At 61.9% G+C, this 56,202-nt stretch carries 55 protein-coding genes, 1 pseudogene and 1 riboswitch (2 of these 57 running past the window's edge); of the genes and pseudogenes, 9 read left to right on the top strand and 47 right to left on the bottom strand.

Translation table 11 applies throughout. The features are described from left to right. Positions 1-78 carry the 5' end (the start) of a sulfur carrier protein ThiS gene (thiS, locus tag ACSQ20_RS01855; RefSeq protein WP_436016889.1) on the bottom strand. Its footprint begins 120 nt before the window's first position, so 78 of the gene's 198 nt are visible here — the first part of the coding sequence; the start codon lies at positions 76-78; its stop codon lies beyond the left edge, outside the window. Positions 79-130: 52 nt separating this feature from the next. Continuing rightward, positions 131-1,294: an FAD-dependent oxidoreductase gene (locus ACSQ20_RS01850; protein WP_436016887.1), complete on the bottom strand. Its 1,164-nt coding sequence runs from the start codon at positions 1,292-1,294 to the stop codon at positions 131-133. Positions 1,295-1,450: 156 nt separating this feature from the next. Beyond that, a riboswitch (TPP riboswitch) is annotated at positions 1,451-1,574 on the bottom strand. A gap of 284 nt (positions 1,575-1,858) precedes the next feature. On the opposite strand from ACSQ20_RS01850, the gene ACSQ20_RS01845 reads away from it, so the two are divergent. Next, entirely contained in the window at positions 1,859-3,622 is a 1,764-nt protein-coding gene (locus ACSQ20_RS01845; RefSeq protein ID WP_436016885.1) for an ABC transporter ATP-binding protein/permease, read from the top strand. 39 nt (positions 3,623-3,661) lie between these two features. Here ACSQ20_RS01845 and ACSQ20_RS01840 read toward each other — a convergent pair whose 3' ends face one another. Genes ACSQ20_RS01840 through ACSQ20_RS01825 form a run of 4 tightly spaced genes read right to left on the bottom strand, consistent with a single transcriptional unit; the run spans position 3,662 to position 8,260 of the window. Next, on the bottom strand, positions 3,662-4,624 hold the full coding sequence (locus tag ACSQ20_RS01840; RefSeq protein ID WP_436016883.1) for a Csu type fimbrial protein: 963 nt from the start codon (positions 4,622-4,624) through the stop codon (positions 3,662-3,664). Further along, the gene (locus ACSQ20_RS01835) at positions 4,621-6,972 is read right to left on the bottom strand and encodes a fimbria/pilus outer membrane usher protein (protein WP_436016881.1); all 2,352 of its coding nucleotides are present in this window, start codon (positions 6,970-6,972) and stop codon (positions 4,621-4,623) included. Before ACSQ20_RS01835 ends, ACSQ20_RS01840 begins: the two co-directional genes overlap by 4 nt. A gap of 28 nt (positions 6,973-7,000) precedes the next feature. Continuing rightward, positions 7,001-7,732 carry a fimbrial biogenesis chaperone gene (locus ACSQ20_RS01830; protein ID WP_436022857.1) on the bottom strand — a complete coding sequence of 244 codons (732 nt, stop codon included), beginning with the start codon at positions 7,730-7,732 and terminating at the stop codon, positions 7,001-7,003. A gap of 15 nt (positions 7,733-7,747) precedes the next feature. After that, positions 7,748-8,260, bottom strand: a complete 513-nt coding sequence (locus tag ACSQ20_RS01825; protein ID WP_436022855.1) for a Csu type fimbrial protein — start codon at positions 8,258-8,260, stop codon at positions 7,748-7,750. A gap of 628 nt (positions 8,261-8,888) precedes the next feature. Here ACSQ20_RS01825 and ACSQ20_RS01820 point away from each other — a divergent pair. Next, positions 8,889-10,154: an MFS transporter gene (locus ACSQ20_RS01820; RefSeq protein ID WP_436016879.1), complete on the top strand. Its 1,266-nt coding sequence runs from the start codon at positions 8,889-8,891 to the stop codon at positions 10,152-10,154. Between the two features lie 4 nt (positions 10,155-10,158). Here ACSQ20_RS01820 and thpR read toward each other — a convergent pair whose 3' ends face one another. The 4 genes from thpR to ACSQ20_RS01800 form a co-directional block, all read right to left on the bottom strand. After that, the gene (gene thpR, locus ACSQ20_RS01815) at positions 10,159-10,776 is read right to left on the bottom strand and encodes an RNA 2',3'-cyclic phosphodiesterase (RefSeq protein WP_436016877.1); all 618 of its coding nucleotides are present in this window, start codon (positions 10,774-10,776) and stop codon (positions 10,159-10,161) included. Between the two features lie 11 nt (positions 10,777-10,787). Next, positions 10,788-12,254, bottom strand: coding sequence for a glutamate synthase subunit beta (locus ACSQ20_RS01810; protein ID WP_436016875.1), 1,467 nt, complete (start codon positions 12,252-12,254; stop codon positions 10,788-10,790). Between the two features lie 230 nt (positions 12,255-12,484). Beyond that, positions 12,485-17,185, bottom strand: a complete 4,701-nt coding sequence (locus ACSQ20_RS01805; protein WP_436016873.1) for a glutamate synthase-related protein — start codon at positions 17,183-17,185, stop codon at positions 12,485-12,487. 324 nt (positions 17,186-17,509) lie between these two features. After that, positions 17,510-18,217 carry a transposase gene (locus ACSQ20_RS01800; RefSeq protein WP_436016871.1) on the bottom strand — a complete coding sequence of 236 codons (708 nt, stop codon included), beginning with the start codon at positions 18,215-18,217 and terminating at the stop codon, positions 17,510-17,512. A gap of 182 nt (positions 18,218-18,399) precedes the next feature. On the opposite strand from ACSQ20_RS01800, the gene ACSQ20_RS01795 reads away from it, so the two are divergent. Together ACSQ20_RS01795 and ACSQ20_RS01790 are read left to right on the top strand one after the other, a co-directional pair. Next, on the top strand, positions 18,400-19,125 hold the full coding sequence (locus ACSQ20_RS01795) for an OmpW/AlkL family protein (RefSeq protein WP_436016869.1): 726 nt from the start codon (positions 18,400-18,402) through the stop codon (positions 19,123-19,125). 299 nt (positions 19,126-19,424) lie between these two features. Then, complete coding sequence (locus ACSQ20_RS01790; RefSeq protein WP_436016867.1) at positions 19,425-19,802, top strand: DUF883 family protein; 378 nt, start codon at positions 19,425-19,427, stop codon at positions 19,800-19,802. Between the two features lie 72 nt (positions 19,803-19,874). On the opposite strand, the gene ugpQ is transcribed toward ACSQ20_RS01790, so the two are convergent. The 12 genes from ugpQ to ACSQ20_RS01730 all read right to left on the bottom strand — a co-directional run bounded on the left by ugpQ (position 19,875) and on the right by ACSQ20_RS01730 (position 32,385). Further along, on the bottom strand, positions 19,875-20,636 hold the full coding sequence (gene ugpQ, locus ACSQ20_RS01785) for a glycerophosphodiester phosphodiesterase (protein ID WP_436016865.1): 762 nt from the start codon (positions 20,634-20,636) through the stop codon (positions 19,875-19,877). A 41-nt stretch (positions 20,637-20,677) separates the two neighbouring features. Continuing rightward, on the bottom strand, positions 20,678-21,763 hold the full coding sequence (locus tag ACSQ20_RS01780; protein ID WP_436016863.1) for a sn-glycerol-3-phosphate import ATP-binding protein UgpC: 1,086 nt from the start codon (positions 21,761-21,763) through the stop codon (positions 20,678-20,680). A 45-nt stretch (positions 21,764-21,808) separates the two neighbouring features. Next, a complete protein-coding gene (gene ugpE / locus ACSQ20_RS01775; RefSeq protein WP_436016861.1) occupies positions 21,809-22,654 on the bottom strand; it encodes a sn-glycerol-3-phosphate ABC transporter permease UgpE in 846 nt (281 codons plus the stop codon). After that, positions 22,651-23,535, bottom strand: a complete 885-nt coding sequence (ugpA, locus tag ACSQ20_RS01770; protein WP_436016859.1) for a sn-glycerol-3-phosphate ABC transporter permease UgpA — start codon at positions 23,533-23,535, stop codon at positions 22,651-22,653. The genes ugpE and ugpA overlap by 4 nt, the downstream gene beginning before the upstream one ends. A gap of 100 nt (positions 23,536-23,635) precedes the next feature. Beyond that, positions 23,636-24,964 (bottom strand): sn-glycerol-3-phosphate ABC transporter substrate-binding protein UgpB, encoded by a 1,329-nt coding sequence (ugpB, locus tag ACSQ20_RS01765; RefSeq protein ID WP_436016857.1) that lies wholly within the window; start codon positions 24,962-24,964, stop codon positions 23,636-23,638. Between the two features lie 79 nt (positions 24,965-25,043). Further along, on the bottom strand, positions 25,044-26,288 hold the full coding sequence (locus ACSQ20_RS01760) for a deoxyguanosinetriphosphate triphosphohydrolase (RefSeq protein ID WP_436022853.1): 1,245 nt from the start codon (positions 26,286-26,288) through the stop codon (positions 25,044-25,046). A gap of 42 nt (positions 26,289-26,330) precedes the next feature. Beyond that, positions 26,331-27,407, bottom strand: coding sequence for a 3-dehydroquinate synthase (gene aroB / locus ACSQ20_RS01755; protein ID WP_436022851.1), 1,077 nt, complete (start codon positions 27,405-27,407; stop codon positions 26,331-26,333). 2 nt (positions 27,408-27,409) lie between these two features. Further along, on the bottom strand, positions 27,410-27,916 hold the full coding sequence (locus ACSQ20_RS01750; protein WP_436016855.1) for a shikimate kinase: 507 nt from the start codon (positions 27,914-27,916) through the stop codon (positions 27,410-27,412). Positions 27,917-28,077: 161 nt separating this feature from the next. Next, complete coding sequence (locus ACSQ20_RS01745; protein ID WP_436016853.1) at positions 28,078-29,727, bottom strand: type IV pilus secretin PilQ; 1,650 nt, start codon at positions 29,725-29,727, stop codon at positions 28,078-28,080. Then, positions 29,727-30,710, bottom strand: coding sequence for a type 4a pilus biogenesis protein PilO (pilO, locus tag ACSQ20_RS01740; protein WP_436016851.1), 984 nt, complete (start codon positions 30,708-30,710; stop codon positions 29,727-29,729). The genes ACSQ20_RS01745 and pilO overlap by 1 nt, the downstream gene beginning before the upstream one ends. Continuing rightward, positions 30,707-31,351 carry a fimbrial assembly family protein gene (locus ACSQ20_RS01735; RefSeq protein WP_436016849.1) on the bottom strand — a complete coding sequence of 215 codons (645 nt, stop codon included), beginning with the start codon at positions 31,349-31,351 and terminating at the stop codon, positions 30,707-30,709. The genes pilO and ACSQ20_RS01735 overlap by 4 nt, the downstream gene beginning before the upstream one ends. Further along, positions 31,348-32,385, bottom strand: coding sequence for a pilus assembly protein PilM (locus ACSQ20_RS01730; protein ID WP_436016847.1), 1,038 nt, complete (start codon positions 32,383-32,385; stop codon positions 31,348-31,350). The genes ACSQ20_RS01735 and ACSQ20_RS01730 overlap by 4 nt, the downstream gene beginning before the upstream one ends. 216 nt (positions 32,386-32,601) lie before the next feature. Here ACSQ20_RS01730 and ACSQ20_RS01725 point away from each other — a divergent pair, with 216 nt between their 5' ends. Further along, on the top strand, positions 32,602-35,058 hold the full coding sequence (locus ACSQ20_RS01725; protein WP_436016845.1) for a penicillin-binding protein 1A: 2,457 nt from the start codon (positions 32,602-32,604) through the stop codon (positions 35,056-35,058). Positions 35,059-35,095: 37 nt separating this feature from the next. Here the strand turns inward: ACSQ20_RS01725 and cyaY are convergent, their stop codons facing one another. After that, a complete protein-coding gene (cyaY, locus tag ACSQ20_RS01720; RefSeq protein ID WP_436016843.1) occupies positions 35,096-35,416 on the bottom strand; it encodes an iron donor protein CyaY in 321 nt (106 codons plus the stop codon). A 36-nt stretch (positions 35,417-35,452) separates the two neighbouring features. On the opposite strand from cyaY, the pseudogene lptM reads away from it, so the two are divergent. Further along, positions 35,453-35,548, top strand: a pseudogene (lptM, locus tag ACSQ20_RS01715) (LPS translocon maturation chaperone LptM); the annotation flags it as partial. Between the two features lie 38 nt (positions 35,549-35,586). Here lptM and ACSQ20_RS01710 read toward each other — a convergent pair. Then, positions 35,587-35,802: a hypothetical protein gene (locus ACSQ20_RS01710; protein ID WP_436023244.1), complete on the bottom strand. Its 216-nt coding sequence runs from the start codon at positions 35,800-35,802 to the stop codon at positions 35,587-35,589. On the opposite strand from ACSQ20_RS01710, the gene lysA reads away from it, so the two are divergent. After that, complete coding sequence (gene lysA / locus ACSQ20_RS01705; RefSeq protein WP_436016841.1) at positions 35,801-37,063, top strand: diaminopimelate decarboxylase; 1,263 nt, start codon at positions 35,801-35,803, stop codon at positions 37,061-37,063. The two genes, ACSQ20_RS01710 and lysA, sit on opposite strands and share 2 nt — an antisense overlap. A 17-nt stretch (positions 37,064-37,080) precedes the next feature. Here lysA and msrQ read toward each other — a convergent pair whose 3' ends face one another. The 5 genes from msrQ to ACSQ20_RS01680 form a co-directional block, all read right to left on the bottom strand. After that, positions 37,081-37,782: a protein-methionine-sulfoxide reductase heme-binding subunit MsrQ gene (msrQ, locus tag ACSQ20_RS01700; protein WP_436016839.1), complete on the bottom strand. Its 702-nt coding sequence runs from the start codon at positions 37,780-37,782 to the stop codon at positions 37,081-37,083. A gap of 53 nt (positions 37,783-37,835) precedes the next feature. After that, positions 37,836-38,840, bottom strand: coding sequence for a protein-methionine-sulfoxide reductase catalytic subunit MsrP (gene msrP / locus ACSQ20_RS01695; protein WP_436016837.1), 1,005 nt, complete (start codon positions 38,838-38,840; stop codon positions 37,836-37,838). Positions 38,841-39,062: 222 nt separating this feature from the next. Next, positions 39,063-40,247 (bottom strand): c-type cytochrome biogenesis protein CcsB, encoded by a 1,185-nt coding sequence (gene ccsB, locus ACSQ20_RS01690; RefSeq protein ID WP_436016835.1) that lies wholly within the window; start codon positions 40,245-40,247, stop codon positions 39,063-39,065. A 4-nt stretch (positions 40,248-40,251) separates the two neighbouring features. Continuing rightward, positions 40,252-42,477 carry a cytochrome c biogenesis protein ResB gene (locus ACSQ20_RS01685; protein ID WP_436016833.1) on the bottom strand — a complete coding sequence of 742 codons (2,226 nt, stop codon included), beginning with the start codon at positions 42,475-42,477 and terminating at the stop codon, positions 40,252-40,254. Positions 42,478-42,646: 169 nt separating this feature from the next. Continuing rightward, on the bottom strand, positions 42,647-43,294 hold the full coding sequence (locus ACSQ20_RS01680) for a c-type cytochrome (RefSeq protein ID WP_436016831.1): 648 nt from the start codon (positions 43,292-43,294) through the stop codon (positions 42,647-42,649). Between the two features lie 425 nt (positions 43,295-43,719). Between ACSQ20_RS01680 and yihA the strand changes: the two genes are divergently transcribed. Both yihA and hemB read left to right on the top strand, forming a co-directional pair. Further along, positions 43,720-44,355, top strand: coding sequence for a ribosome biogenesis GTP-binding protein YihA/YsxC (gene yihA, locus ACSQ20_RS01675; RefSeq protein ID WP_436016829.1), 636 nt, complete (start codon positions 43,720-43,722; stop codon positions 44,353-44,355). Positions 44,356-44,592: 237 nt separating this feature from the next. After that, entirely contained in the window at positions 44,593-45,591 is a 999-nt protein-coding gene (gene hemB / locus ACSQ20_RS01670; protein ID WP_436016827.1) for a porphobilinogen synthase, read from the top strand. Between the two features lie 58 nt (positions 45,592-45,649). On the opposite strand, the gene dsbD is transcribed toward hemB, so the two are convergent. The 18 genes from dsbD to rplE form a co-directional block, all read right to left on the bottom strand. Continuing rightward, positions 45,650-47,524, bottom strand: a complete 1,875-nt coding sequence (dsbD, locus tag ACSQ20_RS01665) for a protein-disulfide reductase DsbD (RefSeq protein WP_436016825.1) — start codon at positions 47,522-47,524, stop codon at positions 45,650-45,652. Continuing rightward, on the bottom strand, positions 47,517-47,882 hold the full coding sequence (cutA, locus tag ACSQ20_RS01660) for a divalent-cation tolerance protein CutA (protein ID WP_436016823.1): 366 nt from the start codon (positions 47,880-47,882) through the stop codon (positions 47,517-47,519). Before cutA ends, dsbD begins: the two co-directional genes overlap by 8 nt. Before the next feature lie 142 nt (positions 47,883-48,024). Continuing rightward, complete coding sequence (gene rplQ / locus ACSQ20_RS01655; protein WP_436016821.1) at positions 48,025-48,420, bottom strand: 50S ribosomal protein L17; 396 nt, start codon at positions 48,418-48,420, stop codon at positions 48,025-48,027. A 156-nt stretch (positions 48,421-48,576) separates the two neighbouring features. After that, positions 48,577-49,554, bottom strand: coding sequence for a DNA-directed RNA polymerase subunit alpha (locus ACSQ20_RS01650; protein WP_436016819.1), 978 nt, complete (start codon positions 49,552-49,554; stop codon positions 48,577-48,579). A 123-nt stretch (positions 49,555-49,677) separates the two neighbouring features. Then, positions 49,678-50,301: a 30S ribosomal protein S4 gene (gene rpsD, locus ACSQ20_RS01645; protein ID WP_436016817.1), complete on the bottom strand. Its 624-nt coding sequence runs from the start codon at positions 50,299-50,301 to the stop codon at positions 49,678-49,680. Between the two features lie 148 nt (positions 50,302-50,449). Next, complete coding sequence (rpsK, locus tag ACSQ20_RS01640; protein ID WP_017777173.1) at positions 50,450-50,854, bottom strand: 30S ribosomal protein S11; 405 nt, start codon at positions 50,852-50,854, stop codon at positions 50,450-50,452. A 28-nt stretch (positions 50,855-50,882) separates the two neighbouring features. Then, the gene (gene rpsM / locus ACSQ20_RS01635) at positions 50,883-51,248 is read right to left on the bottom strand and encodes a 30S ribosomal protein S13 (protein ID WP_436016815.1); all 366 of its coding nucleotides are present in this window, start codon (positions 51,246-51,248) and stop codon (positions 50,883-50,885) included. A 40-nt stretch (positions 51,249-51,288) separates the two neighbouring features. Beyond that, on the bottom strand, positions 51,289-51,405 hold the full coding sequence (gene rpmJ, locus ACSQ20_RS01630; RefSeq protein WP_004199844.1) for a 50S ribosomal protein L36: 117 nt from the start codon (positions 51,403-51,405) through the stop codon (positions 51,289-51,291). A 20-nt stretch (positions 51,406-51,425) separates the two neighbouring features. Continuing rightward, positions 51,426-51,644 carry a translation initiation factor IF-1 gene (gene infA, locus ACSQ20_RS01625; protein ID WP_004521905.1) on the bottom strand — a complete coding sequence of 73 codons (219 nt, stop codon included), beginning with the start codon at positions 51,642-51,644 and terminating at the stop codon, positions 51,426-51,428. 7 nt (positions 51,645-51,651) lie between these two features. Beyond that, on the bottom strand, positions 51,652-52,998 hold the full coding sequence (secY, locus tag ACSQ20_RS01620) for a preprotein translocase subunit SecY (protein WP_436016809.1): 1,347 nt from the start codon (positions 52,996-52,998) through the stop codon (positions 51,652-51,654). A gap of 61 nt (positions 52,999-53,059) precedes the next feature. Next, positions 53,060-53,494 carry a 50S ribosomal protein L15 gene (gene rplO / locus ACSQ20_RS01615; RefSeq protein ID WP_436016807.1) on the bottom strand — a complete coding sequence of 145 codons (435 nt, stop codon included), beginning with the start codon at positions 53,492-53,494 and terminating at the stop codon, positions 53,060-53,062. A gap of 29 nt (positions 53,495-53,523) precedes the next feature. Continuing rightward, positions 53,524-53,706: a 50S ribosomal protein L30 gene (rpmD, locus tag ACSQ20_RS01610; RefSeq protein WP_436016805.1), complete on the bottom strand. Its 183-nt coding sequence runs from the start codon at positions 53,704-53,706 to the stop codon at positions 53,524-53,526. 16 nt (positions 53,707-53,722) lie between these two features. Further along, the gene (gene rpsE, locus ACSQ20_RS01605; RefSeq protein WP_436016803.1) at positions 53,723-54,241 is read right to left on the bottom strand and encodes a 30S ribosomal protein S5; all 519 of its coding nucleotides are present in this window, start codon (positions 54,239-54,241) and stop codon (positions 53,723-53,725) included. Positions 54,242-54,255: 14 nt separating this feature from the next. Further along, positions 54,256-54,621 carry a 50S ribosomal protein L18 gene (gene rplR / locus ACSQ20_RS01600; protein ID WP_436016801.1) on the bottom strand — a complete coding sequence of 122 codons (366 nt, stop codon included), beginning with the start codon at positions 54,619-54,621 and terminating at the stop codon, positions 54,256-54,258. Positions 54,622-54,633: 12 nt separating this feature from the next. Continuing rightward, positions 54,634-55,164: a 50S ribosomal protein L6 gene (gene rplF, locus ACSQ20_RS01595; protein ID WP_436016799.1), complete on the bottom strand. Its 531-nt coding sequence runs from the start codon at positions 55,162-55,164 to the stop codon at positions 54,634-54,636. Between the two features lie 20 nt (positions 55,165-55,184). Then, the gene (gene rpsH / locus ACSQ20_RS01590) at positions 55,185-55,580 is read right to left on the bottom strand and encodes a 30S ribosomal protein S8 (RefSeq protein ID WP_436016797.1); all 396 of its coding nucleotides are present in this window, start codon (positions 55,578-55,580) and stop codon (positions 55,185-55,187) included. 14 nt (positions 55,581-55,594) lie between these two features. Then, entirely contained in the window at positions 55,595-55,900 is a 306-nt protein-coding gene (gene rpsN / locus ACSQ20_RS01585; RefSeq protein ID WP_436022849.1) for a 30S ribosomal protein S14, read from the bottom strand. Between the two features lie 7 nt (positions 55,901-55,907). Further along, positions 55,908-56,202: the 3' portion of a 50S ribosomal protein L5 gene (rplE, locus tag ACSQ20_RS01580; protein ID WP_436016795.1), read on the bottom strand. 245 nt of this gene lie beyond the right edge of the window; only the last 295 of its 540 coding nucleotides appear in the window; its start codon lies off the right edge, out of view; its stop codon occupies positions 55,908-55,910.

The raw sequence follows: 56,202 nt of genomic DNA, 5'->3' as shown, positions 1-56,202 counted from the left end.
GCCAAAAACGGCGAGCGCATCGGCAACGCTCGCGCCTTCGGGCAAAGAAAGTGGCTTTTGGTTGATCTGAATTTCCATGATTCGAACGATGCAGCCTTCACACATTCCGTTGTAGATCGGATTACCGCGCTCAAGCGCCGACGCCCAGCGCTTCGCGCTCGCCTGTCAGATGCAACATCGGCGCCCACCGCGTGTCACGCCGCCATTGCGCGAAGCCATCGGCATCCGCGACGCGGCGGGTCAGCACCGCGGAGCAGAGATCGGCCGCCGTTCTCGCCACTTCAGGCGCGATCATGAAGCCATGCCGATAAAGGCCGTTGACCGCAACGCGCGTTTCGCCGTCCCACACCACCGATGGACGATGATCAGGCAGCGTCGGCCGGCACTGCGTGTTGAGTTCGAGAATGCGCGCCTCGCCGAACGTGGGATGCACAGCGAACGCCGCGCTCAACAATTCGAGCGCCGAGCGCACGCTCATCGGCGACATGTCTTCACCCTCGATCTCGGTTGCGCCGATGACGAACACATTGCGCTCTTTCGGGGCGATATAAATCGGATAACGCGGATGCAGCATCCGCACGGACCGCGTCAACGAAATGCCGCTCGCTTGTACACGCACGACTTCGCCGCGAATACCGCGCAGCATCGGCAGTGCGCGTTTGGCACCCAGGCCGCGGCAGTCGACCGTCACGCGGGCCGGCGGCCATGCGCCATCGTCGACGGCCGTATTCCAGTGCGTGTGCACGCCGCGCTCGGCAAGCCCAGCCGCGAGCGCAGCAAGCGTCTGGCGATTGTCGAGCTGGCCTTCGCCCGGCAGCAGCAAGCCCTGAGCGAACCGGCCGGCCAGCGCCGGCTCGGTCGCACCAAGCTGCGCGGCATCGAGCGTCGACAGGTTGCCCTCGGCCAGCAGCGGAGCCGGCGCGTTCGCACGGATGCGTCGTTCAAGCAATGCCGCCTCGGCGCGATCGTCGCGATGCCAGACTACGAGCGTGCCGTTGCGTTGAAAAAAAACCGGCTCCGGCAGTTGCGCGATGAGCCGCGGCCACGCGTCAAGCGACGCGGCCCCGAGTTCGACGAGCAGCGGCTCGGCACTCGCCGCTTCGGCAAGCGGGGCGAGCATTGCGGCTGCGACCCAGGCGGCCGAGCCGGTGCCCGCCGCGTCGCCGCGCTCGTAAAGCGCGACGCGGTGCCCGTCGCCCGCCAGCAGCCAGGCGACGAGACGGCCGACGAGTCCGCCGCCAAGCACCGCGAAATCAGGCACGCCGGAGCAAACAGCTGAAGATTGATCAGTCATCGGAAACGATCCTTTTCTGCACGTCGTACGCTTTTGCGCGAACAACGCGTACCCAAGGACGAAACCGGCGGGTGAGGCCGGCCGGCGGCATCGTGACAACCGATGCGGCCGGCGGAGAAAAGCGGCGCCGCCCAAAGGGGCACCTGCGCGCAGTTCGCGCGTTTTCCTGAAACTTCCCGCGCCGGTATTACCCGGATCGGGTGCGAAGGGTTTCTCTCAGCCTCGCCTCGACACGGCTCTTGCCATGTCCACTTACCGCGAAGCACCCCTGTTTCGTCGCGGCCATTAGACCATAAAAGCAGAATGTGCCGCAAACGGCGGCGAGCGGCAGCCGATCTTCGAACGGAAGCACCGCCTAAGCTCAATTCGAAACAAACGCGACCGAGCGGCGCGCTGCGCTCTGGCACAATGTGCCGATTGTGAGATACGCCAGAGCCGCACCGCGGGTGGCCGGGAACGACCAACCGGCGCGCCGCGTTAAGGTTCGTTTAAGTGGCTCGCGAAACAATGCGCCCGCAATTGCGCATCGCCGGCCCGTCGGTACCCATCGAATCGAGACTCCTCATGACGCCATCCTCCGCAGCTTTTTCCCTGCGCAACAAAGCGCCGCAAGATATCGAATCCGTCTCCGCCTGGAGCCTCATCAAGCCCTATTGGATTTCGGAGGAATGGAAAATTGCATGGGGGCTGCTCGTGACGATCATCGCGATGAATCTGGCGATCGTCTGGATCAACGTACGGCTCAACAGCTGGAACGCCCAGTTCTATAACGCGTTGCAGCAAAAGGACATGGGCCACTTTCCACATCTGATGGTGGTTTTCACGGCACTGGCGTTCACGTACATCATTCTGGCCGTGTACCGCGCCTATTTGCGCCAGATGTTGTCGTTTCGCTGGCGCCAATGGCTGACGACCCGGTTCTTGAACGACTGGTTCGGTGACCTCGCATTTTATCGGATCGAACGCGACCGCCTCGCGGACAACCCCGACCAGCGGCTCAGCGACGATCTGCAATCGTTCGCTACCTCGACGCTCACGCTCTCGCTCGATTTTCTGTCGACCGTCGTCACGCTCGTCACGTTCATCACGATTCTCTGGTCGATCGCCGGCGCACTGACCATCACGCTCGGCGGCACGCCGCTCGTGATTCCCGGCTACATGGTCTGGGCCGCGGCGCTTTATGCGCTGGCCGGCTCGCTGTTGATCAAGAAAGTCGGGCACCCGCTCGTGTCGGTCAACTACCAGCAGCAGCGCGTCGAAGCCGATTTCCGTTTCGGCTTGCTTCGCGTGCGCGAAAACGCCGAGCAGATCGCGCTCTATAACGGCACCGATACGGAGAATCAAACGTCGCGCACGGTCTTCACGCGCATTCGCGACAACTGGTGGCTCATCATGAAGTACACGAGGCGAATGAACTTCGTGCTTGTCTTCTACAGTCAGATCGCCAATATTTTCCCGATCGTCGTCGCCGCGCCGCGCTATTTTGCGGGGGCCTATACGATGGGCGTGCTGATGCAGATCGCTCAGGCGTTCGGCAGCGTCAGCGACGCTTTTTCATGGTTCATCAACAGTTATAGCTCGCTCGTCGAATGGCGCGCCACGGTCAACCGTCTGCGCGAATTCAAGCGCGTGATGCACGCGACGCATTTCAGGGAATCGGTCTCGCCCGCCACGGAGCACGGCGGCATCAACCTTCACTATGTCGACGCACCATCGCTCGCCACGCACGGGCTCAAGCTTGCACTGCCGACAGGCGAGCCGCTCGCGTCGATCGCCGACATCGTCATCAAACCCGGCTCGCGCTGGCTCGTGCGCGGCCCCTCGGGCTCGGGCAAGAGCACACTCTTGCGCGCGTTCGCAGGCCTCTGGGCATTCGGCGACGGCGAAATCGATGCGCCGGTCGGCGCGCGCTCGATGTTCGTGCCGCAGCAAAGCTATCTGCCTATCGGCACGCTCAAGGGGGCACTCGCCTACCCTGCGAACGCGGACGCGTTCAGCGACGAGGCCTGTCGCAAAGCGCTAATAAGCTGCAGGCTCGAGGGGTACGCCAACCGGCTCGCCGAATCGACGCATTGGACGCGCGTGCTGTCGCCGGGCGAACAGCAGCGGCTGGCCGCCGCACGCGCGTTGCTGCACCAACCCGATTTTCTGTTTCTCGACGAAGCCACGAGCGCACTCGATCCGGAGAACGAGGCGCATGTCTATCGGCTCCTGAACGAGCGGCTGCCGCAAGCGGCGATTATCAGCGTCGCACATCGCGAGTCGGTCGTGGCGTATCACGAAAACACGCTCGAGATCGAGCGAGCGCGCGAGCAAGCGATGGCTTGAAATCGATACGCCGCTCCGGTGCCGAAGCAGTCTCGGTGATCAAAAGCTGATCGTCGCCGTGATCGTATCGCTGTAATTTCCTGGTGCGGGCGTAGCCTGCGCCGGTACCAGGCCGTAGACATTCACGACCTGTTGATTGCCGGTACCGACGCCCGTTGCCATGGCCGTGCCAGCGGAGCCGTCGCCCCACGGCGAGGTATGCGCCGCATCGAGATAAAGCTGATAACTCACGGCGCCGCCCCCGCCGACACGCTGCATCGATCGGCTTGCCACGTTCGAGCTCCCTCCGCCGTTCAGCGCGATTCGCCACGCGTCGCCATTCGTGCATTGCGCAGTGATCGAGCCGGTTGCGCCCCGCGCAGCATCGAGCACGCCCGTCGCAGCGAAGCTGACGTTCGTTGCGCTGATAAAGCAGTCGTTGAGCACGGTCGCGTTCACGCTGAAAGGCAGCGTTCCGTTGCTCGTCGTGAGCGATGCGCACGTCGGCGCAGTGAGCAGATAGAAGCCGGCATTGAGCGAGGTGGTGTTGCCGCTGAACGACGCCGTATAGAGCGTACTGCTGTTATTCACCGTCGGTACGGTCGGCTGGTTTGCGGCAATTCTTCCGTAGACGGTCGCCGTCGCGACCGCGCTCGTGCCGACTGCGGGTTTCGATAGCGTCAGCGCGATCGGCGTCGTGCCGTTGCTGACAGCGCCCCATGCGAGCGAATGACTTGCATCCTGGTACAGGTCGTATTGGAGCGCGTTCGTCCCGTTCACGAGCGTGCGGGGACTGGCTCCGCCCAAATTCAGGCATACCTGAGCGTTAGGCGTCAGCGTCACGGCGGGCCATGTGCATGTGACCGTCACCGTTCCCGTGGCGTCCACCGCGCTCAGTGCGATGGGATTGACCGAACCAAAATCGACTGTGGAGGCGACCGCCGCGCACGACTGCGCCGACGCACGCTCCGGAGATCCGCACAGCGCCGCGAACACCAGCAGAACAAGTACGACGCGGCTCATTGTCGCCCTCCCGGCGCGTTGGCACAGGTGAGCGGGCCAATGGTCGGCAGCGATCCGTCGAGAGGGCGCGTATAGGCGAATTCCGCCAGGCAATGGATGGCGTCGTGATCGACAACAAGACGATTGTTTGCTTCCAAGTTTTCGATAAACGCGATGCCATCGTAGCCGACGATCGTCTCACCGCCCGATTGCAAATGACGGACGGCCGCACCGGGCGGCAGCAATTTACCGTCCGCGCCACGAAGAATGACCGACGCCGCGCGGTAGCGCGCGACCCCAAAGTGCGCGACCACGCCCGCGCGCTCCCGCGGGACAAGCGATTTCGCGGTCGATTCGATGCGCGCGTCCGCGGGCAGACCCATGCTGTCGATACTCACTGCGTTGTCCTGATAGGCATTCAGATCCGGCACGAGCAGATGACCCGACCCGTTCGTCTTCCCGATCGCGCGATTTTCGTGGAGCACGGGAATGCCGGGCACGCCGTCGGTCGAGACCAGCGCAAACGCATCGTAAATGTGGCGAGACAAGTTGACGCTGCCATCCATCAGGACCATCGCGCCGCTCACCTCCACTGATGCGCCGGCAGTGCCCGCAATGCGCTGCGCAGCCGCGCTCACCTCGCCTGCGTTGCCCAAGTACTGGACTTGCGCGCGCTGATAGGCAGCCGCACCGCTGCCGCCCGCCTGCGCGCCCCATCCCCAACCGCCGTCATAATCCGGCGAACGCAATGCACTCACCTGATAGGTCGATTGATTGTTCTGCCTACCGCCCACGGCATTGATAGATGCCGCACGCCCCATCGGAATGCTCAAGCCCAGCATGATGCCGTGGGAACGGTGCTGGAGGAAATCTTTATACGCACTGAGATTGACGGCCACAAAACTGCCGATATTGCGTGAGTACGACATCGTGCCGATCTTCGAAGCCAAACCCTGCGCCGGCTTGAAGCCGATGTAGCTGAGCGACACGGTCTGGCGCCCTCCGAGCGGAAGCGCCAACGTCACGCGATCGATTGCGGAGACAACAGGGGCACCCTCACGCGAAGCAAGGTCGCCATAGTTGCCGAATGCGCGGATCGTCTGTGCGTCGATGGAAAACCGCGGTTCGATCAACTGGTAACCAACGCTCATTTGCGTTCCTGCGAAACGCCCCGCGCTCGCGGAAAATGAGCCGTTGATGACGCCCGCCATGCCCAGGCGCATGACCGCACCCGCGCCCGCGTTGACGAGCCCGTTCGTCGCTTCGGCATGGCCCTCGAGCGTCAGCAGTTCGCTCAAACCACGTCGACCCGATGCGCTGAACGCTGGCCTCGGATCGTAATCGAATGATGCCAGCCCGTAACGCCGCCGCACGAAGCCTGCTTCGAACGAATAACTCGACAAGCCAGGCGCCAGCAATCGCGCATCCACGTAAAGCGGCACGGAACTCACACGCGGGCGGCCGAGCGCATCGTTCGTCACGATCGTGACCTGCCCCGCGCCCGTAATGCCAGGCACTTCGTTGATGATGAACGGTCCGCTCGGCACGTTCGAACTGAACTGTCGAACGTTGTTGACATAGACGTCGATTGCCGACGGCACCACGGCCGAACCCAACAACGCAGGGACGGGGAACGTGATGAGATCGGGACGCAGCGCGAAATTGCTGCGCCACTGAAAGCCGCCAATGCGAATCGATCTACTCCACGCAAGCGACGATGAAATCGTGTCGCCGACTTGTGTCGTTGTAAGCGAGGCCTGGTTGGAGCGGCTCCAGGCGGTGTCGTAGCGCGTATAGCTGCGCTTGCCGCCATAGACGTAGGCAACGCCCGTGTTGCTAAAAACCCCTGCCGGATCGAAATAGCGCAACTCGCTAAAGAGCGCGAACCGCTGACCAGCATCGCTTTGCGCGAAAGCGTCGTAATTGATCGCCAGCCCGCGCGCCGATACGGCCGCCGAGGTCTTCGGCAACGAACGCGTATCGACGTTGAACGGTTTGCGCATGCTTTCCTCGACCTGCAACATCACGATCTGCCGAGCCGCGTCATATCGGTAAGCAAGCCCCGGTATTGAATCCAGCGCCACTTGCTCGGCAGCGGCAATGCCGAGCTTTTCCACAGCCAGCCCCAGTTCGCCTAGATCTTTTACCGTTGCCATCAGATGTCCGTTGCGCTCTCGAAAGTGAGCGAGAAGCGGTGAGGGCTCGCCATTGATCGTCACCGCGAGCACCAAATTCTGAGAGGCGTCCGCGCTCGCGTCGTCCATGATTACCATCGATTGCGCCGATTGCGCCGCAGCCTGCGCTGATCCACCGATTGATAGCCCGATGGCGATGGCCGTCGCGACGAGCAAACCATACGTCAGAGTCAAGGCGATGCCGCTCGCATGGTGCTGGCGCTTAGCGCGTTGGACTCACGACGAGCGCGGCTTCCTGCGAAACGGAATTGATCTTCGCGCGTACCTTCATCGCGCCGTGCGAGTCGACATCGAGCGGCAGTGCAACATCCCAACGGCGAGCGCGTTTGGCCAGCGCATAACCGAACAGCCCCTTGTTAATCACGTACGTCTTGCCGGCTCCATCGACAAGTTCCACTGCCGCGACCTGTGCGCGCCGCGCGCCGCTGTTCTCGATGGTCAGCGTCCATCCTTCGGGCGTATGGCCCAACGACCAAGCAAGCCGCGCCGAGCCGACGGACCTCGATGCTTCGATGAAAACCGGTACCGAATAACGCAGGCGGATGAGCACGCCACTGTGCGGCGCCTCCCCGGGCGGCGGCAGTTCGTCGATCAAGATGCGAAAGCTTTCTTCGTCCGCAACCGGCGCGCCGTTTGCGCGCACGAGCCGGATCAGTTGTCCTGCCAGGGCCCCGACGTTCACGAGCGGCGGGCTGGCGAGCAAATCCTGGGTGGGCGTCAGCGTGTCAGCACCATTGACCTGATCCCATCGAAATACGCGGACTTGCCCATAAAGCGGCGACTCGCCGGCGTTGCGCAGCGTGATACCGGATGCGTTGTCGCCCGCCTGCAATTCGACCATTACGGGCGAGATTTGGAGCGACGCCGCCGCAGCCAACGCCGGAATAAACGCGATAACGAGCGGGGCCGCGACGCGCTGGATCGTATCGATGATCTTGTTCACGATGGCTCAGAAGTAGACTGTCGCGGTAATCGTTGACCGATAGGTATCCGGTTGTGGCGTCGACTGCGCCGGTACCTGCCCATAGACCGATATCGATTGTGCCGAGCCGCTGCCTGTGCCAGCGACGGTGTCGGTGCCCTGGGTATTGCCCCAGATGGTCGTATGGGCCGCGTCCTGAAAGAGTTGGAAGCTCACGGTCGTTGAGGTATTGCCGCTCGTAATGCCCGCGAGCAGCCGCGCCGCGACAGTGGAACCCGATACCGAGCCCTCGTCCAATCCGACGTTATAGGGCGTGCTGTTAGAGCAGGTTACGGAAAGCGTGGTCTGCTGCGTCAAGGCCGAAGCCAATACGCCGGAGGAGCTGAAAGTCAACGCGTTAGCCGAGATCGTGCAGGCTGCCTGCAGCGTCAACGTCACCGTAAATGTGGCAGTGGCGGTGCCGTTGCTATACGTTGCGGCGTGCGCCGCAGGCAAACCTGCCGCAAGCATCACGGCGGCAACACGCAGCGGTAGTTGCATCTTCATGAGAAATCCCCGTCTTTCTGTCGATCTAATACTGCGCCCAATCTTTTCAGTACCCGGGAGTGCCGGAAAATGGCGTGTCTTAGTCCGTTGTTCAAACCATGCTGTGGTGCACAAATTAAACCACACTACTCCATAATCATTGATCGACATCAAAAAAGATAACTTCTCCGAGCAGCAATTCAATCTATTTCTGGAATACCACGACAGGGGAAACCCGTGCCCACGTTTAAATAAAAATAACTTGCAAATGAAGCTTATGCGCAGTCAAACAGATTTAGCAACCTGTATATGTGAATCAGAAAGCAACGACGAGCCACAACCAATTCCGTGGAATCGGTTTGAAATGTTTTAATAATGTTCTTACGAATACTTTTTTGGCAAAATTCTCGGTAAGTTAATGGCTCGGCACAAATCGCCTCGTACAGCCTTTATTCGGGAAATCGTCGCATCCAGCGTCACCTTTTGAACTCAATTACTTTCTTATCCGCACCACGCCGCATGCCGCGGCACCGTAAAATAGCTCGCGCCGCAAGGCGCGCGTCCGTTTTATGATCGAATTCGCACCTACCCCTCGCTAACGCTCGCTGCAACCACGCTCACTAACATTGAATAAGGAGACCGAATGCGCCCGCTGGCTTGGTTTGCCGAACTGTCCGTACGCGAGCGCCGCACGGTGTGCGCCGGCTTCGGGGGCTACGCGGCCGACTCCTTCGACTTCATGATTTATTCGTTCCTGGTGCCGACGCTGATCGCCACCTGGGGAATGACCAAAAGCGAGGCAGGCATGATCGCAACGGGCGCGCTGATCTCGTCCGCCGCGGGCGGCTGGCTCGCCGGGATACTGGCTGACCGCTACGGCCGCGTGCGCGTGCTGCAATCGACGATCGCCGCATTTGCCGTCTGCACGTTCTTGTCCGGTTTCACGCATTCGTTCTGGCAGCTCTTTGCAACACGCACGCTGCAAGGCTTCGGCTTCGGCGGAGAGTGGTCGGTCGTGACGATGATGGTGGCCGAGACGATCCGCACGCCAGCCCATCGCGGCAAAGCGGTCGGCACCGTGCAATGCAGTTGGTCGTTCGGCTGGGCCGCGGCCGCACTCGTCTACTGGGGGGCGTTCGCATGGCTTCCCGAAACCTATGCCTGGCGCGCCTGCTTCTGGGTCGGCTTGTTGCCGGCGCTGTGGATCATCTACGTGCGCCGCAACCTGCGCGATCCCGATGTATTCGTCGCCACGCGTGCGGCTCGCGAGGCGGGGCTCGACCGTTCGCATTTCCTCCATATCTTCGCGCGCCCCTATCTGGCGACGACCCTCCTCGCCAGCCTGCTGTGCACAGGCATGCTGGGCGGGTACTACGCGATTACCACTTGGCTGCCAACCTATCTCAAATTGGAACGTCACTTGTCGGTCTTCGGCACGAGCGGTTATCTGATCGTGCTGATCGCCGGGTCGGCGGTCGGTTATATCGTCGGCGCCGTGCTGTCGGACCGGCTCGGCCGGCGCCCGACGTTCATGTTGTTTGCGCTGGGCTCGTTCGCGCTCGCGATGATCTATACGATGCTGCCCATCACCGACCACGCCATGCTCGCGCTCGGTTTTGCGCTTGGCGTCGTCATGCAAGGCATCTTCGCGGGCATCGGCGCCTATCTCTCGGAGCTTTACCCCCATTCGATCCGCGGCTCTGGGCAAGGCTTTTGCTATAACGTCGGGCGCGGCACCGGGTCGTTTTTTCCGTTGCTCGTCGGCGCGTTGTCGCAGACCACGATGCTCGCCAAGGCCATCGGCCTTGTCGCTGGCGCGGGTTACCTGCTCGTCGTTGGTGCGGCGCTCCTGCTGCCCGAGACGAAGGGCAAAGTGCTGGGCGGTGTCGATGTCGGCGCAAGCCGTTGAGCCGCTACGCCAAGGGCACTGAAGCAAGCGCTCGATAGCGCGCACCGCTGCGCTCGAGCGTACTCGAATACAGCGTCAGTGCTTCAAATCGGGAGGTCCCGGGGGCAATGGCACGCATCGGGAGATCGGTGGCGCAGGCGGCTCCGGCACGCATACGTGCGAGCGTCACGTGAGGGCGAAACGGCCGATGATCGTCGATCGGCAGCCCTAATCCCGTGACGAGCGCGCACACGCGAGCGTGCAAATCGACGAGCGAGGGTGCCGCCTCGAAGACAAGCACGGCAAGCCGCGGATGCGACACGCTCGGCCAATACTCGAGCCGCTCGATGTGCAGCGGCGGCAGGGCGGCCGCAACGGACGCGAGTTCCGCGGCAAGCGCGGTGCCTTGGTCGTGCGAAATGGAGCCGAGGAACGCGAGCGTCATGTGCAGTTGATCGACCGGCACGAGGCGTGTCGCGCGCGCAGCACACGCAGCACCACTCGCCATGGCCGCCCACGCCGCACGCGTCGGCGCATCGGGCACGAGCGCGATAAACGCTCGATGCCAGACGTCAGCCTGCGTTGCCCGCGGCTCGACCGGCATCGCTATACCTTCGCTTGCCCGACGTCGCTCACCGCTCACCGCTCGCTCGTTTAGCGCGGCAGCTCAGAGCTGCCCATCAAATACGCGTCGACGGACCGCGCACACTGACGGCCTTCGCGAATCGCCCAGACGACGAGCGACTGGCCTCGACGCATGTCACCCGCGGCGAACACTTTGTCGACCGACGTGTAGTAGGCGCGCTCGCCTTCGGTACTCGCGCGGACATTACCGCGCGCGTCCTTGTCGACGCCGAATGCTTCGAGCACCGGCGCGGCCGGCTGCGTGAAGCCCATCGCGAGCAGCACGAGGTCGGCCTTCATGTCGAATTCCGAGCCGGGCACTTCCTGCATCTTGCCGTCCTTCCACTCGACGCGTACGGCGACGAGCTTCTCGACCTTGCCGTTCTTGCCTTCGAGCCGTTTCGTGGCGACCGACCAATCACGGCTGCAGCCTTCGTCGTGCGACGATGACGTGCGCAGCTTGATCGGCCAATACGGCCACACGAGCGGCTTGTTTTCCTCTTCGGGCGGCTGGGGAAGCAACTCGAACTGCGTGACGCTCTTCGCGCCATGGCGGTTGGAGGTGCCGACGCAATCCGAACCGGTATCGCCGCCGCCGATCACGACCACGTGCTTGCCCTTGGCGCTCAGTTGATCGGTGACCTTGTCACCGGCGTTGACCTTGTTTTGCTGCGGCAGGAATTCCATCGCGAAATGCACGCCCGCCAACTCACGGCCCGGCACCGGCAGATCGCGCGGCGTCTCGGAACCACCGGCGACGACGACGGCGTCGAATTGCTCCTTGAGCTCGTCAGGCGTGACCGTTTCCTTCGCTGTGTTCCCGATGAAAGGCGGCAACCCCTCGTTGCCGATGAAAACATTGGTGCGGAACGTCACACCCTCGGCTTCCATCTGACGCATGCGGCGATCGATCAGCCACTTTTCGAGCTTGAAGTCGGGGATGCCATAGCGCAGAAGCCCGCCGATCCGGTCGTTCTTCTCGAACACCGTCACATCGTGGCCCGCGCGCGCAAGCTGCTGCGCCACGGCCAAGCCGGCCGGGCCCGAGCCGACGACAGCGACCTTCTTGCCGGTCTTGCGCTTGGGCGGTTGCGGCACGACCCACCCTTGTTCCCACGCCTTATCGATGATCGCGTGTTCGATCGACTTGATCCCGACAGGCTCCGCGTTGATGCCGAGCGTGCAGGCCGCCTCGCACGGCGCCGGGCAGATGCGGCCCGTGAACTCAGGAAAGTTGTTCGTCGAATGCAGGACTTCGATCGCATTGCGCCAGTCTTGGCGGTACACGAGATCGTTAAAGTCCGGAATGATGTTGTTGACCGGGCAGCCGTTGTTGCAAAACGGAATGCCGCAATCCATGCAACGTGCGCCCTGCACCTTCGCATCATCGTCGGACAGTGCGAGGACGAATTCCTTGTAATGCTTCAAGCGCGCGAGCGGTGCCTCATACGTCTCGTGGCGGCGCTCATACTCGAGAAAACCGGTTGCCTTGCCCATGGGGTTCTCTTCTCTTCAATCCAATCGTCGGTGTCGGGGTGCCGGCGAGCGCCGCGCGTTCAGGAAAAAACGCGTGCGACAGGCCTCGACGGCGTCGTATCTTGGCTGCCCCCGTTCCTGTCGTGCTTGCGTTGCGGCGCTTGTCACACGGGAGCGGGGACCGGAAACGGGCTCAGTTCATCGTTCGGGCACGCGTTGCCGGCGTGAGCGTTGGCGTTGGCGTGTCGCGCTCATGCTGCGAGCGCCTCCTTGGCCGCTTTCTTCGCGCCGAGTTCGCCAAGCGCACGCTTGTATTCGGTCGGGAAGATCTTGACGAACTGCCGGCGAGACGTATCCCAATCCTCGAGCAGCGCTTTCGCCCGCGTCGAACCCGTGAACTGGAAGTGCCGCTCGATGAGCCCCTTGAGCAGCGCTTCGTCGGTGACGCCCGTGTGCCAGAGCGCACGTTCAACCGTACGCTCTTGCTCGGCTTGCTGCAGCACCGGTTCGAGCGTGACCATCGCCTTGTTGCACTTGCCGGCAAACGCGCCGTCCGGGTCGTAGATGAATGCCACGCCGCCGGACATGCCGGCCGCGAAGTTACGGCCCGTCTCGCCCAGCACGACGACCGTGCCGCCCGTCATATATTCGCAGCCGTGGTCGCCCGTGCCCTCGACGACCGCGCTAGCGCCCGAGTTGCGCACGCAAAAGCGCTCGCCCGCGACACCGCGCAAATAGGCCTCGCCTTCGAGCGCGCCGTACATCACCGTATTGCCGCAGATGATGTTTTCCTCCGATTTGCCGCGGAAGTCGTTGGTCGGGCGGATGATGATGCGCCCGCCCGAGAGCCCCTTGCCAACATAATCGTTGCCGTCGCCCACGAGGTCGAGCGTCACGCCGCGCGCGAGGAACGCGCCGAAGCTCTGCCCGGCCGTGCCTTTCAATTGAATATGGATCGAGTCGTCGGGCAGCCCGTCATGGCCGTACTTCTTGGCAATCGTTCCCGAGAGCATCGCGCCGACGCTGCGATTGACGTTGCGCACCGGCTGGATGAACGAGACATGCTCGCCCTTGTCGATGGCGGCGCGCGCCTTTTCGATCAACGTATGATCGAGCGCCTTCGCGAGACCATGGTCCTGCTCTTCGAGATGCCGGCGCGCGACTTCCGCGGGCATGGCCGGCAGGTGAAACACCTTCGAAAAATCGAGCCCCTTCGCCTTCCAGTGCTCGACGCCCTTTTTCATATCGAGCAAATCGGCGCGCCCGATCAGGTCGTCGAACTTGCGGATGCCGAGCTGCGCCATGATCTCGCGCACTTCTTCTGCCACGAAGAAGAAATAGTTGACGACGTGTTCGGGCTGCCCCTGGAACTTCGCGCGCAGCACAGGATCTTGCGTGGCAACGCCAACCGGGCACGTATTCAGATGGCACTTGCGCATCATGATGCAGCCTTCGACGACGAGCGGAGCCGTCGCGAAGCCGAACTCGTCGGCGCCCAGCAACGCGCCGATCGCGACATCGCGGCCCGTCTTCATCTGCCCGTCGGCTTGCACGCGAATCCGGCCGCGCAGACGGTTGAGCACGAGCGTTTGCTGCGTTTCGGCGAGGCCCAATTCCCACGGCGTGCCGGCATGCTTGAGCGACGACAGCGGCGAAGCACCGGTGCCGCCGTCGTGGCCGGCGATCACCACATGATCGGCCTTGGCCTTCGCCACACCGGCCGCGATCGTGCCAACCCCGACTTCCGACACCAGCTTCACCGACACGCTCGCCGACGGATTCACGTTCTTCAGATCGTGAATGAGCTGTGCGAGGTCTTCGATCGAATAGATGTCGTGGTGCGGCGGCGGCGAAATGAGGCCGACGCCCGGCACTGAATAGCGCAGTTTGCCGATGTACTCGGACACCTTGTGACCCGGCAACTGACCGCCTTCGCCGGGCTTCGCGCCCTGCGCCATCTTGATCTGGATCTGGTCGGCCGAGGCGAGGTATTCGGCGCTCACGCCGAAACGACCCGATGCCACCTGCTTGATCTTCGAGCGCAGCGAATCGCCTTCCTTGAGCGAAATGTCGCGCGCGATCTCGGGGCCGATGATGGACGCAAGTGTCTCGCCGTTTTTGATCGGAATGCCGCGCAACTCGTTGCGATAGCGTTTTTCGTCCTCGCCGCCTTCGCCGGTATTCGACTTGCCGCCGATGCGGTTCATCGCGACCGCGAGTGTCGCGTGCGCTTCGGTGCTGATCGAACCGAGCGACATCGCACCGGTGGCGAAGCGCTTGACGATGTCCTTGGCCGATTCCACTTCGTCGAGCGCAATGGCTTTCGAAGGATCGACCTTGAATTCGAACAAGCCGCGGAACGTCATATGGCGACGCGTTTGATCGTTGATCAAATGCGCGTATTCCTTGTACGTCTGATACGAGTTGCTGCGCGTGGAATGCTGCAGCTTCGCGATGGCGTCAGGCGTCCACATGTGATCTTCGCCGCGTACGCGGTAAGCGTACTCGCCGCCCGCATCCAGCATGTTGGCCAGCACCGGGTTGTCGCCGAACGCTTCGCGATGCAAACGCAGCGCCTCCTCGGCCACATCGAATAGTCCGATGCCGCCCACCTTCGATGCCGTGCCCTCGAAGTATTTTTCGACGAGATCGCTCGCGAGACCGACTGCTTCGAAAATCTGCGCGCCGGTGTACGACATGTAAGTCGAAATGCCCATCTTCGACATCACCTTTTGCAGGCCCTTGCCGACCGCCTTCGTGAAGTTGTAGACGGCCTTTTCGGGCGACAGATCACCCTTCATGCCCTGCGCCATTTGAGCAAGCGTTTCCATCGCGAGATACGGATGGACCGCCTCGGCACCGTAGCCGGCCAGCAGCGCGAAGTGATGCACCTCGCGCGCCGAGCCCGTTTCGACGACGAGGCCGGTGCTCGTGCGCAAACCCTGCGTGACGAGATGCGTATGGATGGCAGCCGTCGCGAGCAGCGCGGGAATGGCAACGTTGTCACGATCCACGCGGCGGTCCGACACGATCAGCATGTTGTATCCGGAGCGAACGGCATCGACGGCCTCGGCGCACAACGACGCGAGCCGCGCTTCGATACCCTCCTTGCCCCAGGCCACCGGATAGCAGATGTTCAACTCGTAAGAGCTGAACTTGCCGCCGGTGTACTGATCGATGGCACGGATCTTCGCGATGTCCTTGAAATCGAGCACCGGTTGCGATACTTCCAGCCGCATCGGCGGGTTGATGTTGTTCGTATCGAGCAGGTTCGGCTTCGGCCCGACAAACGAGACGAGCGACATGACCATGTTTTCGCGGATCGGATCGATCGGCGGGTTCGTGACCTGCGCGAACAGCTGCTTGAAATAGTGATAGAGCGTCTTGTTCTTGTTGGACATCACGGCGAGCGGCGAATCGTTGCCCATCGAGCCGATCGCTTCTTCGCCTTGCTGCGCCATCGGCGCCATCAGGAACTTCACATCTTCTTGCGTATAGCCGAATGCCTGCTGCCGGTCGAGCAGCGCCGCGGCTTCGCGCCGCTCCGTTGCGACGTCTTCCGGCTTCGGCTCGATCTCGTCGAGCTTGATGCGCACAGCGTCGATCCAGCTCTTGTAAGGCTTCGCGTTCGCGAGATTGTCCTTGAGCTCCTTGTCGCCGATGATGCGGCCGTGCTCCATGTCGATCAGGAACATCTTGCCGGGCTGCAGGCGCCACTTCTTCACGATCTTCGATTCGGGAATCGGCAACACGCCCGATTCCGACGCCATGATGACGAGGTCGTCCTCGGTAATGATGTAGCGCGCCGGACGCAGACCGTTGCGGTCGAGCGTCGCGCCGATCTGGCGGCCGTCGGTGAAGGCGATGGCAGCCGGGCCGTCCCACGGCTCCATCATCGCGGCGTGATATTCGTAAAAGGCGCGGCGGTTTTCATCCATCAGCGTGTGCTGCTCCCACGCTTCCGGGATCATCATCATCATCGCGTGCACGAGCGGATAGCCCGCCATCACGAGCAGCTCGAGGCAGTTGTCGAACGAAGCCGTGTCTGACTGGCCCGGATAGATCAGCGGCCAGAGCTTCGGCAGGTCGTCGCCGAGCACCGCGCTCGCGATCGCACCCGTGCGGGCATTGAGCCAGTTGACGTTGCCCTTGACGGTGTTGATCTCGCCGTTGTGCGCGATCATGCGGTACGGGTGCGCGAGTTCCCACGCGGGGAACGTGTTCGTCGAGAAACGCTGGTGCACGAGCGCCAGCGCCGACACCACGCGCTCGTCCTGCAAGTCGCGGTAGTAGACGCCAACTTGTCCGGCCAGCAGCAGACCCTTATAGACAACGGTGCGTGCCGACATCGACGGCACGAAGTACTCCTTGCCGTGCTTGAGCTTGAGCGCCTGAATGCGGTGGCTCGCCGTCTTGCGGATCACGTACAGCTTGCGCTCGAGCGCATCGGTCACCATGATGTCGCGGCCACGGCCGATGAAAATCTCGCGGATGACGGGCTCGGTCGCCTTCACGGTCGGGGAAATCGGCATCGCATGGTCCACAGGGACGTCGCGCCAACCCAACACCACCTGTCCTTCCGCCTTCACGGTGCGCTCGAGTTCCTGCTCGCAGGCAAGGCGCGAGGCGTGCTCCTTCGGCAGAAAGACCATACCGACCCCATATTCACCGGCCGGCGGCAGCGTCACGCCCTGACGCGCCATCTCCTCGCGATAGTACGCATCCGGAATTTGGATCAGGATGCCGGCCCCGTCGCCCATCAAAGCATCGGCACCTACCGCGCCACGATGATCGAGATTCTCGAGAATCTTGAGCCCTTGGTCGATGATGGCGTGGCTCTTCTGACCCTTTATATGCGCAACAAAGCCGACGCCGCAGGCATCATGCTCGTTGCGTGGGTCGTAAAGACCTTGCGCGGCGGGGACCGGGGAAATCGGTTGCTGGTCGTTCATGGGGACACCGTCTTATTGGAGGCCGGGCGGGCCGTTCGCGTAAAGGCTTCGGGTTTGGGGACGGGGCACGACGGCCCCTTGGCAAACCACCGGAAATCGGAATATACGCGACGAATCAATGAAATAGCAATAAAAACCCTATGATATGGCACTAATTCATGAGACGCATTAGCTTGGTGCGCTTTTATTAGGGGCGCATCATTATTGGGCAAAATAAAACGGCCTCTTCCGATGCCGTCTCGCCGCGGGTTCACTGCGAAGCTCGGTAGGGGCTCGATACGCGCACAGGCCGAATAATGCCGGACGCGGATCGAGCGCGCGATCTTACTGCGTCTGAGGGGTCTCGCGCACCTTTCTTGGCCGGCCGCGCGGCAACGGCGACACGCGGCGGTTCGCCGCGCGGGCCGCCCACTCGCGGTAGGTGTCGCCGCCGAGCACCCAACCCTTGAGCGTGGCCTGCTGCAGTTCGTTGGCCTCACGCTCATCGAGCGGCTGCTCGCACAACTCCTTATAGGCGCGCTGCCGCTCGAATGGCGTATTGGCGAGCGACCAGTAAAGGGGGTGATCGGTGACGAGGCTATCGATCGTAAGCCCGATATGGTGCCGATAGCTCGACCATCGGTAGTCCTCGGGGGAGGCCACCAGATGCTCTCGCACCGGGCATTGCTCGATCACGCGGCTCGCGAGCAGGAAGTAGCGTTCGCCTTCGATGACGGTCGCGCGATAACGCCCTTCCCAGAGCGTGCCGCGCCGCGAGTAGCGGCGATTGAAATGCGCGACGTAGCGCCGGCCGACCGCCTGCATCGCTTTCGGCAAGCTCGATTCGTCGCTCGGTGTAACGAGCAACTGAACCGCGCCCGGCATCAGCACATAAGCGTGAACCGAGAGGCGATGATCGCGGGAAGCAGCTTTCAAGCAATCGACGAACAACTCGTAGTCCTGCTCGTCAACGAAGGCGGGCTGCTGATCGAGGCCGCGCAATATCACGTGCTGCGGCTGTTCAGGGACGTAAAGACGTGCAAGCCGTGCCATGCTGGATTCCGTTTGTACGTTGGTGGTTACCCGTTGGGGAAAGCGCCGCGCAAGCGTTCGCAACGGCCCGATGCGGCTCGCGCCGCGAGCGCACCACGCTTAGGGAGAATGCTCTAGCGCGCGCACTTGGTTTGTATGAAAGCTTCTACTCATAATAGGCGGGCTTTTTACGGAGGAAGACCATGAAATTACAACAGGCCATTACGGGGACCGTCGCAGCACTTGCTTGCGCTACCGCTGCACATGCTCAAACGGCCGGGACGTTCTACCTTTCAACGGGGTGGTTCCATTTTTCACCTCAAAGTTCCAGCGATCCGCTGAAAGTCATCAGCATCGGCGGCACGCCCGTCAACCAGCCCGTCGCCGGCACCGGCGCGTCGGTCGACAACTCCGACACAATCGGCATAAGCGCCGGCTACTTCATTACCGACCATCTGGCCGCCGAACTCGAGGGCGGCGTTCCGCCGAAATTCAACCTCAATGGCGCCGGCTCGTTCACGCCTTACGGGAAACTCGGCAGCGCACGCCTGTGGAGCCCCGCGCTGCTCGTCAAATGGCACTTCATGAAGCCCGATGACAAGTTCCGTCCGTATGTGGGAATCGGCGTGACACGCGTCTGGTTCTCCGATGCCCAAATTACCAATAACGCATTCCAATCCGGTGTGCTTCATGGAGGTCCGACCTCGGTATCGACGGATCGTTCCTGGTCACCCGTATTCAACGCGGGTTTTAATTACGCGTTCAACAAGCATTGGTTTGCGGGTGTATCGGTATCGTACATTCCAGTCAGCGTGACAGCCGATCTCACTACGTCCAACGTCGGGCCATTTGGTTTGACAGCGCATACGCAAGCAAAGATCAAGCTCAACCCGATCGTCACATTCGCGAAGATCGGCTACGCCTTCTAGCCCGGTCGCATCCAAGCGCTTCGTTACAACGCAACGCCGCCGCCGAAAACGCGGTGGCGTTGTAATTTCGACAGTGGACATTACGCTGCTTGTGGCCGTTTCTACCCGTCTTTAATAGCACTTTTATCGGAACGGCGCAGCGCAACCGTCACATAGGCCAGACATCGCGGCAATGCGTCGCGGCATACACGCGTCGTGCAGCGAAGTGGGCACCGAAATTGCGGCAATGAGGTTCTCCCGCGGCCGGAACGCGGGCGAGTTCACCCCGCTACTGTTACTTCAACGCTGACGGAGCGACCATGACCGCACTACCGAACACGCGAGACGCGCTCGAAAATTCGTGGACGAGCGCAGGGCGGCACGCTCGCCGCATTGCCCGACACAGCCGCAACGCGGCCGAGGACATCGGCGGCGAAATGCGCGAGCTGCTTGCCGAATTGGAAGAAACGCTTGCCGACGGCACGCAGGCCGATGCGGCCGTGCTGCGCGAGCAAATGCGAAAACGCCTGGAGGCCGCACGCGGCAGGCTCGACGGCGCGCGCCACACGATTCGCGACCGCGCCTCGACAGCCATCTCGGGCGCAAACGACTACGTGCATGAAAAGCCGTGGGAGACCGTTGCCGTCGTCGGTGGGCTCGCGCTCATCATCGGATGGTTGATGGCGCGCAGCCGTTGACGTCGATGATGGGGGTGCTTGCGGCTCGCTTCCTTGGTGAGGCGGGACAAGGGCACCTGCCACCTTCAGCCTTCAGGTTTCGTCGAAGAAATCAGCACCGATGAGGTCGATCCGATCGGTGCAGATAGCGTCGACGCCCCAGTGCGCCAGCAAACGTGCCCGTGTTGGTTCGTTGACGGTGTAGACGAGCATGAAGAGTCCAGCCGCTTTGATCTGCGTGACGAGCGCCTCGGTCAGCTTGCGGTGATCCGCATGCAGCGACACGCAGTCAAGCGACGCCGTTTGCGCCCGCCAATCGTCCGGCACGGCACCTACCAGCAGCCCGCGTGGCAACGCGGGGGCTGCTTCGCGTGCCGCGGCCAGCGCATCGTATGAGAACGACGACAACAGCGGCGGCACCGATGCCCCGGCCCATAACTGCGCCGCCTCGCTCGCAACGCGGCGCCCGGTTTCGACATCGCGTCGCGCGCACGGTTTGATTTCCACGTTCGCCGCCATCCCGATTGCTATGCAACGCTGTGCCACTTCCGCAAGTGTCGGCATGCGCTCGCCCGCGAAGCGCGCATCGAACCAACTGCCTGCGTCGAGTGCGGCGATTTGCGCATAGGTCATCTGCGCCGCCGCGCCTCGGCCATTCGACGTGCGCTGCACCGTATCGTCGTGCAGTAGAAAGACCACGCCGTCTGCCGAAAGCTTCGCGTCGAATTCGATCATTTCGAGCCCGAGCCGCGCACCCGTCTCGATGCCGGCCAGGGTGTTTTCGGGAGCAAGCGTGCCGCCGCCGCGATGCGCGACCACACGCGGATAACGCCATGCGTTCGTCTGAGTCGACATAGCTGTGATTCCGTTCAGGCCAGTAGCGCGACGATCGCGCGTCAACCGGCGCGCTTACCCGTTGCAGGGTCGAAAAAATGCAGATGCTCGGGGGGCAAGACAGACGGCACCATCTCGCCTCGCGCGGGCCGATGCGTATGCGGCAGCCTCACCGTGACGTCGTGCGCGCCCCACCGGCCATGCACGAGGTTGTCGGCACCGAGCAGCTCGCATGAATCAACCGTAAGCGGAGCCTCGACCAAACCGGCGCGCGGCGTCATGTGTTCCGGCCGAATGCCGAGCACCCACTCTCTTGCGCAGCCGATTTCGCGGCCCACGCCGGGCTCGTGCCCGAGCGCGAGCACTGGGCCACCCCCTGCTACCGCGAATGTCAGGCCATCGTCCGAGAGCCGGCCCGAAAGCAGATTCATCGCCGGCGAGCCGATAAAGCTGGCCACGAACACGGTCGCAGGCCGCTCGTACACCTCGGTCGGCGCGCCGATCTGCTCGGCGTTCCCCCGATTCATCACGATCACCCGCTGGGCCAGTGTCATCGCTTCGATCTGATCATGCGTAACATAGAGGCTCGTCGTGGCGAGGCGAGCATGCAAGCGCTGGATCTCGAGCCGCATTTGCACGCGCAGTTTGGCATCGAGATTCGAGAGCGGCTCGTCGAATAAAAACACCGACGGCTCGCGTACGATCGCCCGCCCCATCGCCACCCGCTGACGCTGCCCGCCGGAAAGCTCGCGCGGCTTGCGGGCAAGCAGCGGCTCGAGTTCGAGAATCTTGGCGGCCGCCGTCACGCGCGCCTCGATCTCGGCGCGACCCACTCGTCGAAGGGTAAGGCCGTAGGCCATGTTTTCGCGCACGCTCATATGCGGATAGAGCGCATAGTTCTGAAAGACCATCGCGATATCGCGATCTTTGGGCTCGAGTTCGTTGACCACGCGCTCGCCAATCGCAATCTCGCCGACCGACACGCGCTCGAGCCCCGCGACCATCCGCAGCAGCGTCGATTTCCCGCAGCCGGATGGCCCCACCAGCACGACGAATTCGCCGTCGGCCACTTCCACGTCAATGCCGTGCAGCACGAACTGCTTACCGTCGTAAGTCTTGCGCACGCCCTTCAAACTCAGCGCAGCCATCGTCTCTCGCCTGGTTGATCATGCATATTGATTTTGATTTCCCTTTTACTTCTCGGCATCGACGAGCCCGCGCACGAACCAGCGTTGCATCGCGATGACAACCACCAGCGGCGGCAGCATCGCAAGCAGCGTCGCGGCCATCACGAGATGCCATTCCGTGGCTGTATCGCCGGTGCCGATCATCGACTTGATGCCGACAACGGCCGTCGTCAGCGATTGCTCGCTCGTGACCAGTATCGGCCACAGATACTGATTCCAGCCGTAAATAAACGTGATGACGAAAAGCGCGGCGATGTTTGTCTTCGATAGCGGCAGCACCACGTCGCGGAAAAAGCGCAATGGCCCGGCACCATCGATGCGCGCGGCGTCCATCAGTTCATCGGGCAGCGTCATGAAAAACTGCCGAAACAGAAAGGTGGCCGTGGCTGACGCAATGAGCGGCAGCGTCAAGCCCGCGTAGCTGTTGATCAGATGCAGCGACGAAACAACTTGCACCGTCGGAAAGATCCGAACTTCCACGGGCAGCATCAACGTTACGAAGATGAGCCAGAAAGCGGTATTGCGAAACGGAAAACGAAAAAAGACGATCGCATAGGCCGAAATAATGGATACCGCTATTTTGCCGACGGAAATCGCCAATGCCATCGCGAGACTGTTCAGCAGCATGCGCCCGAACGGGCCCGCCGCATTGCCGGCACCATGCGTCCACACACGCGCGAGGTTCTCGAAGAGATGCGTGCTGGGCACAAGCGACAGCGGCACGGAAAAGATCTGATGCTCGTTCATCGTCGCCGCGCAAAACGCGACATAGACCGGAAACGCGATCGATGCGACGCCGACCAACAGCACCACATGGCAAAAAAGATCGAAGCCTTTTCGATTCTCGATCATACGTACTGCACCTTGCGTTCGATGAAGCGGAACTGGACGACGGTCAGCGCAACGACGATCACCATCAGCACCACGGACTGCGCGCCCGAGCTACCGATATCGAGCCCTTGGAAGCCCTCGATGAAAATTTTGTAAATCAGCGTTTTGGTCGATTGCGCGGGGCCGCCGCCCGTTGCCGCATCGATGACGGGGAAGGTGTCGAAGAACGCATAAACCACGTTGACGACGAACAGAAAAAACGTGGTCGGCGACAAAAGCGGCAGGGCCACACCAAAGAAACGCCGCATCGGGCCAGCGCCGTCGATAGCGGCAGCCTCCAGAAGCGAGCGCGGGATGGCCTGCAGACCGGCGTAAAAAAAGAGGAAGTTGTAGCTGACTTGCTTCCAGACCGACGCAAGCACCACCAGAAACATAGCCTGATTGCCGTTGATCGCATGGTTCCAGACAACACCGAGCTTGCCGAGCGCGAACGTCACGAGGCCGATGCTTGGATTGAACAGAAACGCCCACAGCACCGCCGCGATCGCCGGTGCCACCGCGTACGGCCAGATCAACAGCGTGCGATAGGCCCTCGAGCCGCGCGTGACGCGATCGGCACAAGCGGCCAGCAACAGTGAAACGACCAGCCCCGAGACCGTGACGAGCCCGCTGAAAACGAGTGTCGTCTTGAACGATTCGAGATAAAGCGGATCGCTGAAGAGATGCGCAAAATTGCCAAACCCGACGAATTCGCTGGTGGTGCCGAATGCGTCTTGCATCTGCGTCGACTGCCATAGCGCGACGCCCGCCGGCCAAAGAAAAAACACGGCGGTAATCGCGAGCTGCGGGGCAATCAGCGCATACGGCAACCAACTTGCTGCGAAACGGGAGCGTTCTTGCATGGCGCATGGAACTCAATAAAACGCGGCAAAGCGGCCGCACGCGTGTCGTGCGACGACGGCCGCGCATTCGTACTTCGAAGCTTCGTTCTTCAGGTCCCGATCACGAACCCGATTTCTCGAAACGACGCAGCAGTTCGTTGCCACGCGAGACAGCCGAATCCAACGCCTCCTTAGGCGTTTTCTTCTGCGCCCATACCAGTTCGAGCTCCTCGTCCACGATCGTGCGGATCTGCGGCATATTGCCGAGACGCAGCCCTTTTGTGAAAGGCAGCGGCGGCTTGTTCAGCATTTGCTTGATCGCCGTATCCGAGCCCGGGTGCTTGGCATAAAAGCCCTCCTTCTCGGTCTGCTCGTAAGCCGCCTTCGTCACCGGCAGATAGCCCGTATCCTGATGCCATTTCGCCGCGACCGCGGGCGACGTCAGGTAAGTGAGGAATTTGGCCACGCCCTTATAGACGTTCGCGTCTTTGCCCGACAGCACCCACAGGCTCGCGCCACCGATGATCGCGTTCTGCGGCGCGCCTTTCACGGACGCATCGTACGGCATCATGCCCGTGCCGAAGTCGAACTTGGCGTATTTGCGGATCGATGCGAGCGAGCCCGACGAACTCGTCAGAATGCCGCAGTCGCCACTGTAGAACTTCGACATCGCCTCGTCCTTGCGCCCGGCATAGGTGAAGACGCCATCCTTCGCCATCTTCTGCAGAAAGGCGATATGGGCGATCTGCTGCGGGCCGTTGAATTCGAGCTTCGCATCGGTTCCATCGAAGCCGTTGTTGCGGCTCGCGAACGGCAGGCCGTGCCATGCGCTGTAATTTTCGAGTTGAACCCAGCCTTGCCAGCCTGTCGTGAAGCCACACGACAAGCCCGCCGCTTTCAGTTTCGCGGCATCGGCGGCCACTTCGTCCCAGGTCTTCGGCGGCCGGCTCGCATCGAGGCCCGCCTTCTTGAACGCGTCCTTGTTGTAGTAAAGCACCGGTGTCGAGCTATTGAACGGCATCGAGATCAGCTCACCCGTCTTCGCATCGCTGTAATAGCTGGCGACAGTCGGCACGAAAGCGCTCTGATCGAGCGGCACACCAGCTTGCTTGAAGACATCCGTCACCGGAACGATGGCCTTTTTCGCCTGCATCATCGTGGCCGTGCCGACCTCGTACACTTGCAGAATCGCCGGCGCATTGCCGCTGCGATAGGCGGCGATGCCGGCCGCAAGCGTCTGATCGTAGCTGCCCTTGTACACCGGAACGATCTTGTAGTCGCTTTGCGACGCGTTGAAATCGTTGGCGATGTCATTGACCCGCTCCCCAAGCGCCGCTTCCATCGCGTGCCAGAACTGGATCTCCGTCGCCGCAACTGCACCCTGGCTCACGCCGACGAGCAGCGCACCCCCGATTGCGAACGAACGGACCAGTGTCTTATATCCCTTCATTTTTTTCTCCTTGGAATAAACGCGCGAGTAAGCGCGCGGCAAAACGAAAGTCGATGCACCGTCGTGCCGGTCGAGCAGTTTAGTTATCGTTGATGACAAATAGACGTTGGTATTCCTTGAGCGCGTAACGGTCGGTCATGCCCGCAATGTAATGCGCAATCAGCCGCGGCTGCATCGCCGGATTGTCGGCCAGATAATCGGGCGGCAAAAGGCGCGGGTCGTCGGTGAACGCATCGAAAAGGCCGGTGATCACACGACGCGCCTTGTTCGCCATCCGCATGACGCGATAGTGGCGATACAAGTTCTTGAAAAGAAAGCGCTTGAGTTCAGCCGCTTGCGCTGCGACGGCCGCGCTGTGCGCAACCAGCGGCGGCGCCGCGCGCACGGTGTCGAGCGAATCCGGGGCATGCTCGGCAAGGTTCACGCGCGTCGTGTCGATCAGATCGACGATGAGCGTGTTGATGATCCGACGTACCGTTTCGTGCACGAGGCGGCGCCCCTCTGGCTGCGGGTGCGCCGCTTTCGCCTCGGCGTAGTGCGTGCGCCAAAGTTCGACTTGCGAAAGCTGCTCGATCGTCAGCAGACCTGATCGCAAGCCGTCGTCGACATCGTGATTGTTATAAGCAATTTCATCTGCGATGTTCGCGATTTGCGCCTCCAGTGACGGCCGCTTGCCCTTCAGAAACCGCTCGCCGAGCTCGCCAAGCTTCAACGCGTTTTCGCGCGAACAATGCTTGAGAATACCCTCGCGCGTTTCAAAACAGAGGTTGAGGCCATCGAAACCGCCGTAGTGTTCCTCGAGTTCGTCGACCACCGCAAGGCTTTGCAGGTTGTGCTCGAAACCGCCATGCTCGCGCATGCAGTCGTTCAACGCGTCTTGGCCCGCGTGGCCGAACGGCGTATGACCGAGATCATGTGCGAGCGAAATGGCCTCGACGAGGTCTTCGTTCACACGCAGGTTGCGCGCCACGGAGCGGGCGATCTGCGCAACCTCGAGGCTATGCGTGAGCCGCGTTCTGAACAAGTCGCCTTCGTGGTTGACGAAAACCTGGGTTTTGTACTCCAGGCGGCGAAAGGCCGTCGAATGGACGATACGATCGCGGTCGCGCTGAAATTCGGTGCGCGCAACGGGCTCGGGCTCCGCGTGACGCCGCCCGCGCGAATTCGCCGAGCACGCGGCATACGGCGCAAGATGCGCTTCCAACATGGCTACCGTGGGAGCGTCCAACTGTGCGGCAACTGCCTGCCGTCGCTGCTCATCTGAAGAGGCGCCAGCCGGTTCGTCATGCGTTGGGTTCTGCTTCACATTCCCCCCTAATCGGATCGCCTGCACACGCCGCACGTGCCGCCGGATTCGCGAGCGCGCTCAGACGCACGCGGCAAGCGTTGCGCGCAGCATGTCCTCCGCCGCGCTCGTCATCAACGGCTTCCCGATACCCTCGAGCAGCACAAACTTGATGTTGCCCGCCTCGGCCTTCTTGTCCCCTTTCATCAGTTCGATATAACGCTCGGCGCCTAGCTCGGGCGCGCGCGTCGGCAACCGGGCGGCCGCGACGAGCGCGACGATGCGCCGGCGCGCGGCGTCATCCAGATGGCCTGCGCGCACCGAAAGATCAGCCGCCATCGCCATGCCGCAACCGACCGCCTCGCCGTGCAGCCATTCGCCATAACCCAACCCCGCTTCGATCGCATGGCCGAACGTGTGCCCCAAATTGAGTATCGCGCGCAGGCCGCCCTCGCGTTCGTCCGCGGCCACGACCGACGCCTTGATCTCGCAGCAGCGCTTGACCGCAAGCGCTAGCGCTTGCGGGTCGCAACGATTGAGCGCGTCGATGTTCGCTTCGATCCAATCGAAAAATGCCGCGTCGGCAATCGCAGCGGTCTTGATGACCTCGGCGAGGCCCGCCGCCAGTTCGCGCTGGGGCAGCGTACGCAACGCGGCAATATCAGCGATGACGGCCAGCGGCTGATAAAACGCACCGACCATGTTCTTGCCGAGCGGGTGGTTGATGCCGGTTTTGCCGCCCACCGACGAATCAACTTGCGAAAGCAAGGTGGTCGGCACCTGGATGAACGGCACCCCGCGCATGTAGCACGCCGCGGCGAAACCGGTCATGTCGCCGATCACGCCGCCGCCAAGCGCGATCAACGTCGTCTTGCGATCGGCGTGCCGTTCGAGCAACGCATCGAAAATCAGGTTGAGCGTTTGCCAGTTCTTGTGCGCTTCGCCATCGTGCAGCACCACCGTCGAGACTTCTTTACCGAGCGGCGCGAGCGCCGCGCGCAACTGCTCGCCATAGAGCGGCTCGACCGTGGTATTGCTGACGATCGTGATCGATGCGCCGGCCACGTGCGGCGCAAAAAGCTCGGGGCGCCCGATCAGATCGGTCCCGATATGGATGGGATAGCTGCGTTCGCCTAAGTCGACACTAACGGTAATCATGTTCATGTATTTGCCTGACCGGCGATGCCGGCCATCTCGAGTTGCATCAGGACCATATTGACGAGTCCGTTGACCGAGGGCCGTCCTGTTTCGACGACGAAATGCGCGCATTCGCGATAAAGCGGATCGCGCACCTCGTAGAGCGCCTCGAGCTTCGCTTTGGGGTTCTGTGTCTGCAAAAGCGGCCGGTTCTTGTCCTTGCGCGTGCGCAGCCAGAGATCATGCGGGTTCGCACGAAGATAGACGACGATGCCGCGCGCGTGAAGTATCGCGCGATTTTCCGGACGCAGCACCGCTCCGCCGCCGGTTGCCAGCACGATCGAATCGCGGCCCGTCAGCTCGGCAATCACTTGCGCTTCGCGCTCGCGAAAACCCGCCTCACCCTCGAGTTCGAAGATAACCGGGATGCGCGCGCCCGTGCGCGCTTCGATTTCGTGGTCGGAGTCGAAAAACGGCCTGTCCAGCCGGCGCGCAACGGCGCGACCCACAGTGGTTTTGCCGGCCCCCATGAGTCCCACGAAAAAAATGCTGGTGTTTGCGCCCCGCTCTTGCAACGGTATCCTCTGATTGATCTACACGTGGTTCGTGGCGCAGCTTACTGGCAAAGGCGCCGGCTTGTCGAGTCGCGCGGCGGGCGGCGAACCGCCTCTGCAACCGCTTTGGGGCGCTCCTAATCGAGGCTGACCACCCGCGGCGTAATAAAGACGGCGAGTTCGCTTGCGTGCTCGCGCTGGGCTCGGTGACGAAAAAGTGCGCCCAAAACCGGTATTTTGCCCAACAGCGGCACGCTCGTCACATCATCGCGATCCTGAGTCTCGTAAATGCCTCCAATCGACACCGTGCCGCCGTCCTCCACTTCCACGCGGGTTCGAACGTGCTTCGTATCAATGGCGAGTCCGGCCGCCGTTGCCTCGCCAATGCTGTCTTTCGCGATGTCGAGATCGAGGATCACGCGGCCGTTAGGAGTAATTTGCGGCTCTACCTCGAGCTTGAGCGTGACGCGACGGAACTGGATGCCCGAGACGCCGTTGCGCACCTTCGCCTGATAGGGCAGTTCGGTGCCTTGTTCGACGATCGCCTTGGTTCGGTCCGCCGTCACGATCCGGGGGCTGGACACGATCTCCCCCCGCCCTTTCGCCTCCAGCGCGCTAAGCTCCGCTGTCACGAGGCGTGTGGCCCCCGCCGCGAAAAGCGTGAGACCGGCCGTGGCGGCGTCGAAGCCCGCGAGCGCCTGCGCGGCCAGGTCATATACGCGCCCGTTGGCGTCACCCGCGAGCCCTCTCGCATCCCCGCTGCCCGCTTGGCCGCCTACCGTGCGCAGCGAAAGCCGGGCGCCGAGCTCGCGCGAGAACCCACGCGCCCCTTCGACGATGCGCGCCTCAATCAACACCTGCCGGCTCGGCTTGTCGATTGCCGCAATCAACTCGGCCACCTGCGCCAGGCGGGCTTGAAGATCCGTGACGAACAGCAAGTTGGTGCGCGCATCCGCCATCGCGGTGCCGCGCTTGGACAGCACACGCTGCCCGCCCGCGGCGCTCAGCAGGCGCTGCACCTCCTCGGCACGTGGATAGCGCAGCGCGAATGTGCGGCTTGCCAACGGTTCGAGGTCGGCCGCCCGCGCATGCGCCTCGAAACGCAGCCGTTCGCGCGCTGCCAGTTCGGCAACGGGCGCGACCCAGATCACATTGCCGCGCCGTGTCATGGCGAGTCCGTTCACCTCCAGCAACGTATCGAAGGCAGTACGCCACGGTACGTTGTCGAGAAATATCGTGATGTTGCCGCGCGCGCGTTCGCTGGCGACGATGTTCAGCCCGGTGAAGCGCGCGAATGCGTCCAGCACGTCGGCAAGCCGCGCGTCGCGAAAGCGCAGCGTGATCAGCTTGTCGTCGGCAGTAGTGCCGTCTTCGCTCGTGTCGCCACTCATGCGTTGCGCGGGCGGAAGCGGGACGGGTGGGCCTTCTAGCTTGTCCGTCTTGTCCGTCGGCGGTGGGGATTGCCCGGCGAGGGTCGCTTCGCCACTCGGCGCCCCACCAAGCAATGCTTCACCCTCGCCATCGGCTGTGCCTTCAGCATCATCCTCGGCTTCATGGGCAAGCGAGGACGCCGGCTCGACCGCCTCGCGCGCAAGCGAAACAGGGTGGCCCGGTACCGTCAGGTCGACCTGACGGCTTTCCGTGCGTTCGATCAACATCCCGGGCGGCAACGGCGGCAGTGATGGCAGCGCCGGCACTCGCGCATCGACCGCATCGACCGCGCCGGCCGCGCCGGCCGCAACGCAAGCAAATGCAAACACCGAGGCACGCAGGTTCGGCCTTCTCATCACGCGCCCCCTTTCGTCAGGTCCGATGTGCCGTCGGCAGACCCGGGCGAGCCCAATAGAATCACCTTCGTGCCGCCTCCGCTGGCGAGCGTCACCCCGTGGGCATCCACCCGCAGCAAACGCTGCCCGGCGATGAGCTGCCCGGGCAAATAAATCTCACCCCGGCCACTCGCGTCGAACAGCGCCAGCCCGCGCGTTTCCTCGAGCATCAGCCCAACGAGATCCAACGCCGGTATGCCGCTGCGGGCGGCCAAGCGTGTCCCGTCGAATGGATCGCCAAGCCAAACCTCGCCGTCATCACGCTCGGCCGGCGAGTTACTCGTGGCGCGCGGCGCTGCAGGTAACGCTTCAAACACATCGAGCGTCGCCTCCAGCGTCAGGCCGTCGGGGGCCGGTTGGAGTCGTATTTCCGTCGGCACGACGAGCGAGGGCAGCGTCGCGACGCCCTGCAGAAACGAAACAAACGCCGCGAACGTGGTTTGTGCCGTGAGCCGCACGGGACGGGATGCTTCCGCACCGCCCCCCGATTGCGTGCCCGGCTCGAGCGAGCGAAGCGTCATCCCGCTGCGCGCTGCCAGCGCCGAAATAGCTTGCCAGTGCCCCGCCGTCGTCGCACGCGCGCCGCTTGCGGCGGATGCGGCGAGCGCATGCTCGCTTTGAACGGATCGCCTCAACGCCGGCAAACTCGCGACCTTCGAGCGGGCATCAGCCACGCGACGTTCGAGCTCGGCAAACGTCACCCTGCTGTCGTCGGCGCCAGAGCCGGCGAGTCCGGCCACCCGCCAACCATGCGTGCACACCGCGAACGCCACGGCCGACAGCGCCACAGCCGACAGCAGCCGATGGGCCCCACTCCATGCGTGCGGAGCTGAAAACCATACCGCAAACCACCCACCGAGCCGGCCCGCACGCTCCGATGCCACCCCAGCGAGCCCGCCACGAAGCCAACCCGGGCGAGAGGCACTGCTCAAGCGCCGGCTCACGGCTGCCTCCCTGCTCGTCCCCGCTGCATCGGCGCCGCCTCTTGTCCGGGCGCATTGTCCACGTTCACCCGAGCGACGAATTCCACGCCCCGCACTGCGCCGCCGGAGGCGAAACGCAGTTCCGCCACTTCCGCCGCGCGTACGCCGCGCACGCGCGCGAGCTGTTCGACCCATGCGGCTGGCGCGGCACCATCGGACGCATTCGCCATCAATTCGACGGTGCCGCGCGTGTGGCGCAGCCGGGTGAGCGCGATGCCATCCATGGGTTCGCGGCCCAGCGCTTCGACCACTTCTAGCAGGGTCGACCCCGGTGCCGCAAGCCGGCGCGCGAGCTCGGCATGCTCATGCGCTTGCGCCCGCATGCGCTCCAGCCGTCGATGTTCGGAAAGCGGTGCACCGAAAGCAGCGAGTGCAGATTCGAGCTCAGCACGCGTTCGTTCAACGCGCGCGTCGTCCGACGAACCGGTGGCCGTGCCGATCAGCGCCGCAGCAGCGCCGCACAGCCCAGCCGACAAACACTCGAACAAGCGCCAGCGCCGCTGTCTGCGCGCATCGCGTTGCCGATAAGGCAGCAAGTTAAAGCCGCCAACCCGCATGCCAGCCGGCTTCCCCCCTCGACCGGGCAGCCATTGCGCGATCATGCACCCACCCCACGCAGGGCTAGCCCGAACGCCACCGCGAACCTCGGAGCATGCGTCAATGCCGCGGCGCTCGCGGGCAAAACGCATGTCGCCGCATCGACAAACGGCGCACATTCGAACGGCAGCACCGTACAGCCGAGCAGATCGCCGATGTCGGCCAGCGTTGTTCCGATGCCAGCGAGCGCGCCAAGGTCGCCGCCCGCGAACGCGCACTCGAGCGGCAGCCCCCCGCCGAGCTCACGCAGCGCGGCGCACAAGTCGCTGTGTTCGAGCGTGGGATATCGGATCTGCGTTTTGATCGCGCCATCGGCGATGCACCAGCCGTATAGGCCATCGTCGCCGATCCACAGTGCGGCGTAGCAGTCATCGCCGCCGACCTCGAAGCTTGCAGCATGGCAAAGCGCGCGCAGGGCGGCCGGCGGCTCACCGTCAATTGCCGCGAGCGCAATGCCGGCGGCAGCCGCCGCCTCCATGCGCGACTCCAAATGCTGCCGCGCAGCCGCGGCCACAGCCAAGTATGGCCGGCCGACATCTGCGCCTGGTTGCGGTGCCCAGGCCCAGCCTGCCGCCGCATCTTCCACGCACCAATCGATCGCCAATGCTTCGCGCTCGATGCCGGCGATGTGTTCGGCATGCGCGCACGCGGCCGCTTCGAGCGCGTCAGACGCGGCGAGCTCGGCCATAGCCGCATCCGCGCCGGCGTGCGGCCGTTGCCGATGCGGCAACCGCAGCGAAGCAACCCATGTCACGCTGGGCGGCACAGCCATGGAGCACCGTAACGTCCGCACCGAACGTCGGGCGGACCACTGCGCAAAAAGGGCGCTAAGCGCGGCGGCAACGCCGGCCCGGTCGACAACATGGCCACCGGCCATGGCCGACCGTTCAAGCCGCGCCACGCTCAACCATTCGACGCGCACCGGCGCCGTGCGCGCGCCGCGTCGGCTCAATACCACGAGCCTCGCTTCGCGCGCGCTCAGATCGATGCCGGCTGCAAACCGGCGCACCGCGGGCGTAAATCTCTTTCCGACCAACATGCGTTCTCCTTGCGACGTTCGCCGCGAGCGGGCGGCTCGCATGCAACGTTCGTTGCGATGGAGAAATTGTGCGTATCGAAGTATCGTCGGAACATTCGGCCAAACGGCCACCGTGAGCGGCAACACGGCCCACGCGGGCGACGTTCCGTTAAGCTGATCGAAAGCCGCATGCCGCCCGGCGGCTATAATCCCGGGCTCCGCTCGTCAGCTTTTTTTATGCAGCCCCTCGACCCTCCTCCGCCGGGACCGGCTTCGCCGCCCGAGCCCGCTTTGCCGCCCAAGCGCGTTTCGCGCTGGCGGCGCATGCTGACGAAGACGCTCGTCGGTCTGGCTGCGCTCGTCTTCGCCGGCGCGCTCGGCGCTGCGCTGCTCGCGGTCTACGCGCTCGCCGTCGCAAGCCCGAGGCTGCCGTCCATCGCCGCGCTCACCGAATATCGGCCGAAAATTCCGCTGCGGATCTACACGGCTGACCACGTGCTGATAGGTGAATTCGGCGAAGAGCGGCGCGATGTTGTACACATCGCGGATGTCCCGGTGTTCCTCAAGCAAGCCATTTTGGCGATCGAGGATGCCCGCTTTTACGATCATGGCGGGGTCGACCTGGCCGGCATCGCGCGCGCCAGCGTCGCCGCGTTGACCAATGGCCATGCCACGCAGGGGGCGAGCACGATCACCATGCAGGTTGCGCGCAATTTCTTCTTGTCCAGCGAGAAGACGTACACGCGCAAGATCTACGAGATGGTGCTGGCCTATAAGATCGAACGGGAACTGACGAAAGATCAGATTCTCGAGGTCTACATGAATCAGATCTACCTTGGTCAGCGCGCCTACGGTTTCGCATCGGCCGCGCGAATCTATTTCGGCAAAGACATCAAACAGATCACGCTCGCCGAGGCCGCAATGCTCGCGGGCCTGCCGAAGGCGCCTTCCGCCTACAACCCGGTCGTCAATCCGGCTCGCGCCAAGCTGCGCCAGCAGTACATCTTGCAGCGCATGCTGGAGTTGGGTGACATCACGCAGGCGCAGTACGACGCCGCCGCTAACGAACCGCTAGTCATCGTCAAAAGCGCGGTGCAGCAGTTCAGCGTGCATGCCGAGTATGTCGCCGAAATGGTGCGGCAGGCGATGTTCGCGCAATACCGCGACGAGGCCTACACGCGCGGGCTCAATGTCGTCACGACGATCGATTCTGCCGATCAGGCGAACGGCTATCGCGCGTTGCGGCGCGGCTTGATGAATTACGATGCACGGCGCGGCTACCGCGGCCCCGATGCCTTTATCGTGCTGCCCGCTGACAGCACCGCCCGCGCACAGGCGATCGCCGATGCACTCGCAAGCCGTCCCGACAACGGCGATATTGCAGCGGCCGTGGTGACCGCGGCCGAACCGCGTGAAGTTCAGGCCACGCTTGCCAACGGCACGGTCATTACGATCGCGGGAGACGGGCTGCGCTTCGCCGCCACTGCGCTCAGTGCGCGCGCGCAACCGAACGCGCGCATCCGTCCCGGCGCCATCGTGCGCGTCATGAAGCGAGCCGATGACCGTTGGGCCATCGTCCAATTGCCGCAAGTGGAGGGCGCGTTCATTTCGATCGCGCCGCAAGACGGCGCGATCCGCGCTTTGGTAGGCGGGTTCGATTTCAACAAGAACAAGTTCAATCACGTCAGCCAGGCCTGGCGTCAGCCGGGCTCCAGCTTCAAGCCATTCATCTATTCGGCATCGCTCGAAAAGGGGCTTGCGCCCGCCACCGTCATCAACGACGCGCCGCTTTTTTTCAGCGCGGCGCAAACGGGCGGCACGGCGTGGGAGCCAAAGAACTACGGCGGCGGCTTCGACGGGCCGATGACGATGCGCACGGCATTGCAAAAATCGCGCAATCTCGTTTCGATTCGAATCCTTGCGCATATCGGCACGCATTACGTGCAGGACTACATCACGCATTTCGGCTTCGACGCCGAGCGGCATCCGGCCTACCTTCCGATGGCGCTCGGTGCGGGCCTGGTCACGCCATTGCAAATGGCCGGCGCGTACTCGGTGTTCGCGAACGGCGGCTACCGCGTGAACCCTTACCTCATTTCCGAAGTCACCGACCAGCAAGGCATCGTGCTCGCGCGCGCGCAACCGATCATAGCCGAGCGCAACGCGCCGCGCGCCATCGGCGAAGCGAACGCTTACGTGATGAACAGCCTGCTGCAAAGCGTGGCGCAACGCGGCACTGGCGCCAAGTCCAACGAGCTTGGACGCAAGGATCTCGGCGGAAAGACCGGCACGACGAACGAATCGCGCGATGCCTGGTTCGCTGGCTATCAGCACACGCTCGCGGCCATAGCCTGGGTCGGTTACGACAGCCCGCGCAGTCTCGGCGATCGCGAAACAGGTGGCGGCGTCGCGCTTCCCATCTGGATGGACTACATGCGTGAAGCGCTCAAGGGCGTACCGGCTTATCAGATGCCGATCCCGGCCGATGTAGTGCAAGTCAACGGGGAGCTTTACTTCGACGAATTCCAGCCGGGGCAAGGCTTCGTCGCCTCGGTCGGCGTGCCGGCGGCCGCTGAAGAAGGCGAACCGGGGCAGGAGGCGTCAGCGGCGGCCGCAGGTGAGCAACCGGCCGCGCCACGCGAGCCCGCTGCCGATGAGGGGCAGCGCGTCATGAACTTGCTCGACGGGCATTGAACGTCAAACATCAAACGCGGCTGTGAGTGCAGGCGCTTCAGTCAGCGCTGAACGTCACCGGTGTTTGCGCTTGCTGCGAGGCATAATCAGAAAGCGCGGCAAAAAACTCGGTGCCGTTGCGCGTATCGCGCCATTGCCCGTCAACGAATTTGAAATGAAAGCCGCCCGCCTTTGCCGCGATCCAAATTTCCTGCATCGACGGCTGCAGGTTCACGATGATCTTCGAACCGCTCTCGAATTCGAGCGTCAGCACATTGCCGTTGCGCTCGGATTCGATGTCGGCGCCAACCTCGTCGAGCGCCGCTTCGATCCTGGCCAGAACCGCTTCAGCCCGGCCAAGATAGTCACTGTCGGTCATGCTAAACTCCAGCGCTTAAACACACATTCACAGGCCATGCGAGTCGTCCTCAGGATAAGCGCGATTGTAGCGGCTTTAGCCGTTGCGACAAGCGTGTCGTTGACCGGCTGCGGGCAAAACGGTCCGCTTTATCTGCCGACTGTTCCGCCCCTGCCTCAAAAACCCGTCGATCAAACCGAACCTTCGTCGAACGACAAAGCGAACGACAACGCGGGCACTGACACGTCAACAGATACCGAGACACCGGCACCGTTGACGCTCGAGCCGGCGAACGAACTCGGCAAGCAAGCGCCGTCGGCCCGTGCCGCAGCATCGGCGTCAGCAGCCTCGGCCCCTTCATCGGCCGACGCCCCCAACCAGTAGCGCATTCGATCGATTCGCCGCATGTCCTATTCCGCCTTCCATCACGTCGATGGCGTACTGCACGCCGAAGGCGTCAGTGCCATCGCGCTTGCCGATCAATTCGGCACACCGCTTTATGTCTATTCACGCGCCGCGCTCACGCACGCGTACGAGGCCTATGCGCGCGCTTGCGCGCAACGCCGCGCGTCGGTGCATGTGGCCGTCAAGGCGAACAGCAACCTTGCCGTTTTGAACGTGTTCGCGCGCCTGGGTGCGGGTTTCGACATCGTCTCGGGCGGCGAATTGGCGCGCGTGCTGGCGGCCGGCGGCAAACCAGCCAATATCGTGTTTTCCGGCGTCGGCAAATCAGCCGACGAGATGCGCGAAGCGCTTGCTGCCGGCGTGAAGTGTTTCAACGTCGAATCGATCCCCGAACTTGATCGTCTCGATGAAGTCGCGCGCGCGGTCGGCAAAAAAGCGCCGGTATCGCTGCGCGTGAACCCCGACGTCGATCCCAAAACGCATCCGTATATTTCCACGGGCCTCAAGGCGAACAAATTCGGTGTCGCGTTCGATGAAGCGCGCGCCGCGTATCGGCGCGCCGCGACGATGCCGCACCTGGATGTCATCGGCATCGACTGTCACATCGGTTCGCAGATCACCGAGGTTTCGCCCTATCTCGACGCCGTCGACAAACTGCTGGAACTCGTCGAGCAAATCGAAGCGGACGGCACGATGCTTCATCATATCGACGTGGGCGGGGGTCTCGGCATCACCTATGACGACGAAACGCCGCCCGACACGACGCTTTTCGTGCGCACGCTGCTCGATCGCATCGAAGCGCGCGGTCATGGCCATCGCGAGGTCTTCTTCGAACCGGGCCGCTCGGTGACAGGCAATGCGGGCATGTTGCTGACGCGCGTCGAATTTCTCAAGCCCGGTGCGGAAAAGAACTTCGCGATTGTCGACGCTGCGATGAACGATCTTGCGCGTCCCGCGATGTATCAGGCCTTTCACGCAATCGAGCCGGTCACATCGCGCCCCGACGCGCCGCGCGTCTATGACGTCGTCGGCCCTATCTGCGAAAGCGGCGACTGGCTCGGCCGCGATCGGTCTTTAGCCATTGCACCGGGCGACTTGCTCGCGATCCGCTCGGCCGGAGCCTATGGGTTCGTCATGAGTTCGAACTACAACACGCGCCCGCGCGCCGCCGAGGTGATGGTCGATGGGGACTGCGCGTATCTCGTCCGCGCACGCGAGACGGTCCGCGAACTTTTCGCATCTGAAACGTTGTTGCCCGAATAAATATCAGGGCTTAAGCATCAGCGAGGCCGGCGGCGCGCTTGAATCCATTGGCTCCGTCTGTTGTCTAGCCAAACCAGCACGCGCCAGCCGAGCAACGCGAGCATGATCGCGCCGTACAGCTTCGGCAAAGCGAGATCGTGCTTGCCGGCCTTCATCCACCAAAGGTGCAAAATCGCGAGCGTGCCGATCACGTAGATCGCGCGATGAAGTGTCTGCCAGCGCCGTCCCAGCTTGCGCGCAACAGCACGCGGCGACGTAGCCGCCAATGCGATCAGCAAGATAAATGCGGCGAAGCCGACGGTAATGAAAGGCCGCTTGCCGATATCTTTCGCCACCTCGGCCAAGTCGAACCACTTGTCGAACCAGATATAAGTGACGAAGTGCAGGCACGCGTAAAAGAACGCGAAAAGGCCGAGCATGCGACGAAACCGCACCAACGCCTTGATGCCGGTCATTTTGCGCGCGGGCGTGACAGCAAGCGTAATGCACAGGAAAACGAGCGTCCAAAGGCCCGTCGACCAAGTGACGAAGCGGATCGGGTCCGCCCCGAGCCGGTCGGTGAACCCATAGAACACGAGTCGCGCGAGCGGATAACAGGCGGCGGCGAACACTGCCACCTTGGCATGGGCAATCCAACGCTCGCCTCGGCGCGGCACCGCGGCCACGGCACCGCGCGGCGCACGCGTGGTGTCATTCACAGTGGGCGTATTGGTCGTCATGATGATGCTTGGTCTCTTAGTCTGTTGATCGTTTGCATCCAAAAATTTGGGGCTCAGAAATATTTGCGCAGATCCATACCCTGATACATCGATGCCACCAGGCTGCCGTATCCGTTGAACATCAGTGTCTTGCGCTTGGCCGTGAAGAACCCGTCTTCGCCGATGCGCCGCTCCGTGCCCTGGCTCCAGCGCGGATGATCGACATTCGGGTTGACGTTCGAATAAAAGCCATACTCGCCCGGAGCATAGGTATTCCAGCTCGTCGGCGGTTCTTTATCGATGAAGCGAATTTTCACAATCGATTTGGCGCTTTTGAATCCATATTTCCACGGCACGATGATGCGAATCGGGGCGCCGTTCTGATTGGGCAGCACTTGACCGTAAAGGCCCACCGTCAGCAGCGTGAGCGGGTTCATCGCCTCATCCATGCGCAAGCCTTCAGAGTACGGCCAATTGAGAATCGGGGTAGCAATGCCCGGCATTTGCGACTGATCAGCGAGCGTGATGAATTGAACGTACTTCGCGTTACCGGTCGGCTGCACGCGTTTGATGAGTTCCGCCAGCGGATACCCGATCCACGGAATCACCATCGACCATCCCTCGACACAGCGATGCCGATACACCCGCTCTTCGAGCGGCGCGAGCTTGAGCAGTTCGTCGATGTCGTACACTTTCGCATGCTTGACCTCGCCTTCCACGCTCACGCGCCAGGGGTGGGGCCGCAGCGTGCCCGCGTTTTGCGACGGATCGGCCTTGTCGGTGCCGAACTCATAGAAGTTGTTGTAGGACGTGATGTCCTTGTAAGGCGTCACCTTATCGGGCACGACGAATTTCGCGTTCGTCGCGGCGGTCAGCTTGCCCGCCTTCGCGTCGGGCGACGCAAAGGCGGCACGCGCCTCCTCGCTGACGCCGAGCATCCCACCGGCCGCGGCAACGCCAGCGAAACCGGCTGCTTGCAGCAAGCGGCGACGGCTCTCGAATAGCGCGCGCGGCGTAATCTCGCTTGGGCAAATGTCCTCGCCGCTCAAGACAATGCGTTGCTGTCGTTTCGTCCACACGATGACTGCTCCTCTGAAGAAAAACCGGGCCGCACGACCGACATCGGCAGCGCTCGTCGGTGCGATCCCCACCGCCTTGTATACCTGCCGCGTCTGCATTTGGATGCACTTGAATCCGCCGACCAATAAAAAAACCGCCGAAGCGTCCACTCGGCGGTTTCATTAATCAGTCAATCCGTTCAATCGGTCGGATCAAAGCGGCGGCAGGCGCCGCAGCCCGCGCTACAGTTTGCCGTAGCTGTGCAACCCTGACAGGAACATATTGACGCCGAGAAACGCGAACGTCGTCACGAGCAAGCCAGTCAACGCCCACCAAGCGGCGGCGGCCCCGCGCAACCCCTTCATCAGCCGCATGTGGAGCCAAGCCGCGTAATTCAGCCAGACGATAAGCGCCCAGGTCTCCTTCGGATCCCAGCTCCAATAACCGCCCCACGCTTCGGCCGCCCACAGCGCGCCCAGAATCGTTGCGATCGTGAAGAAGGCAAAGCCGACGGCGATCGATTTGTACATCACGTCGTCGAGCACCTCGAGTGAGGGCAGGCGGTCAGCCAGCACGCCGCGCTCTTTCACCAGATATGCCACGCCAACCATAGCGGAGAGCGCGAAGCTGCCGTAGCCGATGAAATTGGCCGGCACGTGAATCTTCATCCACCAGCTTTGCAGCGCGGGCACGAGCGGCTGGATTTGCTGCGCGTCACGCGCGATCGAATACCACATCAAGAAGCCGACTGCGGCACTGATGACAAGCAGCACGAAAGCGCCCAGCGCACGCGTGGCGTAATGCTGCTCGTAATAAAGATAAAACAGGGCGGTGATCAGACAAAAGAGCACGAACACTTCATAGAGGTTCGAAATCGGAATATGTCCAACGTCGGCGCCGATCAGATACGACTCGTACCAGCGCACCATCAGGCCGGTGAAACCCATCAGGACTGCAAACCAGGTCAGCTTCGAGCCGATCGCCCCGCCCGTTGGCGAGCGCGACAGCAAGCCGATCCAGTAGAACAGCGTGGCGAGTACCAGCAATGCGCTCATCCACAGAATCGCAGATTGGCTCGACAGGAAATATCGGAGGAAGAACGCGCCGTCGGCGCGTGCCAGATCGCCGTGATAAAGGCCGATAGACGAGAGCGCAAGCACCGCGATGCCGGCCATCAGCAACCGTGCCGGCTTCCAGCGCCAACCTAGCGTGACAAGCGCGGGCACGGTGCAGACCAGCACCAGCTTGTCGTAATAGTTCATGAACGCGTAATAGCGCGAAAGCGCAAACCCCGCGCCCGCAACGAGGGCGATCGCGAAGGCCCAGTCGATGACGCTTAGGCGCCGCAAAAACGAGCGTTCATCGAGGATGCCGCCGGCGGTATGCGCCGCGTGCCTGGAGCGGGAGGAGGTGTTGGTCAGGTCCATGATGTTACCGAGTATGATCCTGCGCACCATCGGGCGATGCGCTTGCTGCTTCGCTTGCGGGTTGATGGGCGGCCGTATCGAGCGTCGCACCCACCTTGTCGCGCGTGAGCGCGAACTCCTTTTCGAAGTCGAGCGTCTTGCGAGCGGACGACATCGCCATCAGGGCCAAGACGCCGGAGGCCGTGCCAGTAGCCGCACCCGTGGGCCTGTCCTTCAGCCACAACCAGAGCCGGCGCTCGCGCACATAGAACATCGAAAAGATGCCGAGCACGAGCAGCAGGCTGCCAAGATACACCAATTTTTTGCCAGGTGCGCGCGTCAGCTGAAACACCGAAGCTTGCACTTGCTTGAACGAATCAAGCTGCAAATAGACGGGAGATCCATACAGAAAGCTGTCGGAAAGCGCATTGATCGAGCTTTGCACGAACCGGCTCGCGGCAGGCTCGGCGCGCGCGTCGGGCTCGCCCGCTTGCTCGCGAGCGAGTTGCCAGAGCTCCCACATCGAGCCCTCCAGCATCCGCAGCAACAGCGATGCCGCCTTTTCCTGCTCGCCCTTCGGCACCGAGTGGTCGATAAACGTCGCGATTGCCTGGAAGCCCGCGTTGGTCTGCCCGCCCGGCCCCTTGCCGACATCCGCATCGACACCGGCGAACAGCGTCATGACCCGCTGCGCGCTTTCTTCGAGATGCTGCCGAAGCGTCGGATTCGGTTCGGCGACGGCGTGCTGCGCGAAGCGCTGCGCCGCCTGTTGCCGCAACGCGGGGTTCTCGAGTGCGGCGCGCAGCATCATCCATTCCTTGACGGTACCCGCGCTATCGGCGGGAATGCGCAGATAACGGAAAGGATCGTCGGGCGCGAGCCGCACGCCGGCGAGGAACAAACGTTCGCCGTCGACGTCGACAGGCAGCATATAGTTGCTGAATTCGCGCGCCTGACCGTCGCTGCTGCGGACCTTGTATTGAATCGACGGGCCGACGTTGCGCAAGTCGACCGTCTTTGATGTTTTTGCACCCGAGCCGAGCCGGTTGTCGAGAAACTGCTCGACGGGATGCTGAGCCGCCACGCCGCGCGCGTCGGTCTTGCCGCTGCCGTTCGTGATGTTCTCGACGTTGATCGCACGGAAATCGGTGAATTCGACGGTCTGGCCGGCCACCCCCGGCATGGACGCCGAAAGCGGCGCGGAACCACCGATCGTGCCCGCGACCGGCACCGTCTTCGTGCCGTCGCCCACCATCGGCCAGGCCGTCATTGAAAGCTGTGAGCCGCCGTCCTGAAAACTCGATTGATAGATCGACACACCGTCGTACTCGAACGGCTTGTTGACCTCGACGCGTGCCGGGATACGCGCGCCCGTCTTGTGATCGATGACGACGATATCGCTCGCGAACAGCTTCGGCATGCCGGTCGAGTAATAGTCGACGATGAACTTGTTGAGCTGAATCGAAAACGGCAGGTCCTGGATCAACGAGCCGCTGGGCTGATTCAGAATGGCCGTCGACACATGCTGCCCCTCGGGCACCCATGCGTAGCCGCGAAAAGTCGGGTTCGCGGGAGACAGCCGGTGGTCCGGCGAAATCCCGCTGATGGCGCTGTTGCTCGTCACGGGCGACTTGCCGAAGAGCCACATCTGGAATTTGATCGGCAAGTTACTGTCGAGCAACCCGCCCAGACAGATGATGACGATCGCCAGATGCGCGAAGATGTAGCCGAGCTTCGTCATCGCTCCACGCTTGGCTGCGATCAGCGTGGCACCTTCGCTTTCGCGCACGACGAACCGGTACCCGAGCTTGCCGAGCAAGGCCCCGAGCCGCGCCGCCACATCGGCGCGCGATCCGCTTGCGATGAATTCGGCCTTGTGATGGAAGGCGCGCAGGCTGCCCTCGCGCACCTTGACCTTCCAACTCTTCATGTCGGCGATCATCTTCGGCGCATTGCGTATCACGCAAAGTGAGACCGACACGATCAAAAAGCCGAGAATCAGCATGAACCACCAGGCACTGTAGAGCGTGTAGAGGCTCAAGCCGCGGAAGATGTCGGCCCAGAACGGACCGAATTGATTGACGTAGTTCGGATAGGGGTCGTCTTGCGTCAACACCGTGCCGATGATGCTGGCGATTGCAAGGACGACCAGCAGCGCAATCGCGAAGCGCATCGAGCTCAGTAACTCAACCGCGCGCTTGAGGACGCGCCGCTCCGACTTCAGTTCATAACCCGACGTGGTGACGCTCATTCCGATTCCGATTCCGGCTCCAACTCCAACTCCAACCTCAATTACGGCTACCAGCAAAAAAGGGCAGAGCCGCCGACGAACATGCGGCGCCCCACCCTTTTCTTTTTCTCGCCGGCCTTGTAGGTTGCAAGGCCCGCCCGGCAACTACAAATAAATCAGCCGCGCCGCATCAGTGCAGGCCGGCCATGTAATCGGCCACCGCTTTCAGTTCTTTGTCGCTCAACCGCGACGCGATCGGCTGCATGACGTCGTTCTTGCGCGTGCCTTGCGCAAACGCGGTCAGTTGCGCACTGGTGTAATCGGCCCATTGCCCCGACACGCGCGGATACTGAACCGGCACGCCCTGACCGGTTGGCCCATGGCAGCTCGCACAGGCCGGCATGCCCTTCTCGGCAATGCCTCCCCGATAGATCTTCTGACCGAGCGGCACGGTGGCGGCATCGCGCGCGGCGCCGGCCTTCGACGTTTGCGACGCGAAGTAGGCCGCGACGTTCACCATGTCCTGATCGGAAAGCGAGGCCACCATGCCAGCCATCACAGCGTTCTGGCGCACGGCCGCTTTCTCGCCGGGCTTCACCTTGAAGTCCTTCAACTGCTTGACCAAATATTCCTGGTGTTGCCCCGCGAGCTTCGGAAAGGCCGCACTCGCGCTATTTCCGTCTGTTCCATGACAGGCTGCGCACACACTCGTTGCGATGGCCTGCCCTTTGTTCGCATCCGGTTTCGGTGTCTCCGCTGCATTCACTTGTATCGCCAAACCCAACCAACCTGCCGCTACGACTTCAAGGACCACCAAAGACTTGCACAGTCGATTCATTCGCACACCCGGTTTCGTCTTTTGTGAATTGAGTGCCCTCAGACCGGTTGCCGGCGCAAACAAGCAGTCTCCCCCCTTAGGGCTGCAAGCGGTTGCCCGGCGGCCCGGCCATTTTCTCGAGAGATGTCGGAAAAACGACGGCGACCAACTATCGGCCACGACAAGGCTACGTGCCTGCGGCCATGCACTCGAAGCGCCGCGCCAAAGCGGCCGCGGCCCATCTTGAGTAAACCGTCGTATTGTACAATACCTCGCTATTCGCCAAGACGCCAGTCGGCCGCACCCTGGGCGGGAGTGCCTACTCGCGCTCGGTACTTTGACTCGGTTATGTTCGAAGGTCGAAAGTACCGACAATCGCGCGGTAGTGCGAACAGGCCCCGCCTCCACTTATCAGGCGCCGCACGTCGGCGCGCCCCACTCTCGCCATGGCCTTCTTGCTGCATCAAGCCCGCTTTTTTACGACCGTCAACCACTTGCGCGATTTGCCCGCCACGGTGGCGCCCGAGGTCGCCTTCGCCGGCCGCTCCAACGCCGGCAAGTCAACGGCCATCAACGTGCTCGCCAATCAAAAGCGCCTTGCCTTCGCGAGCAAGACGCCCGGGCGCACGCAGCACATCAATTATTTCAGCGTCGGGCCCGTGGACGAACCCACCAGCTATGTCGTCGATTTACCCGGCTATGGCTATGCGGAGGTGCCCGGAGCGGCCAAGGCGCACTGGGAGGCGCTGCTTTCCAGCTATCTGCAAAGCCGTGCGCAACTGCGCGGCATGATTCTGATGATGGATTCGCGCCGTCCGCTGACCGATCTCGATCGCATCATGATCGAGTGGTTCGCTCCGACTGGAAAGCCGATCCACGCTTTGCTGACGAAGTGCGACAAATTGACGCGCCAGGAGAGTATCAACGCGCTGCGCGCGACGCAAAAGGCATTCGCCGGATATCGTGAGGCCGGATACCAGGGCGAACTGAGCGCGCAGCTTTTCTCGGCGCTCAAGCGCGTCGGGCTCGATGAAGCTCACGCATTGATCGAAGCATGGGTCGCGCCCCGGGCAGATGCATAAAAAAACCCGCCGGACCTCGGCGGGTTAAACAGCCTAATCGAAAAAACGACAGGCACCCGCTCAGGGAGGAGAAGCGGGGAGCTCGGCGCCAGGCGCTTCGCTCGATCGTTATCATATACCATCGTGCCAACGCTAGCGTGGCCTTCGAGCGCCCGCGACAGCGCGAGCCAAGGCGCCCGGTAGGCGCTCGTCGCGGCCCAGCCCGCATTTTCAACGAATTCAAAGCGTTTTCGTCCTATGAGCTTTTACCCTCACCACCGTCCCCGCCGTATGCGTCGCGATGATTTCTCGCGTCGTCTGATGCGCGAAACCGTGCTGACCACCAACGACCTCATTTATCCCGTCTTCGTCGTCGAGGGAACCAACCTGCGGCAGCCGGTGCCGTCGATGCCCGGCGTCGAGCGCGTGTCAGTCGACTTGCTGCTCGGCGTGGGCGAGCAATGCGTCGAACTCGGCGTGCCGGTGCTGTCGCTCTTCCCCGCAATCGAGCCGTCGCTGAAAACACCCGATGGCCTCGAAGCGACGAATCCCGAAGGTCTGATTCCGCGCGCCGTGCGCGAGTTGAAATCCCGTTTTCCCGAACTGGGCGTGCTGACCGACGTCGCACTCGACCCCTACACGAGCCACGGACAAGACGGCGTGCTTGACGAAGACGGTTACGTCATCAACGACGAAACCGTGAAGATCCTCGTCGAGCAAGCCCGCACACAAGCGGAAGCCGGTGTGGACATCGTGGCACCATCGGACATGATGGATGGCCGCATCGGCGCGCTGCGCCAAATGTTCGAGAGCGAAGGACGCATTCACACGCGCATCATGGCGTATGCCGCCAAATATGCGTCGGCGTTCTATGGTCCGTTTCGCGACGCCGTCGGCTCCGCGGCGACGCTCGGCAAAAGCAACAAAATGACGTATCAGATGGACCCGGCGAATTCCGACGAAGCGCTGCGCGAGGTGCGTCTCGATATCGAGGAAGGGGCCGATATGGTGATGGTGAAACCCGGCATGCCGTATCTGGACATCGTCCGCCGCGTCAAGGACGAATTCCGGTTTCCAACCTATGTCTATCAGGTGAGCGGCGAATACGCGATGTTGAAAGCCGCCGCCCAAAACGGTTGGCTCGATCACGACAAGGTGATGATGGAATCGCTGCTCGCGTTCAAGCGGGCCGGAGCGGACGGCGTGCTGAGCTACTTCGCGCTCGATGCCGCGCGTCTGTTGCGCGCGCAGAAGTAACGACGTTGAGGATCGGCGGGCGCCAAACGCCACAAACAAGCGCTGCGCTGACCCTTGATCAAGACAGCGGTCGCGTGCCAGCAGCCCGGTCGAGGCTCCGCAAGAATTGGTCGGCCGATTCATAGCCCACGACGCGCGCCACCTCCTTTCCGCTGCCGTCGAAAAAGATAATGCCGGGCGGCCCAAACAGCCCAAAGCGCTTTAGCAGTGCCTGATCGGCGGCATTGTTCGTCGTGACATCGGCGCGCATCAGTTGCAGTTGCGCAAGACGCGCACGCACGCGCGGGTCTGCGAAGGTGAAACGCTCCATTTCCTTGCAGCTTACGCACCAATCCGCGTAGAAATCGAGCATGGCTGGCCGGCCTGCCGTGGCCAGCGCCTGGTCGAGCAACGCCGACGAACGGATCGGCTCGAACGCCAGGCTCTGTGGCTGCCGCTCGTTCGCGAGCACGGCCGTCGACCCGCCGACGCGCGCGGCGAGTACGGCGAGCGGGCGCAGCGGATCAGTCGAGCCCGCAGCGAGCCCGACGATGATCGCGGCGGCCCAAATGGCGAGCGCAGCCCCGATTCCGCGGCCAAGCCGACGCCAGACCGATGCAGCGGCAGCGGACGGCGAGAACAAACCAAGTGTTGCCGCGGCCAGCAGCAACCAGAGCGCCCCCAACACCATCTGCGCAATCGGCGACAGTATCGGCCAGACGATCCATAACGCGGCGGCAAGCAAAATGACGCCGAAAAAAACCTTGATGCCTTCCATCCACGCACCGGCTCTCGGCAGGAACGTACCGGCACCGAGGCCAACGATCAACAGCGGAACGCCGAGTCCGATCCCCATCGAAAAGAGCGCCGCGCCACCCAGTGCCGCGTTGCCCGTATGCGCGATAAACGCGAGCACGGCGAAAAGCGGCGCGGTCATGCAAGCGCCGACGACGAGTGCCGAGAGCGCACCCATCAGCGCCACCGCGGCAAGCTTGCCGCCGGCTCGCCGGCTCGATGCCGCCGACATCCGTTCATGCCACTGCTGAGGCAATGCGATGTCGACACCGGCAATCAGCGAAACAGCAAAGGCCGTCAGCAACAGCGCGAACGCAGCGAGCACCCACGGGTTCTGGAGCCAGGCACCGAGACTCTGCCCGACGAGCGCCGCGGCGATGCCGAGCATCGTATAAACCAACGCCATGCCGAGCACATAGGCGAGCGACAGCGTGAAGCCGCGTACGTGAGTCACCTTATGCCCTTCACCGATGATGATGGCCGAAAGAATCGGGATCATCGGGTACGAGCACGGCAAAAGACTGAGCACGGCGCCGGCCAGGAAATAGAGCCCGACCGTTGCGGCGAAGCTGCCGCCTTGCAACAACGCGCTCGCGTAGTCCGCGCTCGTTGCCCGGTCGTACCAGGTGGTACTGCCGGTGCTCGACTGAGCTTGCACCGCTGGGCGCGGCGTGTCGGCGGCCGGCGAAAGTGCGGCGCCGCTCACACGGTAGGCGCGTGTGGCCGGAGGGTAGCAGATCCCGGCGTCGGCGCATCCCTGATACGTCACCACGAGATCAAACGGCGCGCCTGCCGCTTTTACCGGGACGCGCACGACCACCTCCTGGCGGTAGGTCTCGACGTCTTTTTGAAACGTCTGATCGAATTTCACATGGCCGGGAGGCAGTTGCGGTTCGCCCAACGTTGCCGAACCGCTCTTGGCGGCAAACCCGAAACGTTCGCGATAGAGATAATAGCCATCAGCAATCTTGAACCGAATATCGACCTCCCCCGGTTGCTCGCTCGCGCTGAAACGAAACGCGGCCGACGGGTCGAGAAAGTCGTCGGCGCGAGCGGCACCGGCACTCCACCAATTAGCAAACGTAAGCGCCAGCAGTAGGAAGAGGAAGCGTGCGACAAAGAACCAACCGCGCTCATCGAGCGATTTCGAATTAGACATGGGTAGGACGATGGGTTTCGGCACTCACCCATTGGCCGTAAGCGATCGAAGCGCTGGCAGACCAAGAGACGATCTCCGGCGTTTCGTAAGGGTGGCTTTGTGCAATGAAGCGCTCGAGTTCGAGCGCGCGTGCCGCACTGGTCTTGAAGAGCAATTGCACTTCCTCGGCCGATTCCATTTGGCCCTTCCAGCGATAACGCGACCGAACCGGCGCCGACTCGGTCACACAAGCGGCGAGCCGCGCATCGAGCACTGCGTCGGCAAGCTTTTGCGCTGACGCGACATCCGGCAGCGTAGTCAGCGTCAGAACGATATCGAGAGGCACGTGATCTCCAACTTGCAGCAAACATGAACGCATTATCGTATCACCAGCGCGTGAGCACGCCGTTTCGCGGCATTAAGCCGTGCTCCGAACGTTCCCTTAATGTTCCCCTAATGAGCGTCTGAAAATAAAAAGGGCCAAGCTACGCTTGACCCTTTTTTATCGCGAAATTAACCGCTTATTCCGCTTCTTGCACCGCGTCTGCTTCCACCGTCTCTGGGCGATCGAGCAATTCGACGAGCGCCATCGGTGCGTTGTCGCCAACGCGGAAACCAAACTTCAGGATGCGCAGATAACCGCCCGGGCGGTTCGCGAAGCGCGGACCCAATACGTCGAAGAGCTTGGTGACCGAATCGCGGTCGCGCAAGCGGTTGAACGCGAGACGGCGATTGGCGAGCGAAGGCTTCTTGCCGAGCGTGATCAGCGGCTCGACGACCTTGCGCAATTCTTTTGCCTTCGGCAACGTCGTCTTGATGACTTCGTGCTCGATCAGCGAGTTAGACATGTTACGGAGCATTGCCAGACGGTGGCTGCTCGTGCGGTTCAATTTCCGCAGACCATGACGGTGACGCATTTCAGTTTCCTTGATTCAGAGTTTTGATCCAGCTCTTCTATCGTCTCGTCTTGGGTTCCTTGGCGAAACCCGGCGGACACGGGCCGGTGTAAAAAGGCAAGACGCGGATTTTAAAGCAAAATCCGCGTCCTTGCCACTTGAGTAAGCTTTAACCGCTTACTTGTCGAGACCAGCCGGTGGCCAGTTCTCGAGCTTCATGCCGAGCGTCAAGCCGCGCGAGGCGAGCACTTCTTTGATCTCGTTGAGCGACTTGCGGCCAAGATTCGGCGTCTTGAGCAACTCGTTCTCGGTGCGCTGGATCAGATCGCCGATGTAGTAGATGTTCTCGGCCTTCAGACAGTTCGCGGAACGAACCGTGAGTTCGAGATCGTCCACCGGACGCAGCAAGATCGGATCGATCTGCGGCGCGCGCGACGGTGCTTCGGCTGCGGCCTCGGTACCTTCCAGCGCCGCGAACACGGCGAGCTGATCGACGAGAATCCGAGCGGACTGACGAATCGCTTCCTCGGGCGAAATCACGCCGTTGGTTTCGATATTCATCACGAGCTTGTCGAGGTCCGTGCGCTGTTCGACACGCGCGCTCTCCACTGCGTAGCTCACTCGGCGAACCGGCGAGAACGAGGCGTCGAGCACGATGCGGCCGATAATCTTCGCCGATTCCTCGCCATAGCGCCGGACGTTGCCGGGCACATAACCGCGACCCTTCTCAACCTTGATCTGCACGTCGAGCTTACCGCCCTTCGACAAATGCGCCACGATGTGATCGGGGTTGATCACTTCGACGTCGTGCGGCAATTCGATATCGCGCGCCGTCACGAGGCCTTCGCCTTCCTTGCGCAGCGTGACCGTCACTTCATCGCGATTGTGCAGCTTGAACACAACGCCCTTCAGGTTCAGCAGCAAGTTGACGACGTCCTCTTGCACGCCATCCAACGTCGAGTACTCGTGCACAACGCCTGCGATCGTCACTTCGGTCGGCGCATAGCCGATCATCGACGACAGCAACACGCGCCGAAGCGCGTTACCCAAGGTATGGCCGTAACCGCGTTCGAACGGTTCCATGACCACTTTCGCGTGGCTTTCGCCGAGCGATTCCACAGCGATGATCTTGGGCTTCAACAAACTGGTTTGCATAGGTTTTCCTTTTCAATACCCTCGGCTCGTTACACCGATAAGGCTGACCGGTAACAACCTGAAAATAAACAGCCGACGCGGTCCCTTGCTTGACGCAATCGGGAACCCCGGCTGTCAATCCGATTAGCGCGAATACAATTCGACGATCAGGCTTTCGTTGATATCGCCACCGATGTCAGCGCGCTCAGGCATCTGCTTGAACGTGCCTTCGTACTTCTTCGTATCGACGGAAACCCAGCTCGGCAAACCGCTTTGCTCGGCAAGCGACACGGCTTCGAGAATACGGGCCTGCTTCTTCGCTTGCTCGCGTACGCCGACGACATCGCCCGCTTTCACTTGCAACGACGGAATGTTTGCAACTTGGCCATTCACAACGATGGCCTTGTGGCTCACGAGCTGGCGCGCTTCGGCGCGCGTCGAGCCAAAGCCCATGCGATAAACGACGTTGTCGAGACGCGATTCGAGCAATTGCAACAGGTTCTCGCCCGTGTTGCCCTTGCGACGATCAGCATCCGCGAAGTAGCGGCGGAACTGGCGTTCGAGCACACCGTACATGCGCTTCACTTTTTGCTTTTCGCGCAACTGCGTGCCGTAGTCGGACGTACGCGCACCCGAGGTGCGGCCGTGCTGGCCAGGCTTGCTATCGAGCTTGCACTTGTCGGCGAGCGAGCGACGCGCGCTCTTCAGGAAGAGGTCAGTGCCTTCACGGCGGGACAGCTTGGCTTTAGGGCCAGTATAACGTGCCACTTTGCGTTCCTTCTAGGTTTGATCACGCGGACGCATTGCTTCCGCGCTAGTCCGGCCCCGATAGGCCGAACGGTGGGCTTAGTCAATCAAGATGCAAATCGCCTGCTGACGCAGCAAAGCGTCAGCAGGCGTCGAATCTTCGTGCGCCTTAGATACGGCGACGCTTCGGCGGACGGCAGCCGTTATGCGGAACCGGCGTCACGTCGGAGATCGCGGTGATCTTGATACCAAGACCATGCAGCGCGCGCACTGCCGACTCGCGACCCGGGCCAGGACCCTTGATCCGCACTTCGAGGTTCTTCACGCCGTATTCCATCGCCACGCGGCCCGCCGACTCGGCAGCAACCTGCGCCGCGAACGGCGTCGATTTGCGCGAGCCCTTGAAGCCCTGACCGCCCGACGTTGCCCAGGCAAGCGCGTTGCCTTGACGATCGGTGATCGTGATGATGGTGTTGTTGAACGACGCGTGAACGTGAACCACGCCCTCGGCGACGTTCTTCTTGACCTTCTTGCGAACGCGTTGCGCCGCGGTGTTGTTCGAAGCCTTAGCCATTACGTTTTCCTGTAACTGTCAGTCCCGCTTACTTCTTCAGCGATTGCGCGGCACGGCGCGGACCCTTGCGCGTACGAGCATTCGTGCGAGTGCGCTGGCCACGCAGGGGCAGGCCCTTGCGATGACGCACGCCACGGTAGCAGCCAAGGTCCATCAGGCGTTTGATGTTCATCGTCACTTCGCGACGCAGATCGCCTTCGACGACAAACTTGCCGACTTCTTCACGCAGCTTTTCGAGGTCTGCGTCCGTCAGGTCCTTGACCTTCTTCGAGTGGTCGACACCAGCCGCGCCGCAGATCAGACGCGAGCGCGTGCGGCCGATACCGAAAATCGCCGTCAGGCCGATTTCGGTATGCTGGTGGTTCGGGATGTTTACCCCTGCAATACGAGCCATTGTTTTTCCTCAAACAAAAAGCGCAAGCAAAAGCGCGGCGTTAACCTTGACGCTGTTTGTGGCGCGGATCAGAGCTGCAAATCACGCGCACAACGCCTTTGCGCTTGATGATCTTGCAATTTCGGCAAATGCGCTTAACCGATGCCATCACTTTCATGATATTACCCTTTTTTCAAATCACTTCGCCCTGAACACGATCCGCGCACGAGACAGATCGTAAGGCGTCAACTCAACCGTCACCTTGTCGCCCGGCAGGATACGGATGTAGTGCATCCGCATCTTGCCGGAGATGTGTCCCAATACGACATGGCCATTTTCCAGCTTCACGCGGAAGGTCGCATTAGGCAGGTTTTCGATGACCTCGCCCTGCATCTGGATTACATCGTCTTTGGCCATAGTCCTTTCAACGCATCGGGATGTTGCTGCCTTTGAAATTAGCTTTCTTGAGCAGCGATTCATACTGTTGCGACATAACGTACGACTGTACCTGCGCCATGAAGTCCATCGTGACGACGACGATGATCAGCAGCGACGTACCGCCAAAATAAAACGGCACGTTCCAGCGCAGCACCAGGAATTCGGGGAGCAGACAAACGAACACGATGTAGATCGCACCGGCCAGCGTCAGACGCGTCAGGATGCGGTCGATATACCGTGCCGTTTGATCCCCCGGACGAATACCCGGCACAAAGGCACCACTCTTTTTCAGGTTGTCGGCCGTCTCTCTGCTGTTGAATACCAAAGCGGTATAGAAAAAGCAGAAAAAGACAATCGCCAACGCATACAGCAGCACATAGACGGGCTGACCCGGCTTCACCGCCTCGGCGATGTTATGCAGCGTTTCCGAGAACCATCCGCCTCGCGTACCCGAACTGAACCAGTTCAGGATCGTAGCCGGGAACAGAATGATCGACGATGCGAAAATCGGCGGAATCACGCCCGACATATTCAACTTCAACGGCAGGTGCGAAGACTGCCCACCGTAAATCTTGTTTCCGACCTGGCGCTTCGCATAGTTCACGAGAATCTTGCGCTGGCCCCGCTCGATGAAGACGACGAGGTAGGTCACGCCGGCAATCAACGCCACGACGACGATCGCCGAGATGATGCTCATCGAACCCGTGCGGACCAACTCGAAGAGCCCACCGATCGCGTTCGGGAAACCCGCCGCGATCCCGCCGAAGATGATGATCGAAATCCCGTTGCCGAGACCGCGCTCCGTGATCTGCTCGCCGAGCCACATCAGGAACATCGTGCCCGTCACAAGGGTGACCACCGTCGTCAAGCGAAAGACCATACCCGGGTCGATCACGAGGCCCTGCTGGTTCTCGAGCGCCACGGCAATGCCGAATGCTTGAAACGTCGCGAGTAACACCGTGAACACACGCGTGTACTGCGTGATCTTGCGCTGCCCGGCCTGCCCTTCTTTCTTCAGCGCCTCGAGCTGCGGCGAGACGATCGCCAGCAACTGCATGATGATCGACGAGGAGATGTACGGCATGATCCCCAACGCGAACACCGTGAACCGCGACAGCGCACCACCCGAGAACATGTTGAACATGCCCAGGATGCCGCCCGACTGGCTCTGGAACAGCTTCGCCAACTGATCCGGGTCGATGCCCGGCACCGGAATGTGCGCGCCGATCCGATACACAACCAACGCCAGCAGCAGAAACACTGCACGCCGGCGCAGGTCACCGAACTTCGCTGCGCTTTTACCAGTTTTTGCGAGACTCGGGCTGTTAGCCAAGTACCTTCTCCGATACAAATGCCATCATCGGCAATCGGCTTCTCACGCGAGCGAAAGCCAATTACTCGGCAAACGAGCCACCAGCTGCCTCGATGGCCGCGCGCGCGCCCTTCGATGCACCCAGCCCCTTCACAACGATCTTGCGCGAGATAGTGCCGGTCGCGATGATCTTGGCGCTCTTCGTCATTTCACTGACGAGACGCGCTTGCTTGAGCGCAAGCAAATCGATCTCATCGACAGGCAGCTTTTCCAGATCCGACAACCGCACTTCGCCAACGAATTCCTTCGTGAGCGACGTGAAGCCACGCTTCGGCAAACGACGTTGCAGCGGCATCTGACCGCCCTCGAAGCCGACTTTATGAAAGCCGCCCGAGCGCGATTTCTGACCCTTGTGCCCGCGGCCAGCGGTCTTGCCGAGGCCCGAACCAATACCGCGGCCGACGCGGCGCTTCGAATGCTTCGCGCCCTCGGCCGGCTTCAGGTTATTCAATTCCATATTCAACTCCTGGAGTCCCTGATCCGCGCTTAAGCGACGACCTTGACGAGGTACGAGACCTTGTTGATCATGCCGCGCACGGCGGGCGTGTCTTGCAGAACGCTAACCGAGTTGATTCGGCGCAGGCCCAGACCACGCACCGTTGCACGGTGCGTTTCGCGGGTCCCAATCAGGCTCTTGACGAGCTGAACCTTGACAGTTTTTTCAGACATGGTGACCACCCAGGCATTAGCCCAAAATTTCTTCGACCGATTTACCGCGCTTCGCTGCGATATCACCGGGCGTCGATTGCTTGCGCAGACCGTCGAGCGTCGCACGAACGAGGTTATACGGATTCGTCGAACCGTGGCTCTTCGCCACCACGTTCTGCACGCCCATTACGTCGAACACCGCGCGCATCGGGCCGCCGGCGATCACGCCGGTACCGTCTTTCGCCGGTGCGAGCAGAACTGCGGACGCACCGTGCTTGCCGTGCACCTCATGTTGCAACGTACCGTTCTTGAGCGGCACCTTGAACATGTTGCGGCGGGCCTGCTCCATTGCCTTTTGAACGGCAACCGGCACTTCCTTCGCCTTACCCTTGCCCATGCCGACGCGGCCATCGCCGTCGCCAACCACGGTCAGTGCGGCGAAGCCGAGAATGCGGCCACCCTTCACGACCTTGGTCACGCGGTTGACCGAAATCATCTTTTCACGAAGGCCGTCGTCGCGTTCGTCAGCCTGAACTTTCGCTTGCATCTTTGCCATGACGAATTCTTCCCTTAGAACTTGAGCCCGGCTTCGCGCGCAGCATCAGCCAGCGCTTTGACGCGGCCGTGGTAGCGGAAACCCGAGCGGTCGAAGGCGACGGATTCGATGCCGGCAGCCTTGGCTTTTTCCGCAATGCGCTTGCCAATCAGCGTAGCCGCGGCGACGTTGCCGCCCTTGCCCGACTGGTCGGCCAACTGAGCGCGCACTTCGGCTTCGAGCGTCGACGCACTGACGAGCACTTTCGTGCCGCAAGGCGAAAACACTTGAGCGTAGATATGCGTATTCGTGCGATGCACAGCAAGGCGCGCGACCTGCAGTTCAGCGATCTTGATACGCGTCTGACGAGCGCGGCGCAGGCGAGATTGAGTCTTATCCATGTTTGCGCACCCTTACTTCTTCTTCGTTTCTTTGAGGATCACAACCTCGTCGGCGTAGCGCACACCCTTGCCCTTGTAAGGCTCAGGCGGACGATAACCGCGCACTTCGGCTGCGACTTGGCCGACTTTCTGCTTGTCGATCCCCTTGATCACGATTTCCGTTTGCGAGGGCGTTTCCGCCTTCACGCCTTCGGGCATTTGATGTACTACCGGATGCGAGAAGCCCAGCGACAGGTTCAGCTTGTCGCCTTGCGCTTGCGCACGATAGCCCACGCCAACCAGCGTCAGCTTGCGTTCGAAGCCGATCGTGACGCCATGCACCATGTTCGCCACCAGTGCGCGCATCGTGCCCGACATTGCATTGGCTTCGCGGCTTTCGTCGACCGGCTCGAACTTGATCGTGCCATTGTCGTCGATCACTTTGACGAGCTTGTTCTCAGGCTGCGAGATCGCGCCGAGCGGGCCCGTCACCGTGATGAGCCCGCCGCTCAAAGCCACCTTGGCACCCTTCAGCGGGACCGGGCTTTTACCTACTCGAGACATGTTTCTCTCTCCTTTCGGCGTTAAGCGACGTAGCAAATGACTTCGCCACCGACGCCAGTTGCGCGCGCCTTGCGGTCAGTCATTACACCCTTGGGCGTCGAAACGATCGCGACACCGAGGCCATTCATGACCTGCGGAATGTCGTTGCGACCGCGGTACACGCGCAGACCAGGCTTCGACACGCGCTCGAGGCGTTCGATGACCGGGCGGCCAGCGTAGTACTTCAACGCAATGTGCAGCTCCGACTTCACACCGTCCGACTTCACACCGAAGTCGTCGATATAACCTTCGTCCTTCAAGACTTGCGCAATCGCCACTTTCACTTTCGACGAGGGCATTGTCACCGAGACTTTCTCGACCATCTGCGCGTTGCGGATGCGAGTCAGCATATCGGCGATAGGATCACTCATGCTCATTTATGTTTCTCCTATTACCAGCTCGCCTTGGTGAGGCCGGGGATCTCGCCGCGGAACGCGATTTCGCGAATCTTGTTGCGCGCCAGTCCGAATTTGCGGAACGTGCCGCGCGGACGACCCGTGATCGCGCAGCGGTTACGCTTGCGAGTCGGGTTGGAGTTGCGAGGCAATTGTTGCAGCTCGAGACGAGCTGCGTAGCGCTCTTCTTCCGACTTGCTTTGGTCGTCGATGATCGCCTTCAGCGCGACGCGCTTCGGTGCGAACTTCGCCGCAAGGCGGGCGCGCTTCTTTTCACGTTCGATCAGTGCCAGTTTAGCCACGGTAACCTCAGTTTCTGAACGGGAACTTGAAGCTGGCGAGCAGCGCCTTGGCTTCATCGTCGGTCTTCGCGGTGGTCGTGATGCTGATGTTCAGCCCACGCAGCGCGTCGATCTTGTCGTAGTCGATCTCGGGGAAAATGATCTGCTCTTTCACACCGATGTTGTAGTTGCCGCGACCGTCGAACGCGCGCCCCGACACACCACGGAAGTCGCGCACACGCGGCAGCGCCACCGTGACGAAACGATCGAGGAATTCGAACATGGCGCGACCACGAAGCGTGACCATCGCACCGATCGGGTAG

The sequence above is a fragment of the Trinickia sp. LjRoot230 genome, from assembly GCF_964253315.1.
Taxonomy (GTDB): Bacteria; Pseudomonadota; Gammaproteobacteria; order Burkholderiales; family Burkholderiaceae; genus Trinickia.
Note: the sequence above shows the minus strand (reverse complement) of the source record. Positions and strands in the feature narration are given on the sequence as shown.

Excerpts from the sequence above, each read along its gene's own strand:
- ACSQ20_RS01850 (WP_436016887.1), bottom strand. The coding sequence starts at position 1,294 with ATGACTGATCAATCTTCAGCTGTTTGCTCCGGCGTGCCTGATTTCGCG.
- ACSQ20_RS01845 (WP_436016885.1), top strand. The coding sequence starts at position 1,859 with ATGACGCCATCCTCCGCAGCTTTTTCCCTGCGCAACAAAGCGCCGCAA.
- ACSQ20_RS01840 (WP_436016883.1), bottom strand. The coding sequence starts at position 4,624 with ATGAGCCGCGTCGTACTTGTTCTGCTGGTGTTCGCGGCGCTGTGCGGA.
- ACSQ20_RS01825 (WP_436022855.1), bottom strand. The coding sequence starts at position 8,260 with ATGCAACTACCGCTGCGTGTTGCCGCCGTGATGCTTGCGGCAGGTTTG.
- ACSQ20_RS01820 (WP_436016879.1), top strand. The coding sequence starts at position 8,889 with ATGCGCCCGCTGGCTTGGTTTGCCGAACTGTCCGTACGCGAGCGCCGC.
- ACSQ20_RS01810 (WP_436016875.1), bottom strand. The coding sequence starts at position 12,254 with ATGGGCAAGGCAACCGGTTTTCTCGAGTATGAGCGCCGCCACGAGACG.
- ACSQ20_RS01805 (WP_436016873.1), bottom strand. The coding sequence starts at position 17,185 with ATGAACGACCAGCAACCGATTTCCCCGGTCCCCGCCGCGCAAGGTCTT.
- ACSQ20_RS01800 (WP_436016871.1), bottom strand. The coding sequence starts at position 18,217 with ATGGCACGGCTTGCACGTCTTTACGTCCCTGAACAGCCGCAGCACGTG.
- ACSQ20_RS01795 (WP_436016869.1), top strand. The coding sequence starts at position 18,400 with ATGAAATTACAACAGGCCATTACGGGGACCGTCGCAGCACTTGCTTGC.
- ACSQ20_RS01790 (WP_436016867.1), top strand. The coding sequence starts at position 19,425 with ATGACCGCACTACCGAACACGCGAGACGCGCTCGAAAATTCGTGGACG.
- ugpQ (WP_436016865.1), bottom strand. The coding sequence starts at position 20,636 with ATGTCGACTCAGACGAACGCATGGCGTTATCCGCGTGTGGTCGCGCAT.
- ACSQ20_RS01780 (WP_436016863.1), bottom strand. The coding sequence starts at position 21,763 with ATGGCTGCGCTGAGTTTGAAGGGCGTGCGCAAGACTTACGACGGTAAG.
- ugpE (WP_436016861.1), bottom strand. The coding sequence starts at position 22,654 with ATGATCGAGAATCGAAAAGGCTTCGATCTTTTTTGCCATGTGGTGCTG.
- ugpA (WP_436016859.1), bottom strand. The coding sequence starts at position 23,535 with ATGCAAGAACGCTCCCGTTTCGCAGCAAGTTGGTTGCCGTATGCGCTG.
- ugpB (WP_436016857.1), bottom strand. The coding sequence starts at position 24,964 with ATGAAGGGATATAAGACACTGGTCCGTTCGTTCGCAATCGGGGGTGCG.
- aroB (WP_436022851.1), bottom strand. The coding sequence starts at position 27,407 with ATGATTACCGTTAGTGTCGACTTAGGCGAACGCAGCTATCCCATCCAT.
- ACSQ20_RS01750 (WP_436016855.1), bottom strand. The coding sequence starts at position 27,916 with ATGGGGGCCGGCAAAACCACTGTGGGTCGCGCCGTTGCGCGCCGGCTG.
- ACSQ20_RS01745 (WP_436016853.1), bottom strand. The coding sequence starts at position 29,727 with ATGAGAAGGCCGAACCTGCGTGCCTCGGTGTTTGCATTTGCTTGCGTT.
- ACSQ20_RS01735 (WP_436016849.1), bottom strand. The coding sequence starts at position 31,351 with ATGATCGCGCAATGGCTGCCCGGTCGAGGGGGGAAGCCGGCTGGCATG.
- ACSQ20_RS01730 (WP_436016847.1), bottom strand. The coding sequence starts at position 32,385 with ATGTTGGTCGGAAAGAGATTTACGCCCGCGGTGCGCCGGTTTGCAGCC.
- ACSQ20_RS01725 (WP_436016845.1), top strand. The coding sequence starts at position 32,602 with ATGCAGCCCCTCGACCCTCCTCCGCCGGGACCGGCTTCGCCGCCCGAG.
- cyaY (WP_436016843.1), bottom strand. The coding sequence starts at position 35,416 with ATGACCGACAGTGACTATCTTGGCCGGGCTGAAGCGGTTCTGGCCAGG.
- lysA (WP_436016841.1), top strand. The coding sequence starts at position 35,801 with ATGTCCTATTCCGCCTTCCATCACGTCGATGGCGTACTGCACGCCGAA.
- ACSQ20_RS01710 (WP_436023244.1), bottom strand. The coding sequence starts at position 35,802 with ATGCGGCGAATCGATCGAATGCGCTACTGGTTGGGGGCGTCGGCCGAT.
- msrQ (WP_436016839.1), bottom strand. The coding sequence starts at position 37,782 with ATGACGACCAATACGCCCACTGTGAATGACACCACGCGTGCGCCGCGC.
- ccsB (WP_436016835.1), bottom strand. The coding sequence starts at position 40,247 with ATGGACCTGACCAACACCTCCTCCCGCTCCAGGCACGCGGCGCATACC.
- ACSQ20_RS01685 (WP_436016833.1), bottom strand. The coding sequence starts at position 42,477 with ATGAGCGTCACCACGTCGGGTTATGAACTGAAGTCGGAGCGGCGCGTC.
- ACSQ20_RS01680 (WP_436016831.1), bottom strand. The coding sequence starts at position 43,294 with ATGAATCGACTGTGCAAGTCTTTGGTGGTCCTTGAAGTCGTAGCGGCA.
- yihA (WP_436016829.1), top strand. The coding sequence starts at position 43,720 with ATGGCCTTCTTGCTGCATCAAGCCCGCTTTTTTACGACCGTCAACCAC.
- hemB (WP_436016827.1), top strand. The coding sequence starts at position 44,593 with ATGAGCTTTTACCCTCACCACCGTCCCCGCCGTATGCGTCGCGATGAT.
- dsbD (WP_436016825.1), bottom strand. The coding sequence starts at position 47,524 with ATGTCTAATTCGAAATCGCTCGATGAGCGCGGTTGGTTCTTTGTCGCA.
- cutA (WP_436016823.1), bottom strand. The coding sequence starts at position 47,882 with ATGCGTTCATGTTTGCTGCAAGTTGGAGATCACGTGCCTCTCGATATC.
- rplQ (WP_436016821.1), bottom strand. The coding sequence starts at position 48,420 with ATGCGTCACCGTCATGGTCTGCGGAAATTGAACCGCACGAGCAGCCAC.
- ACSQ20_RS01650 (WP_436016819.1), bottom strand. The coding sequence starts at position 49,554 with ATGCAAACCAGTTTGTTGAAGCCCAAGATCATCGCTGTGGAATCGCTC.
- rpsK (WP_017777173.1), bottom strand. The coding sequence starts at position 50,854 with ATGGCTAAGGCTTCGAACAACACCGCGGCGCAACGCGTTCGCAAGAAG.
- rpsM (WP_436016815.1), bottom strand. The coding sequence starts at position 51,248 with ATGGCTCGTATTGCAGGGGTAAACATCCCGAACCACCAGCATACCGAA.
- rpmJ (WP_004199844.1), bottom strand. The coding sequence starts at position 51,405 with ATGAAAGTGATGGCATCGGTTAAGCGCATTTGCCGAAATTGCAAGATC.
- infA (WP_004521905.1), bottom strand. The coding sequence starts at position 51,644 with ATGGCCAAAGACGATGTAATCCAGATGCAGGGCGAGGTCATCGAAAAC.
- rplO (WP_436016807.1), bottom strand. The coding sequence starts at position 53,494 with ATGGAATTGAATAACCTGAAGCCGGCCGAGGGCGCGAAGCATTCGAAG.
- rpmD (WP_436016805.1), bottom strand. The coding sequence starts at position 53,706 with ATGTCTGAAAAAACTGTCAAGGTTCAGCTCGTCAAGAGCCTGATTGGG.
- rpsE (WP_436016803.1), bottom strand. The coding sequence starts at position 54,241 with ATGGCAAAGATGCAAGCGAAAGTTCAGGCTGACGAACGCGACGACGGC.
- rplR (WP_436016801.1), bottom strand. The coding sequence starts at position 54,621 with ATGGATAAGACTCAATCTCGCCTGCGCCGCGCTCGTCAGACGCGTATC.
- rplF (WP_436016799.1), bottom strand. The coding sequence starts at position 55,164 with ATGTCTCGAGTAGGTAAAAGCCCGGTCCCGCTGAAGGGTGCCAAGGTG.
- rpsH (WP_436016797.1), bottom strand. The coding sequence starts at position 55,580 with ATGAGCATGAGTGATCCTATCGCCGATATGCTGACTCGCATCCGCAAC.